51 protein-coding genes and 1 pseudogene (2 of these 52 cut by a window edge) are annotated in these 56,116 nt (G+C 71.3%); 27 read left to right on the plus strand and 25 right to left on the minus strand.

Annotated elements, in window-relative coordinates; all coding sequences use genetic code 11:
- Window positions 1-367 carry the 3' end of an IclR family transcriptional regulator gene (locus ACWC5C_RS04220; RefSeq protein WP_450873532.1) on the plus strand. 452 nt of this gene lie to the left of the window's left edge, so only the last 367 of its 819 coding nucleotides appear in the window; its start codon lies beyond the left edge, outside the window; the stop codon is at window positions 365-367.
- Between the two features lie 34 nt (window positions 368-401).
- On the opposite strand, the gene ACWC5C_RS04225 is transcribed toward ACWC5C_RS04220, so the two are convergent.
- On the minus strand, window positions 402-839 hold the full coding sequence (locus ACWC5C_RS04225) for a MarR family winged helix-turn-helix transcriptional regulator (protein ID WP_385435997.1): 438 nt from the start codon (window positions 837-839) through the stop codon (window positions 402-404).
- 198 nt (window positions 840-1,037) lie between these two features.
- Here ACWC5C_RS04225 and ACWC5C_RS04230 point away from each other — a divergent pair, with 198 nt between their 5' ends.
- The 10 genes from ACWC5C_RS04230 (at window position 1,038) to ACWC5C_RS04275 (ending at window position 11,445) form a co-directional block, all read left to right on the plus strand.
- Window positions 1,038-1,859, plus strand: a complete 822-nt coding sequence (locus ACWC5C_RS04230; protein WP_450873535.1) for a CoA transferase subunit A — start codon at window positions 1,038-1,040, stop codon at window positions 1,857-1,859.
- Window positions 1,856-2,632 carry a CoA-transferase subunit beta gene (locus tag ACWC5C_RS04235; RefSeq protein ID WP_450873537.1) on the plus strand — a complete coding sequence of 259 codons (777 nt, stop codon included), beginning with the start codon at window positions 1,856-1,858 and terminating at the stop codon, window positions 2,630-2,632. The genes ACWC5C_RS04230 and ACWC5C_RS04235 overlap by 4 nt, the downstream gene beginning before the upstream one ends.
- A complete protein-coding gene (locus ACWC5C_RS04240; RefSeq protein ID WP_450873992.1) occupies window positions 2,632-3,834 on the plus strand; it encodes a thiolase family protein in 1,203 nt (400 codons plus the stop codon). The genes ACWC5C_RS04235 and ACWC5C_RS04240 overlap by 1 nt, the downstream gene beginning before the upstream one ends.
- Before the next feature lie 47 nt (window positions 3,835-3,881).
- Window positions 3,882-4,649, plus strand: coding sequence for a protocatechuate 3,4-dioxygenase subunit beta (gene pcaH, locus ACWC5C_RS04245; RefSeq protein ID WP_450873539.1), 768 nt, complete (start codon window positions 3,882-3,884; stop codon window positions 4,647-4,649).
- Complete coding sequence (pcaG, locus tag ACWC5C_RS04250; protein WP_450873540.1) at window positions 4,649-5,233, plus strand: protocatechuate 3,4-dioxygenase subunit alpha; 585 nt, start codon at window positions 4,649-4,651, stop codon at window positions 5,231-5,233. Before pcaH ends, pcaG begins: the two co-directional genes overlap by 1 nt.
- Window positions 5,220-6,515 carry a 3-carboxy-cis,cis-muconate cycloisomerase gene (gene pcaB, locus ACWC5C_RS04255; protein WP_450873542.1) on the plus strand — a complete coding sequence of 432 codons (1,296 nt, stop codon included), beginning with the start codon at window positions 5,220-5,222 and terminating at the stop codon, window positions 6,513-6,515. The genes pcaG and pcaB overlap by 14 nt, the downstream gene beginning before the upstream one ends.
- A 614-nt stretch (window positions 6,516-7,129) precedes the next feature.
- Window positions 7,130-8,296 carry a bifunctional 3-oxoadipate enol-lactonase/4-carboxymuconolactone decarboxylase PcaDC gene (gene pcaDC / locus ACWC5C_RS04260; protein ID WP_450873544.1) on the plus strand — a complete coding sequence of 389 codons (1,167 nt, stop codon included), beginning with the start codon at window positions 7,130-7,132 and terminating at the stop codon, window positions 8,294-8,296.
- A gap of 97 nt (window positions 8,297-8,393) precedes the next feature.
- Window positions 8,394-9,665: an ABC transporter substrate-binding protein gene (locus tag ACWC5C_RS04265; protein WP_450873546.1), complete on the plus strand. Its 1,272-nt coding sequence runs from the start codon at window positions 8,394-8,396 to the stop codon at window positions 9,663-9,665.
- Window positions 9,665-10,579, plus strand: coding sequence for a carbohydrate ABC transporter permease (locus ACWC5C_RS04270; RefSeq protein WP_450873548.1), 915 nt, complete (start codon window positions 9,665-9,667; stop codon window positions 10,577-10,579). Before ACWC5C_RS04265 ends, ACWC5C_RS04270 begins: the two co-directional genes overlap by 1 nt.
- The gene (locus ACWC5C_RS04275) at window positions 10,579-11,445 is read left to right on the plus strand and encodes a carbohydrate ABC transporter permease (RefSeq protein WP_450873550.1); all 867 of its coding nucleotides are present in this window, start codon (window positions 10,579-10,581) and stop codon (window positions 11,443-11,445) included. Before ACWC5C_RS04270 ends, ACWC5C_RS04275 begins: the two co-directional genes overlap by 1 nt.
- Here ACWC5C_RS04275 and ACWC5C_RS04280 read toward each other — a convergent pair.
- Window positions 11,403-12,491, minus strand: coding sequence for an ArsR/SmtB family transcription factor (locus ACWC5C_RS04280; RefSeq protein ID WP_450873552.1), 1,089 nt, complete (start codon window positions 12,489-12,491; stop codon window positions 11,403-11,405). The two genes, ACWC5C_RS04275 and ACWC5C_RS04280, sit on opposite strands and share 43 nt — an antisense overlap.
- A gap of 390 nt (window positions 12,492-12,881) precedes the next feature.
- Here ACWC5C_RS04280 and ACWC5C_RS04285 point away from each other — a divergent pair, with 390 nt between their 5' ends.
- Window positions 12,882-13,721: a class I SAM-dependent methyltransferase gene (locus ACWC5C_RS04285; protein ID WP_450873554.1), complete on the plus strand. Its 840-nt coding sequence runs from the start codon at window positions 12,882-12,884 to the stop codon at window positions 13,719-13,721.
- A 134-nt stretch (window positions 13,722-13,855) separates the two neighbouring features.
- Here the strand turns inward: ACWC5C_RS04285 and ppdK are convergent, their stop codons facing one another.
- Window positions 13,856-16,582 carry a pyruvate, phosphate dikinase gene (gene ppdK, locus ACWC5C_RS04290; RefSeq protein ID WP_450873556.1) on the minus strand — a complete coding sequence of 909 codons (2,727 nt, stop codon included), beginning with the start codon at window positions 16,580-16,582 and terminating at the stop codon, window positions 13,856-13,858.
- A 491-nt stretch (window positions 16,583-17,073) separates the two neighbouring features.
- Between ppdK and ACWC5C_RS04295 the strand changes: the two genes are divergently transcribed.
- The gene (locus ACWC5C_RS04295; protein ID WP_450873558.1) at window positions 17,074-18,408 is read left to right on the plus strand and encodes an MGH1-like glycoside hydrolase domain-containing protein; all 1,335 of its coding nucleotides are present in this window, start codon (window positions 17,074-17,076) and stop codon (window positions 18,406-18,408) included.
- Here ACWC5C_RS04295 and ACWC5C_RS04300 read toward each other — a convergent pair.
- The 5 genes from ACWC5C_RS04300 to dusB all read right to left on the minus strand — a co-directional run bounded on the left by ACWC5C_RS04300 (window position 18,396) and on the right by dusB (window position 27,654).
- A complete protein-coding gene (locus ACWC5C_RS04300) occupies window positions 18,396-21,935 on the minus strand; it encodes an SAV_2336 N-terminal domain-related protein (protein ID WP_450873560.1) in 3,540 nt (1,179 codons plus the stop codon). The genes ACWC5C_RS04295 and ACWC5C_RS04300 overlap by 13 nt on opposite strands.
- Window positions 21,935-22,948: an AAA family ATPase gene (locus tag ACWC5C_RS04305; RefSeq protein ID WP_450873562.1), complete on the minus strand. Its 1,014-nt coding sequence runs from the start codon at window positions 22,946-22,948 to the stop codon at window positions 21,935-21,937. Before ACWC5C_RS04305 ends, ACWC5C_RS04300 begins: the two co-directional genes overlap by 1 nt.
- Before the next feature lie 15 nt (window positions 22,949-22,963).
- On the minus strand, window positions 22,964-25,177 hold the full coding sequence (locus ACWC5C_RS04310; RefSeq protein ID WP_450873564.1) for a VMAP-C domain-containing protein: 2,214 nt from the start codon (window positions 25,175-25,177) through the stop codon (window positions 22,964-22,966).
- On the minus strand, window positions 25,174-26,424 hold the full coding sequence (locus tag ACWC5C_RS04315; RefSeq protein WP_450873565.1) for a hypothetical protein: 1,251 nt from the start codon (window positions 26,422-26,424) through the stop codon (window positions 25,174-25,176). The genes ACWC5C_RS04310 and ACWC5C_RS04315 overlap by 4 nt, the downstream gene beginning before the upstream one ends.
- Before the next feature lie 90 nt (window positions 26,425-26,514).
- Window positions 26,515-27,654, minus strand: coding sequence for a tRNA dihydrouridine synthase DusB (gene dusB, locus ACWC5C_RS04320; RefSeq protein ID WP_450873567.1), 1,140 nt, complete (start codon window positions 27,652-27,654; stop codon window positions 26,515-26,517).
- A 179-nt stretch (window positions 27,655-27,833) separates the two neighbouring features.
- Here dusB and ACWC5C_RS04325 point away from each other — a divergent pair, with 179 nt between their 5' ends.
- Entirely contained in the window at window positions 27,834-29,333 is a 1,500-nt protein-coding gene (locus ACWC5C_RS04325) for an MFS transporter (RefSeq protein ID WP_450873569.1), read from the plus strand.
- Here the strand turns inward: ACWC5C_RS04325 and ACWC5C_RS04330 are convergent.
- Window positions 29,300-30,166 (minus strand): helix-turn-helix transcriptional regulator, encoded by an 867-nt coding sequence (locus tag ACWC5C_RS04330; RefSeq protein ID WP_450873571.1) that lies wholly within the window; start codon window positions 30,164-30,166, stop codon window positions 29,300-29,302. The genes ACWC5C_RS04325 and ACWC5C_RS04330 overlap by 34 nt on opposite strands.
- 102 nt (window positions 30,167-30,268) lie before the next feature.
- Between ACWC5C_RS04330 and ACWC5C_RS04335 the strand changes: the two genes are divergently transcribed.
- The 3 genes from ACWC5C_RS04335 to ACWC5C_RS04345 all read left to right on the plus strand — a co-directional run bounded on the left by ACWC5C_RS04335 (window position 30,269) and on the right by ACWC5C_RS04345 (window position 33,490).
- Window positions 30,269-31,726 (plus strand): MFS transporter, encoded by a 1,458-nt coding sequence (locus ACWC5C_RS04335; RefSeq protein ID WP_450873573.1) that lies wholly within the window; start codon window positions 30,269-30,271, stop codon window positions 31,724-31,726.
- Window positions 31,727-31,874: 148 nt separating this feature from the next.
- Window positions 31,875-32,894: an aldo/keto reductase gene (locus ACWC5C_RS04340; RefSeq protein WP_450873574.1), complete on the plus strand. Its 1,020-nt coding sequence runs from the start codon at window positions 31,875-31,877 to the stop codon at window positions 32,892-32,894.
- An 8-nt stretch (window positions 32,895-32,902) separates the two neighbouring features.
- On the plus strand, window positions 32,903-33,490 hold the full coding sequence (locus ACWC5C_RS04345) for a TetR family transcriptional regulator (RefSeq protein ID WP_450873576.1): 588 nt from the start codon (window positions 32,903-32,905) through the stop codon (window positions 33,488-33,490).
- 31 nt (window positions 33,491-33,521) lie between these two features.
- On the opposite strand, the gene ACWC5C_RS04350 is transcribed toward ACWC5C_RS04345, so the two are convergent.
- Together ACWC5C_RS04350 and ACWC5C_RS04355 are read right to left on the minus strand one after the other, a co-directional pair.
- Complete coding sequence (locus ACWC5C_RS04350) at window positions 33,522-33,824, minus strand: hypothetical protein (protein ID WP_450873578.1); 303 nt, start codon at window positions 33,822-33,824, stop codon at window positions 33,522-33,524.
- A gap of 136 nt (window positions 33,825-33,960) precedes the next feature.
- The gene (locus tag ACWC5C_RS04355) at window positions 33,961-35,343 is read right to left on the minus strand and encodes a glycine--tRNA ligase (RefSeq protein ID WP_450873580.1); all 1,383 of its coding nucleotides are present in this window, start codon (window positions 35,341-35,343) and stop codon (window positions 33,961-33,963) included.
- Window positions 35,344-35,496: 153 nt separating this feature from the next.
- On the opposite strand from ACWC5C_RS04355, the gene ACWC5C_RS04360 reads away from it, so the two are divergent.
- The 8 genes from ACWC5C_RS04360 (at window position 35,497) to ACWC5C_RS04395 (ending at window position 42,640) form a co-directional block, all read left to right on the plus strand.
- Window positions 35,497-36,483 (plus strand): metal ABC transporter substrate-binding protein, encoded by a 987-nt coding sequence (locus ACWC5C_RS04360; protein ID WP_450873582.1) that lies wholly within the window; start codon window positions 35,497-35,499, stop codon window positions 36,481-36,483.
- 20 nt (window positions 36,484-36,503) lie between these two features.
- Entirely contained in the window at window positions 36,504-37,403 is a 900-nt protein-coding gene (locus ACWC5C_RS04365; protein WP_450873584.1) for a metal ABC transporter ATP-binding protein, read from the plus strand.
- Between the two features lies 1 nt (window position 37,404).
- Complete coding sequence (locus ACWC5C_RS04370; RefSeq protein WP_450873586.1) at window positions 37,405-38,289, plus strand: metal ABC transporter permease; 885 nt, start codon at window positions 37,405-37,407, stop codon at window positions 38,287-38,289.
- 100 nt (window positions 38,290-38,389) lie between these two features.
- Complete coding sequence (locus tag ACWC5C_RS04375; RefSeq protein ID WP_385436028.1) at window positions 38,390-38,818, plus strand: Fur family transcriptional regulator; 429 nt, start codon at window positions 38,390-38,392, stop codon at window positions 38,816-38,818.
- Between the two features lie 164 nt (window positions 38,819-38,982).
- Window positions 38,983-39,315 (plus strand): hypothetical protein, encoded by a 333-nt coding sequence (locus tag ACWC5C_RS04380; RefSeq protein WP_450873588.1) that lies wholly within the window; start codon window positions 38,983-38,985, stop codon window positions 39,313-39,315.
- Window positions 39,315-40,751: a hypothetical protein gene (locus ACWC5C_RS04385; RefSeq protein ID WP_450873590.1), complete on the plus strand. Its 1,437-nt coding sequence runs from the start codon at window positions 39,315-39,317 to the stop codon at window positions 40,749-40,751. Before ACWC5C_RS04380 ends, ACWC5C_RS04385 begins: the two co-directional genes overlap by 1 nt.
- Before the next feature lie 19 nt (window positions 40,752-40,770).
- Complete coding sequence (locus ACWC5C_RS04390; RefSeq protein WP_450873592.1) at window positions 40,771-41,601, plus strand: hypothetical protein; 831 nt, start codon at window positions 40,771-40,773, stop codon at window positions 41,599-41,601.
- 1 nt (window position 41,602) lies between these two features.
- The gene (locus ACWC5C_RS04395; RefSeq protein ID WP_450873594.1) at window positions 41,603-42,640 is read left to right on the plus strand and encodes a hypothetical protein; all 1,038 of its coding nucleotides are present in this window, start codon (window positions 41,603-41,605) and stop codon (window positions 42,638-42,640) included.
- Window positions 42,641-42,660: 20 nt separating this feature from the next.
- Here ACWC5C_RS04395 and ACWC5C_RS04400 read toward each other — a convergent pair whose 3' ends face one another.
- The 3 genes from ACWC5C_RS04400 to ACWC5C_RS04410 are packed head-to-tail and all read right to left on the minus strand — an operon-like array spanning window position 42,661 to window position 44,021.
- The gene (locus ACWC5C_RS04400) at window positions 42,661-43,080 is read right to left on the minus strand and encodes a VOC family protein (RefSeq protein ID WP_385436033.1); all 420 of its coding nucleotides are present in this window, start codon (window positions 43,078-43,080) and stop codon (window positions 42,661-42,663) included.
- 10 nt (window positions 43,081-43,090) lie between these two features.
- Window positions 43,091-43,534, minus strand: a complete 444-nt coding sequence (locus tag ACWC5C_RS04405) for a helix-turn-helix transcriptional regulator (protein ID WP_450873596.1) — start codon at window positions 43,532-43,534, stop codon at window positions 43,091-43,093.
- 43 nt (window positions 43,535-43,577) lie between these two features.
- Window positions 43,578-44,021 carry a DUF2000 family protein gene (locus tag ACWC5C_RS04410; protein ID WP_450873597.1) on the minus strand — a complete coding sequence of 148 codons (444 nt, stop codon included), beginning with the start codon at window positions 44,019-44,021 and terminating at the stop codon, window positions 43,578-43,580.
- Between the two features lie 49 nt (window positions 44,022-44,070).
- Here ACWC5C_RS04410 and ACWC5C_RS04415 point away from each other — a divergent pair, with 49 nt between their 5' ends.
- Window positions 44,071-44,886 (plus strand): AraC family transcriptional regulator, encoded by an 816-nt coding sequence (locus tag ACWC5C_RS04415; RefSeq protein WP_450873599.1) that lies wholly within the window; start codon window positions 44,071-44,073, stop codon window positions 44,884-44,886.
- 3 nt (window positions 44,887-44,889) lie between these two features.
- Here the strand turns inward: ACWC5C_RS04415 and ACWC5C_RS04420 are convergent, their stop codons facing one another.
- From ACWC5C_RS04420 to ACWC5C_RS04465, 10 genes and pseudogenes are all read right to left on the minus strand, one after another.
- Window positions 44,890-45,294 (minus strand): HEAT repeat domain-containing protein, encoded by a 405-nt coding sequence (locus ACWC5C_RS04420; protein ID WP_450873601.1) that lies wholly within the window; start codon window positions 45,292-45,294, stop codon window positions 44,890-44,892.
- On the minus strand, window positions 45,294-45,677 hold the full coding sequence (locus tag ACWC5C_RS04425) for a hypothetical protein (RefSeq protein WP_450873603.1): 384 nt from the start codon (window positions 45,675-45,677) through the stop codon (window positions 45,294-45,296). The genes ACWC5C_RS04420 and ACWC5C_RS04425 overlap by 1 nt, the downstream gene beginning before the upstream one ends.
- A 60-nt stretch (window positions 45,678-45,737) precedes the next feature.
- A complete protein-coding gene (locus tag ACWC5C_RS04430) occupies window positions 45,738-46,073 on the minus strand; it encodes a hypothetical protein (protein WP_450873605.1) in 336 nt (111 codons plus the stop codon).
- A 23-nt stretch (window positions 46,074-46,096) separates the two neighbouring features.
- On the minus strand, window positions 46,097-47,398 hold the full coding sequence (locus ACWC5C_RS04435) for an RHS repeat-associated core domain-containing protein (RefSeq protein ID WP_450873994.1): 1,302 nt from the start codon (window positions 47,396-47,398) through the stop codon (window positions 46,097-46,099).
- Between the two features lie 1,999 nt (window positions 47,399-49,397).
- Window positions 49,398-50,297: pseudogene (locus tag ACWC5C_RS04440) on the minus strand (DUF6531 domain-containing protein); the annotation flags it as partial.
- Window positions 50,298-50,350: 53 nt separating this feature from the next.
- The gene (locus ACWC5C_RS04445) at window positions 50,351-50,710 is read right to left on the minus strand and encodes a hypothetical protein (protein ID WP_450873607.1); all 360 of its coding nucleotides are present in this window, start codon (window positions 50,708-50,710) and stop codon (window positions 50,351-50,353) included.
- A 125-nt stretch (window positions 50,711-50,835) separates the two neighbouring features.
- Complete coding sequence (locus ACWC5C_RS04450) at window positions 50,836-51,672, minus strand: isoprenyl transferase (RefSeq protein ID WP_450873609.1); 837 nt, start codon at window positions 51,670-51,672, stop codon at window positions 50,836-50,838.
- Between the two features lie 71 nt (window positions 51,673-51,743).
- On the minus strand, window positions 51,744-52,490 hold the full coding sequence (recO, locus tag ACWC5C_RS04455; RefSeq protein ID WP_450873611.1) for a DNA repair protein RecO: 747 nt from the start codon (window positions 52,488-52,490) through the stop codon (window positions 51,744-51,746).
- A 71-nt stretch (window positions 52,491-52,561) separates the two neighbouring features.
- Window positions 52,562-53,380: a DJ-1/PfpI family protein gene (locus ACWC5C_RS04460; RefSeq protein ID WP_450873613.1), complete on the minus strand. Its 819-nt coding sequence runs from the start codon at window positions 53,378-53,380 to the stop codon at window positions 52,562-52,564.
- Window positions 53,381-53,537: 157 nt separating this feature from the next.
- Window positions 53,538-54,281 carry a class I SAM-dependent methyltransferase gene (locus ACWC5C_RS04465; protein WP_450873615.1) on the minus strand — a complete coding sequence of 248 codons (744 nt, stop codon included), beginning with the start codon at window positions 54,279-54,281 and terminating at the stop codon, window positions 53,538-53,540.
- Window positions 54,282-54,724: 443 nt separating this feature from the next.
- On the opposite strand from ACWC5C_RS04465, the gene ACWC5C_RS04470 reads away from it, so the two are divergent.
- Window positions 54,725-54,928, plus strand: coding sequence for a hypothetical protein (locus tag ACWC5C_RS04470; RefSeq protein ID WP_123104036.1), 204 nt, complete (start codon window positions 54,725-54,727; stop codon window positions 54,926-54,928).
- Between the two features lie 17 nt (window positions 54,929-54,945).
- Here the strand turns inward: ACWC5C_RS04470 and ACWC5C_RS04475 are convergent, their stop codons facing one another.
- Window positions 54,946-56,116, minus strand: the 3' portion of a protein-coding gene (locus ACWC5C_RS04475; protein ID WP_450873617.1) for a M20 metallopeptidase family protein. 155 nt of this gene lie beyond the right edge of the window; 1,171 of the gene's 1,326 nt are visible here — the last part of the coding sequence; the start codon falls outside the window, past its right edge; its stop codon occupies window positions 54,946-54,948.

Here is a 56,116-nt window from a genome sequence, read left to right on the forward strand (position 1 = left end):
CGGGGACGAGCTGCCGCTCTGGGCGGGCGGTCCCTCCAAGGTGCTGCTGCTCGGCGCCGACGACGCGCTCCTGGACCGGATCGCCCGCCGCTCCCCGAACGGCCCGGCCCACGCCGATACGCTGCGCCGCTGGGCGGCGGAGACGGCCCGGCAGGGGTACGCGGTCAGCCACGGCGAGCACGAGGAGGGGCTGTCCTCGGTGGCCGTCCCGGTCCGGGGGCGGGGCGGCGAGGTGGTCGCGGCGCTCTCCTTCGGCGGCCCGTCGGCGCGCTTCACGCCGGAGCGGCTGCCGAGGTTCGTGGCCTCGCTGTCGAGCGCGGCCCGTACGGTGGCGGGCGGTCTGGGCGCGCTGCCGACGGAGGGCTGACCAGCACGTTCATGCCGTAGAGCGGCGGCAGGGGCTACGACCGCAGCTCCTCCGCCGCGTCCGCCACCCGCCCGATCAGCCGGAGCAGCAGCTCCCGCTCGCTCTCATCCAGTGGCGCCAGGAACACCCGGTTCATCCGCGCCGTCCGCGTCACCAGCTTCCGGTGCAGCCGGACGCCCTCGTCGGTGAGCTTGAGGACGTTGCGGCGCCCGTCGCGCGGGTCGCGGACCCGCTCCAGGAGGCCTCGGCGGCCGAGCCGGGCGACCACGTCGGCGATCGTGGAACGGTCCAGGTGGACGTGTTCGCTCAGGGTGCGCTGGTCGATGTCCGGCTTCTCGACCAGCGCGTTGAGTACCGCGAACTGCGGCGACGTGGTCTCCTCGGACACCATCGCGCCCCACAGCAGCGAGTGGGCCTGCTGAAGTCGGCGGGCCAGATGCCCGGGGTGAGTATTGAGATCGACCGCACCCATGCCCTGACCTCCCGGCGCCCCGCCTTTGGTTCGTGTACTGAACGATTCTGCCCTGTGGAAGCACCAGTGTCGAGCGGCCCATCTTCGTCCTAGACTCCCTTGACGAGCGCCCCGAGCGATGGGAGCGTTCGAGACCGGCAAGAAAATAGTCAGCACACTGAGCATTCCGAAACCGTGTGCGATCACCGCGGAGTGACGATGGCCGACATTCGAAGCCTGCACGACGCCGTGGCGGACCTCATCCACGACGGGGACACCGTCGCGATGGAGGGGTTCACCCACCTGATCCCGTACGCCGCCGCGCACGAGGTCATCCGCCAGGGCATCACCGACCTCACCCTCGTCCGCATGACCCCCGACGTCGTCTACGACCAGCTCATCGGCGCCGGGCTGGTCCGCAAGCTGGTCTTCTCCTGGGGCGGAAACCCCGGCGTCGGCTCGCTGCACCGCTTCCGCGACGCCGTCGAGAACGGCTGGCCCCGACCCCTGGAGCTGGACGAGCACAGCCACGCGGGCATGGCGAACCGCTATGTGGCGGGCGCGTCCAAGCTGCCGTTCGCCGTGCTGCGCGGCTACCGGGGCAGCGACATTCCGACCCGTACGGACACCATCTCCACCGTCACCTGCCCCTTCACCGGTGAGGAGCTGGCCGCCGTCGCCGCGCTCAATCCGGATGTCACCGTGATCCACGCCCAGCAGGCCGACCGCGCGGGCAACGTCCAGCTGTGGGGGCTGACCGGGGTGCAGAAGGAAGCCGCGCTCGCGGCGAACCGGGTGCTGGTGACGGTCGAGGAGATCGTCGAGGAGCTGGAGCCACGGCCCGGCGGGATCGTCCTGCCGACCTGGGTGATCGACGCCGTATCGGTCGTCCCCGGCGGGGCGCACCCCTCGTACGCCACCGGGTACTCGGTGCGCGACAACGGCTTCTACCAGGCATGGGACCCGATCGCCCGGGACCGCGAGGCGTTCACGCAGTGGATCGAGGAGAACGTGCGTACCGAGAAGGCTGCCGTCCGATGACCGAAACCCCTGCCGGAGACTTCACGCGCGACGAGCTGATGGAGGTCAACGCCGCCCGCGCGCTCGCCGGGGCCAAGACCTGCTTCGTCGGCATCGGCCTGCCCAGCACCGCCGCCAACCTCGCCCGCGCCACCGTCAACCCCGGTCTGGTCCTCATCTACGAGTCCGGCACCATCGGCTCCAAGCCGACCCGGCTCCCGCTGTCCATCGGCGACGGCGAACTCGCCGAGACCGCCGACTCCGTGGTCCCGGTGCCCGAGATGTTCAACTACTGGCTCCAGGGCGGCCGGATCGACGTGGGCTTCCTCGGCGCCGCCCAGGTCGACCGCTACGCCAACATCAACACCACCCTCGTGGACCGTGGCCCGGACAAGCCCGAGGGCCGTCTGCCCGGCGCGGGCGGCGCCCCCGAGATCGCCTCCAACTGCGGCCAGGTACTGATGGTGCTGCGCCACTCCACCCGCAACTTCGTCCAGAAGCTCGACTTCGTCACCACCATGGGCCACGGCAGCGGCCCCGGCGACCGCACCAAGCTCGGCATGCCCGGCGCGGGCCCGGTCGCCGTCATCACCGACCTCGGCGTGCTGCGCCCCGACCCGGCCACCGCCGAACTGACGCTGACCGAGCTGCACCCGGGCGTCACCGTCGAGCAGGTACGGGCCGCCACCAGCTGGGAGTTGGCGGTCGCCGACACCGTGACCACCACCGAGCCACCGACCCCCGGCGAACTGGCCGCCCTCCGCGCCCTCAAGGCCGCAGGAAAGGACGCATGATGCCCGCATCGCCCGCCCTGCGTGACGTGTACATCGTGGACGCCGTCCGCACACCCATCGGCAAGTACGGCGGCGCGCTCGCGGGGGTGCGCCCCGACGACCTCGCCGCGCATGTCCTGCGCGGCCTGGTCGCCCGTACGCCCGCGCTCGACCCGGCCCGTATCGACGACGTCTACCTCGGCAACGCGAACGGCGCGGGCGAGGACAACCGCGACGTGGCACGGATGGCCGTCCTGCTCGCCGGGCTCCCGGTCACCGTGCCCGGCGCGACCGTCAACCGGCTGTGCGCCTCCGGCCTGGAGGCCGTGCTGCAGGCGGCCCGCGCCATCGCCGTCGGCGACGCGCATATCGCGCTCGCGGGCGGCGTGGAATCCATGTCGCGCGCCCCCTGGGTGCTGCAAAAGCCGGAGCGCGCGTTCCCCGCCGGGCATCAGCAGCTGTACTCCACCACCCTCGGCTGGCGCATGACCAACCCCGATATGCCGCCCGAGTGGACCGTCGCCCTCGGCGAGGGCGCCGAGCTGATCGCCGACAAGCACGGCATCACCCGCGACGCGCAGGACGCGTTCGCGCTGGCCAGCCACGAGAAGGCGGCGCGGGCGTGGAAGGACGGCGCGTACGAGGCCGAGGTGCTGCCGTACCCGGACACCGATCTCGCCCGCGACGAGACGATCCGCGACACCACCTCGATGGAGTCCCTGGCCAAGCTCAAGCCCGCCTTCCGGCCCAAGGACACGGGCACCGTCACCGCCGGAAACTCCTCCCCGCTCAACGACGGCGCCGCGGCCCTGCTGCTCGTGGACGACGAGGGGCTCAAGGCCACCGGACGCGAGCCCCTGGCCCGCATCGGCGCCTCCGCCGTCACCGGCATCGAGCCGCAGTACTTCGGCCTCGGCCCGGTCGAGGCCGTACGCCGCGCCCTCGCCAAGGCGGGCCGTACCTTCGCCGACCTGACCACGCTGGAGCTGAACGAGGCCTTCGCCGCCCAGTCGCTCGGCTGCCTCGCCGAATGGCCCGGCCTCGACCCCGCCCTGGTCAACCCGCGCGGCGGCGCCATCGCCATCGGCCACCCCCTCGGCGCCTCCGGCGCCCGCCTCGCCGGAGCCGTCGCCCACCAGCTCGCCGCGGCGGGCTCGGGCACGGGCGTGGCGTCCCTGTGCATCGGCGTCGGGCAGGGCCTCGCCCTCGTACTCGAGCGGTAACCCGTTTTTCGGAAGGTACGTCTCGAAAGGTAAGGCGCACGCTCCCCATGACACTCACACAAGCCGACATCGACCGCGAACTCGCCGACAGCCGCGCCGCCTACGACAAGGCGCGCGCCGACGGCGCCCCCGCCGCCGACCACCCCGCGCGCGACTTCGCCCCGTACCGCAGCAGCCTGCTGCGCCACCCGAAGCAGCCGCTGGTCGCGGTGGAGGGCGACCCCGAGACCGTCGAACTGCACACGCCCGTCTTCGGCCACACCGACATCACCGACGTCGACAGCGACCTCACCATCCAGCACCCGGGCGAACCGCTCGGCGAGCGCATCACCGTCTCCGGGCGGCTGCTGGACAGCCACGGACGGCCGGTGCGCGGCCAGCTCATCGAGCTGTGGCAGGCCAACGCGGCCGGTCGCTACGCCCACCTCCGCGACCAGCACCCGGCGCCCCTCGACCCCAACTTCACCGGCGTCGGACGGACGTTGACCGGCGACGACGGCTCGTACCGCTTCACCACCATCAAGCCCGGCGCCTATCCGTGGCGCAACCACGAGAACGCGTGGCGACCGGCGCACCTCCACTTCTCCCTCTTCGGTACGGCGTTCACCCAGCGCCTCATCACCCAGATGTACTTCCCCGGCGATCCGCTCTTCGCCTACGACCCGATCCTCCAGTCCGTGACGGACGAATCGGCGCGGCAGCGGCTCGTGGCCACCTACGACCACGCGCTGTCCCAGCCGGAGTGGTCGCTGGGCTACCGCTGGGACATCGTGCTGGACGGGCCGTCGGCCACCTGGATCGAGGAAGGCCGCTGATGCCCCAGCTCTCCCCCACCCCGTCCCACACCGTCGGCCCCTTCTACGGCTACGCGCTCCCCTTCCCCGGCGGCGGGGACCTCGCCCCCACGGGCCACCCCGACGCCATCACCGTGCACGGCCGCGTCCACGACGGCGCGGGCGCGCCCGTCCCCGACGCGCTGATCGAGCTGTGGCAGGCAGGCCCGGACGGCTCGCTGTCCGGAGCGCCCGGCTCGATGCGCCGCGACCCGGTGACCGGCGGTTTCGCCGGGCGCAACGGCGTCGACTTCACCGGCTTCGGGCGCGTCGCCACCGACGCCGACGGCCACTGGACGGCCCGTACGCTGCGCCCCGGCGCCCCCGCCGCCGTCCCGTACATCAGCGTGTGCGTCCACGCGCGGGGGCTGCTGCACCACCTCTACACGCGCCTGTACCTCCCCGAGGACGCGGCGCGGCCGGGCGCCGCCGACCCGCTCCTCGCCGCGCTGGATCCAGCGCGCCGGGAGACGCTGGTGGCGACGGCGGAGGCCCAGCCGGGGACGTACCGCTTCGACATCCGGCTACAGGGTGAGGGAGAGACGGTTTTCCTTGAGTTCAGCTAGCGACGACGTTGGACTGCTCGCCCCCGCGCGGGTCGGCTCGGCGGTCGAGTCCGCCACCGGCGATACGGCCTTCCTCCAGGCCATGCTCGACGCCGAGGCCGCCCTCGCCCGGGCGCTGGCCCCGGCCGACGCGGCGGCCGTGGTGACGGACGCGGCGCGCGCCGGGCTGTACGACGTACGCGACCTCGCCGAGCGGGCCCGTTCCGGCGGCAACCCCGTCATCCCGCTGGTCGCCGACCTCACGGCGGCGGTGGCCCGTACGGACGGTGCCGCCGCGGCGTACGTCCACCGGGGTGCGACCAGCCAGGACATCGTGGACACCGCCACCATGCTGGTCGCGGCCCGCGCCCTGCCGCTGATCGTCGCCGACCTCGACCGTACGGCGGCGGAGCTGGCGCGGCTCGCCGCCGCCCACCGCGCCACGCCCATGCCGGGCCGTACGCTCACCCAGCACGCGGTCCCTACGACCTTCGGGCTCAAGGCGGCGGGCTGGCGGTCGCTGGTATTGGACGCCCGCGACCGGCTTTTTGTCCTGCGGCCGGTGGCCCAACTGGGCGGTGCGGCGGGCACGCTGGCCGCCTTCGACGACGGCATTCCGCTGCTGGCCCGCTTCGCGGCGGAAACCGGCCTCGCCGAACCCGACCTGCCGTGGCACACCCTCCGCACGCCCGTCGCCGACCTGGGCTCGGCGCTCGCCTTCACCGTCGGCGTGCTGGGGAAGCTGGCCGCCGACGTACTGACTCTCTCCCGTACGGAGATCGGCGAGGTGGCGGAGGGGGCGGGCGGGGGCTCGTCCGCGATGCCGCACAAGTCCAACCCGGTGCGCGCCACCCTCATCGCCTCCGCCGCCCGCCAGGCCCCGGGCCTGGCCGCCACGCTGTTCGGCGCGCTCGCCGCCGAGGACGAACGCCCCGGTGGGGCGTGGCACGCCGAGTGGCAGCCCTTGCGGGACCTGCTACGGCTCGCGGGCGGCGCCGCCCGCGACGCCGCGGAACTCGCCTCCGGGCTGCGGGTCTTCCCTGACCGCATGGCGGCGAACCTGCGCCTGACGGACGGTCTGATCGTGAGCGAACGCCTCATCGCCGCACTTGCCCCGGTGGTGGGCCGCGCCCGAGCGAAGGCCCTGCTGACGCAGGCGGCCCAAGAGTCCAAGCCCCTAGCCGAAGCCCTCCACAACGTCCTCCCCCCACACCACCTACGCGACCTGCTCAACCCCACCACCTACGTAGGCGAAGCCCCCACCCTGGTAGACCGAGCCCTACGCCGCCATGCCCAAGCCTGAGCCCCGCCGATTCCCCACACCGGGGCACGCCCCGGCCCCCACCGGGCGCCGCAAGGCCTCCGGCGGTCCTGCCCCACCCCGCCCCTTCCCGAAACCGGGGCAAGCCCCGGACCCCACGGGGCTCCGCCCCGGACCCCGCTCCTCAAGCGCCGGAGGGGCTGGGAGGTGGGACATCTCCGCCCCCAAACCCCCGCTCCTCAAACGCCGGAGGGGCTGGGAGGTGGGACATCTCCGCCCCAACCGCCGGACGCGGTGGGGACAGGCCGCATCCGCGAGCCCCGCGTCGGCGGTCCGGCAGGCTGCCCCGGGGCCTGTGGCGCCCCGGCGGGGCGAGCATCCCCGCCACTCCGCACCCGTTGTGGGCAATCGTTCCGCAGAGGGGGCACCTCCCAGCGGTAGCTGGGGGAGGAACGGGTGGGCACAACCCACCCACCGGCCCGCACTCGGCAACGAAACCCCGGGTCCCACCGGCCGTGGCCACCCGCCCACCGGCCCGCGCCCGGGCGGCGAAGTCCCGGGGTCCAGGGGCGGTGCCCTTGGTTCGGGAAGGGGCGGGGTGGGGAACAAACACCGGCCACAACCAACCCACAGACCCGCACCCCGGAGAGCAAACCGTGCCCCACACCCCGGAACTCCACACCACCCTGGACGGCCCCACCACCGCCCCACCCCTCATCCTCGGCCCCTCCATCGGCACATCCCTAGCCGTCTGGGAACCCCAACTCCCCGCCCTCGCCCGCACCCACCGCGTCCTGCGCTGGGACCTCCCAGGCCACGGCGCGTCCCCCGCCACCGCACTCCCCACCGACGGCAGCGCCACCATCGCCGACCTGGCCACCCACGTCCTCCGCCTCGCCGACGCGAACAACTGGCACCGCTTCGCCTACGCAGGCATCTCCATCGGCGGCGCCGTCGGCCTGCACCTCGCCACCCACCACCCCGACCGCATCACCTCCCTAGCCGTCATCTGCTCCTCGGCACACTTCGCCGAGCCCCCCGTCTGGCGAGACCGAGCGAAGCTCGTACGCGAACAGGGCACAGAGGCGATGGTGGCCAGCCGCCCTGGCCTCTGGTTCTCCCACACCTTCGCCGAAACGCCCCGCGGCCGCGCCCTGCTCCAGGACCTGCGCGACACCGACCCCACCGGCTACGCCGCCTGCTGCGACGCCCTCGCCGACTACGACGTACGCACCGCACTCCCCACCATCACCACCCCCACCCTGGTCATCGCGGGCCGCGACGACCCGGCCACCCCTCCCCCGCACGCCCGCGAAATCGCTGACGCGATCCAGGGCGCGAGCCTGGTGGAGGTCGCCCACGCGGCCCACCTGGCAGGGGTGGAGCGCCCGGAGCAAGTCACCTCGGCCCTGGTCACCCACTTCGCGCAAGAGAAAACGGACGACGCCTCCCGCCACGCCGCCGGAATGGCCGTCCGCCGCGCCGTCCTCGGCGACGCCCATGTGGACCGCGCGGTGGCCCGTACGACCCCGTTCACCGCCCGCTTCCAGGACTTCATCACCCGCTACGCCTGGGGCGAGATCTGGACCGGCGACGGCCTGGACCGCCGTATGCGCAGCGCCATCACCCTCACCGCGCTCATCGCCCACGGCCACGACACCGAACTGGCCATGCACATCCGCTCAGCGCTCACCAACGGCCTCACCCGCGACGAAATCGGCGAAGTACTCCTGCAGAGCGCGATCTACTGCGGCGTCCCGGCGGCCAACTCGGCGTTCGCGACCGCCCAGCGCGTCTTCGACGAGATCGACAACGACAGTTGATATACGGCCGCAACCCACCTGTCGTAATCCCACCCCATCGTTGATCGTTGAGTCTGACGGCGATACAGACACACCGGCATCGAGGGGGCTCGGCCATATGTCCATCAGCCGTAGGAGACTGCTCGGCACCGGCGGCGGCCTCGTCCTCGCCGGGGCGGCGGCGGCCGGGTGCGGGTCCAACACCGGCCGCGACGGGGACGACAAGGGCAAACCGACCCTGTCGCAGTGGTATCACCAGTACGGCGAACCCGGCACCGAACAAGCCGTGAAACGCTACGCGGACGCCTTCGACGACGCACACGTCGAGGTCCAGTGGCGGCCGGGCAACTACGACCAGCAGACGGCCGCCGCCCTGCTCACCAAATCCGGGCCGGACGTCTTCGAGGTCAACGGGCCGACCCTGGACCAGATCCAGGGCGGGCAGGTGGTCGACCTCACCGACCTCCTCAAGGAGGCGAAGGACGACATCAACCCGGCCGTCCTCGCGCCCAAGACCTACGAGGGCAAGATCTGGGCCATCCCGCAAGTAGTGGACATGCAGCTCCTCTACTACCGCACCAGCATGCTGGAGGACGCCGGGGTGGAGCCGCCCCGCACCCTGGACGCGCTGGTCGACGCGGCGAAGAAGCTCACCACGAAAAGCATCAAGGGGCTGTTCCTGGGCAACGACGGCGGACCCGGCGTCCTCGGCGGGACGCCGCTGCACGCCGCCGGTCTGGAGCTGATCACCGAGGACGGAAAGGTCGGCTTCGACGACCCGGCCGCCGCCCGCGCGCTCTCCAAGCTGCGCCAGCTGTACGCGGAGAAGTCGCTGCTGCTGGGGGCGCCGTCGGACTGGTCGGACCCGGCAGCCTTCACCCAGGGGCTGACGGCCATGCAGTGGTCGGGGCTCTGGGCGCTGCCGCAGGTCAAGAAGGCGCTGGGGGACGACTTCGGGGTGCTGCCGTTCCCCAAGGACGGCGCGCACGGGAGGCCCGCGGTGCCGGTGGGGGCGTACGGGGCGGCGGTGAGCGCCCGTAGCCAACACAAGGCGCTGGCGAAGGCGTTCGTGAAGTGGCTGTGGGTGGAGAAGACGGAGTATCAGGAGGACTTCGCGCTCACCTACGGCTTCCACATCCCGGCCCGGATCTCGCTCGCGCATAAGGCCGCCAAGCTGCGGCAAGGCGCGGCGGGCGAAGCGGTGCGGTTCGCCACCGAGCACGGCCACGCCGAGCCGCTGCTGTGGACACCGGCGAGCAAGGTGGCGTACCAGGACGCGCTGAGCCGCGTCATCAAGGGCGGCGCGAACCCGGAGAGCGAGCTGCGGACGGTGGTCCGTAAAACCACCTCAGAACTGCGCCGCGTACAGAGCCCGCAGAAGAAGCGGTGATGCCGGGCAAGCTGACGGGTCGCCGTAACCGCACGCTCTGGTTCTGGATCTTCGTCGGTCCCTTCGCCCTCGGTCTGACCCTCTTCACCTACGTCCCGCTCGCCTGGAGCGCCTACCTCAGCTTCTTCGACGCGCACAACACGGTCTCGCCCACCCGCTTCGTCGGGCTCGACAACTACACGGCGATGCTGCGCGACGACGCGTTCACCGGCAGCCTGGTGACGTTCCTCGTCTTCACGGCCTTCATCGTCCCGGCGACGTACGTCCTCTCGCTCTCCCTCGCGCTGATGGTGAACCGGCTGCCCCGCGCGCAGGCGTTCTTCCGGTCGGTGTTCTTCCTTCCCGTCGCGTGCAGTTATGTCGTGGCGGCGCTGATCTGGAAGATGTCGATCTTCAACGGGGTGCGGTTCGGGCTGGCCAACACCGTCCTCGGCTGGTTCGGCGCCGATCAGATCGCCTGGCTGTCGACCACAGAGCCGCCCTGGTACTGGCTGGTGATCGTCACCGTGCGGCTGTGGCTCCAGGCGGGCTTCTACATGGTGCTGTTCCTGGCCGGGCTGCAGCGCGTCTCGCCACGGCTGTACGAGGCGGCCGCCGTGGACGGGGCGCGGCCGGGGTGGCAGGTGTTCCGGCACATCACGTTTCCGCAGCTGCGGGCGACATCGGTCGCGGTGGTGCTGCTGCTGGTGATCAACGCGTTCCAGGCGTTCGACGAGTTCTACAACCTGCTGGCCGACTCGCGCGGCTATCCGCCGTACGCCCGCCCGCCGCTGGTCTACCTCTACTACACAGCGCTCGGGCAGGGGCAGAACCTGGGCCTCGGCAGCGCGGGCGCGGTGATCCTGGCGCTGATCATCGCGGTGGTGACGGTGATCCAGGCGCGCTGGTTCGGCCTGGGCCGGAAGGAGGACTGATGCGCCGAAACGCGGAGCACCCGCGCGACGTACGGGACGCCCTGGTCAGCGCGGGACGCGCGGTCCGGCTGGTCCTCCTGATCGCCCTCGCGCTGCTGTTCCTGATCCCGTTCTATCTCCTCGTACGCAACGGCCTGTCCAGCGAGGCGGACATCACCTCGCCCGACTGGACGCTCTTCCCCAGCGAGCTGCACTGGTCGAACGTCAGCGAGCTGTTCGACGATCCCAACGTGCCGATGGCGCACGCGCTGCTCAACTCCTCCCTGATCGCCGTCCTCACCACCCTCGGCACCGTGCTGCTCGCCTCCCTCGCCGGGTACGGGCTGGCCCGTATCCCGTACCGCCACGCCGACGCCGTCTTTTACTACATCCTCGGCACCCTCATGGTCCCGGCCGCGGTCACCTTCGTCCCCAGCTTCGTGCTGGTCAGCTCGCTGGGCTGGATCTCCACGCTGCGCGGCCTCGTCGTCCCGACGCTGTTCAGCGCGGTCGCGGCGTTCATCTTCCGCCAGTACTTCCTGGGCTTCCCGAAGGAGCTGGAGGACGCGGCGCGGGTGGACGGGCTCGGCTACTGGCGTACGTACTGGCTGGTCGTGGTGCCGAACGCGCGGCCGGTCTTCGCGGCGGTCGGCACGATCGTCTTCATCGGCGCCTGGAACGCCTTCCTGTGGCCGCTGGTCATCGGCCAGGACCGGGAGGCGTGGACGGTCCAGGTCGCGCTGTCGACGTTCACCACGGCCCAGAGCGTCAACCTCCACGAGCTGTTCGTGGCGGCCGCGGTGTCGATCGTGCCGCTGCTGGTCGTCTTTCTCTTCCTCCAGCGCTACATCGTCGCGGGCGTCGAGCGTTCCGGCATCGACGACTGACGCCCCGACTGACGCCCCACGCCCCGCGACGGCGCCAATGGGACACCGCCGCGCAGCAGGGCGGCGCCCAGCGGGGTGAGGGTGTGCAGAACGGCGCCGCCCTGGCGCAGCGTGTGGACGAGCCCCGCCTCGCGCAGCACGCTGGCGTGCTGGCTGGCCGACGCGAGCGATACGCCGACCCGGCGGGCGAGTTCGCTCGTCGTACAGCCGCCGCCGACCTCCAGCAGCACGGCCGAGCGGGTGTGCCCGACGAGCTTGCCGAGCGACCCGGCCCGGCCCGGCGCGGCGGGGGCGGCGACCGCGGGCACGATACCGGCCCGCGGCTGGGCCGGGGCGCCGCCGCGGGCGTGCTCGACCGGATACACCAGCACCGGGGTCAGCTCCGGGTTGAGATACGTCACCGGGGTCCTGCGGCAGAAGAACGAGGGCAGCAGCAACAGCCCCCGCCCGCGCAGCTCCAGGTCCCGGTCGACGGGGTAGTCCACCTCCAGTACGGGCGCCCGCCAGCGCATGGTCGGCGGCAGCGAGGCCAGCAGCCCGTCGGCGCCCCCGTCGAGCAGGGCCCGGCCACGGGCCGCCCGGTCCGCCTCGATACGGGCCTGGATATGCGGCCAGTACGGCGCGACGGCGGCCTCGTGATAGGAGCGCAGCACGCCCACCAACCGGTCCAGCGGCCGCCGTTCGCCCTGGGCCAGGCCGCGTATCCATCCCGGGAGGGTCCGGGCCGAGGGCAGCCGGTCGATTTCGGAGTACAGCCGCTCGGCGGGGGTCGCGTGCAGCGCGTCCATGGCGGCGTCGCACCCGATTACGCCTTCGGCGGGCGTCAGGAAGTCGGGGAAATAGCCCCGCGAGGGAATGAGCGGCGCCAGCAGCCGCCCTTCGCCGTTGAGTCGGTTACGCGCCTCCGAGCGCCATTCCCCGTATACGGTCTCCGCCCGGTTCTCCCGCAACCGGTGGAAACTTAAAACGGTCTCCCAGAGCGCGTCCGGGCGGACTGCCATCCGCAGCCGGGCCAGATCGAGTTCACTGAAATGAACACGTAGCACCAGACCCTCACAAGTGACATGGTGACCGGCCCCCCGACCACCGTTGAGTATGCACGGTGGCACGGTCAGTGACCATGCCCTTTTGGCCAGATGTGAAAGGGGGAGCGCTACACCCCGTCCAAGAGGAAAGCTGTTCTCCGGGAAAACCGGACGCGCCGGGGAAACGCTCCCGACGTCAGTCCGTAATTCAACAGGCGGTGCTCTGGGCCGTATTGCTCGTTCCCGTGGGGGGTGACGAGTGTGCGACGGCGACAGGGCACTTGTTGCCGCCCGATCCGATGCCGGGCGGCAACGGCTCCCGTGGGGGGAGTGAGAGGGGGCGGCACCTCCGCACAAAGGTGCCGTCCCTTCAGCCGTTCCGTCGTGCATGCTGCGGCTACCCTCCTCCTCATGCCCGACAACCCCACGCCCGCCCGGCGCGACGACCGCCCCGAGGAGTCCCGGCGCGCGCGCCTGAGCCGGACGTTCGACGAGGACGCGGAGCTGTACGACCGGGCCAGGCCCGGCTACCCGCCGGAGCTGTACGACGACCTCATGGAACTCGCGGGCACCGGCCCCGGCAGCCGCGTCCTGGAGGTCGGCTGCGGGACCGGCCAGGCGACGGTCCCGCTGGCCGGGCGGGGCTGCCGGATCACGGCCGTCGAGGCGGGCCCGCACATGGCCGCCGTCGCCCGCTGCAACCTGGCCGGGGCCTCGGCGGTGGAGGTGGTGACGGCCGAGTTCGAGAGCTGGCCGCTGCCGGAGGAACCGTTCGACGTGGTCGTCTCGGCGACGGCGTTCCACTGGATCGACCCGGCGGTACGCATCACCAAGGCCGCCGACGCCCTGCGCCCGGGCGGCGCACTCGCCGTGGTCCGCAGCCAGCATGTGCGCGGCGGCACCGAGGAGTTCTTCGTCGAGGTCCAGCGCTGCTACGAGCGCTTCGACCCGGAAACCCCACCCGGCCTCCGCCCTCCCGAAGCCGCCGACATCGACGGCTCGGACCACGCGGCGGAAGTGGCCCGAAGCGGCCGCTTCGCCGCCACGACCTTCCGCCGCTACGAACAGGACCTCACGTACACCACCTCGGCCTACCTGGACGTCCTGCGCACCTACTCCGGCCACCGAGCCCTCCCGGCCCCCGCCAGAAACGGCCTGCTGGACTGCATCGCGAACCTGATCGACGGCCGCTACGGCGGCCAGGTGACCAAGCGCTACCTCATCGAACTGGGAGTCTCCCGCAGCCGGTGAGCCTCCCCGGCGCAAGTGAAGGGGGCGGCACCTCCGCACAAGGTGCCGCCCCCTTTGAGATCCGGGGCCGGGTGCCGGGTGAGGGTGGGTGGTCCCGGCTGGGCCCCGGTGGCCTTATCGGTCCGCGCCCGCCGTCAGCGGCCGTTGGCCGCCGCGCGGCCCGACTCCAGGCGGGCTACGGGGATGCGGAACGGGGAGCAGGAGACGTAGTCCAGGCCCACCTCGTGGAAGAAGTGGACGGACTCCGGGTCGCCGCCGTGCTCGCCGCAGACGCCGAGCTTGAGGTCGGGGCGGGTGGCCCGTCCGGCCCGGGCTGCGTCGCGGACCAGGGCGCCGACGCCGTCCTTGTCGATGGTCTCGAAGGGGCTGACGCCGAAGATGCCCTTCTCCAGGTAGGCGGTGAAGAAGCTGGCCTCGACGTCGTCGCGGGAGAAGCCCCACACGGTCTGGGTGAGGTCGTTGGTGCCGAAGGAGAAGAAGTCGGCGGACTCGGCGATCTGAGCGGCGGTCAGCGCGGCCCGGGGCAGTTCGATCATGGTGCCGAGGGAGAGCTTGAGGTCCACGCCGTGGGCGCGCTCGACCTCGGCGATGACCTGCTCGGCCTCCTCGCGGACGATCTCCAGCTCCTGGACGGTGCCGACGAGCGGGATCATGATCTCGGCGCGCGGGTCGCCCTTGGCGTTGCGGCGGGCGGCGGCGGCCTCGGCGATGGCCCGGACCTGCATGGCGAACAGGCCGGGGATGACGAGGCCGAGGCGTACGCCGCGCAGGCCCAGCATCGGGTTCTGCTCGTGCAGCCGGTGGACGGCCTGGAGGAGCCGGAGGTCGTTCTCGTTGTGGTCCTTGCGGGACTCGGCGAGCGCGACGCGCACCGACAGCTCGGTGATGTCGGGCAGGAACTCGTGCAGCGGCGGGTCGAGCAGCCGGACGGTGACGGGCAGCCCGTCCATCGCCTCGAACAGCTCCACGAAGTCCTTCTTCTGGAGCGGCAGCAGCTCGCCGAGGGCGGCGTCGCGCTCCTCCTCGCCGTGGGCGAGGATCAGCCGCTCGACCATCTCGCGGCGCTCGCCGAGGAACATGTGCTCGGTGCGGCACAGCCCGATGCCCTGGGCGCCGAAGCGGCGGGCGCGGGCGGCGTCCTCGGCGTTGTCCGCGTTGGCGCGGACCCGCAGGCGGCGGACCCGGTCCGCGTACGCCATGATCCGGTGCACGGCGGCGACCAGCTCGTCGGCGTCGTCGGCGCCCGCGTGCATCCGGCCCTCGAAGTACTCGACCACCGGGGACGGGACGACCGGGACCTCGCCGAGGTAGACCTTGCCGGAGGAGCCGTCGATCGAGACGACGTCGCCCTCCTCGATGACCAGGTCGTCCTTGCCGTCCGCGCTCGGCACGATCATGCGGCGGCGCTTGGTGTCGACCTCCAGGTCCTCGGCGCCGCACACACAGGTCTTGCCCATGCCGCGGGCGACGACGGCGGCGTGCGAGGTCTTGCCGCCGCGCGAGGTGAGGATGCCCTCGGCGGCGATCATGCCGTCCAGGTCGTCGGGGTTGGTCTCGCGGCGGATGAGGATGACCTTCTCGCCGGAGCGGGACCACTTGACGGCCGTGTACGAGTCGAAGACGGCCTTGCCGACGGCGGCGCCCGGGGAGGCGGCGATGCCGCGCCCGATCTTCCGTACGGCGTCGCCCGCCGCGGCCTCCTCGTCGAAGCGCGGGAACATCAGCTGCGCGAGCTGCGCGCCGTTGACCCGGCGCAGCGCCTCGGCCTCGTCGATCAGGCCCTGGTCGACCAGCTGGGTGGCGATCCGGAAGGCGGCACCGGCGGTGCGCTTGCCGACCCGGGTCTGCAGCATCCACAGCTTGCCGCTCTCGATGGTGAACTCGATGTCGCACAGGTCCTTGTAGTGCGTTTCGAGCGTTTCCATGATCTGCATCAGCTCGTCGTACGAGCGCTTGTCGATCTGCTCCAGGTCGGCGAGCGGAACGGTGTTGCGGATGCCCGCGACGACGTCCTCGCCCTGCGCGTTCTGCAGGTAGTCGCCGTAGACGCCCTGGTGGCCGCTGGCCGGGTCGCGGGTGAAGGCGACGCCGGTGCCCGAGTCGGGGCCGAGGTTGCCGAAGACCATGGAGCAGATGTTGACCGCGGTGCCCAGGTCGTGCGGAATGCGCTCCTGGCGGCGGTAGAGCTTGGCGCGGTCGCCGTTCCAGGAGTCGAAGACGGCCCGTACGGCGAGGTCCATCTGCTCGCGCGGCTCCTGCGGGAAGCTGCGGCCGGTCTCCTGGGAGACGATCGCCTTGAACTCGGTGACCAGCTTCTTGAGGTCGGCGGCGTCGAGGTCGATGTCGACGGTGACGCCCTTGGCCTGCTTGGCCGCGTCGATGGCCTCCTCGAAGAGGTCGCCGTTCACGCCCAGCACGGTCTTGCCGAACATCTGGATCAGGCGGCGGTAGGAGTCCCACGCGAACCGGTCGTCGCCCGCCTGCGCGGCGAGCCCGGCGACGGACTCGTCGGAGAGGCCGATGTTGAGGACGGTGTCCATCATCCCGGGCATCGAGAACTTCGCGCCGGAGCGTACGGATACCAGGAGCGGGTCGTCGGCCTGGCCGAGCTTCTTGCCCATCTTCCCCTCAAGGGCTTCGAGGTGCGCACTCACCTCGTCGCGGAGGGCCGCGGGCTCGGTACCGCTGTCGAGGTAGACCTTGCAGGCCTCGGTGGTGATGGTGAATCCCGGTGGCACGGGGAGACCGAGATTGGTCATCTCGGCGAGGTTCGCTCCCTTCCCGCCGAGGAGGTCCTTGAGATCCTTGTTGCCCTCGGTGAAGTCGTAAACGAACTTCTGCTGATCTTGTGTTTCCGGCACGGGACTCGATCTCCTCGGCTCGGCTGCCCTGACGGCGGGGAGCGTACCCAGATCGAAGGCTCCTGAGTATGTCCACTCCACCGTCATCGGGCTGTAACCACCCGCCTGCCACGTGTTCGAAAGTGCGCCGGGATAGGGAGTGGCGCGGGTCACTCCTTCAAGAGTCGAACGCATGCACACGCCACGCATGTGAGGCGGCGGCCATTCGCTACTTTCCGTTATTACTGGTTCGAGGGCTCGAACATTGAGAGCGTGGCACTGAGTGCCATGCATTGAGGAGGTGAGCACAACGGACGACCGCCGGACCACCTCCGTTCATCCGCTCATCTGAGCGAGGGGGTGATCAGAGTGGCGAGAATCACCCCCCTCCAGGGTGCCTCGTCTCACTCCTTGGACGCGACGAGAGGGGTGTCGCTCAGATGAGCGATTCGCAGGTGAGCGCCGTCGCGGGCCCGGTATCGTGCCCGCATGGGCGATGACGAGGAGGGCCCGTGACCAGCGCCCGGCCCGCGCTCGCGCAGGTGGTGCCCGGCGCGCGGCGCGTCCTCGACGAGAACTGGACCGGCTCCTCCACGGTCCCCTCCCGCGCGCTCTATCCGCACCAGTGGAGCTGGGATTCGGCGTTCATCGCGATCGGATCGCGTCATCTTTCGGTACGCCGCGCCCAGCGGGAACTGGAAACCCTGCTCAGGGCCCAGTGGGGCGACGGACGGATCCCCCACATCGTGTACAACCCGGCGGTGCCGCCGGGCGCCTACTTCCCGGGCCCGGACTTCTGGCAGCCGGACTTCTGGCGCCCGTCCCCAGCAGGCACCGGCGTCGCGACCTCCGGGATCGTCCAGCCCCCGGTGCACGCGCTCGCCTGTCTGCTCGTCCACCGCGCCGACCCGCGCGCCTCGGTACGGTCCGGCTTCCTGGCCCGTACGTATCCCCGGCTCGCCGCCTGGCACCGCTATCTGACCGACCGGCGCGATCTGGGCGGCGGCGGGCTGGTGTCGGTGGTCCATCCCTGGGAGCCGGGCATGGACAACAGCCCCTGCTGGGACGCCCCGCTGGCCCGCGTCGAGCCCGTCCCGCCGGAGGCGTTCCGCCGCGCCGACCTCGACCATGGCGCGGCCGCCGACCGTCCGACGGACCTGGACTACGGGCGCTACGTACGGCTCGCGGCGGACTACCGGGACGGGGGCTACGAGGACCGCCCCGGCGCCCACGCCTTCGCCGTCGAGGACCCGGGCGTCAACGCCCTGCTCATCGCCTCAGAACACGCCCTGGCCGAGATCGCCCAGCACCTCGGCGCGGACCCCCGGCCGCATCGCGCCCGGGCCGCCCGGCTGACGGCCGCCCTGCTGGACCGCCTCTGGGACCCGGCCGCCGGGCTGTTCCTGTGCCGCGATGTGGTGGGCGGCGGCCTGATCCCCGAGCGGAGCGCGGCGGGCCTGCTGCCGCTGCTCGTCCCGGAGCTGCCCCGGGCCACGGTCGGCGCGCTGCTCCGCACGGCGGCGGGCGAGCACTTCGGGCTGGGCACCTCGGTGCGCCTGGTGCCCAGCTACGACCTGCGCGGCCACGCCTTCGACCCGTCCCGCTACTGGCGCGGCCCCGCCTGGTTCAACGTCAACTGGCTGCTGGAGCGCGGCCTGCGGCTCCACGGCGCGGCGGACGAGGCGGACGCGCTGCGGGACGCGGCCGTGGAGGCGGCCGCCGCGACCGGGTTCGCCGAGTACGTCGACCCGTACACGGAGGAGGCACGCGGCACCCGGGACTTCAGCTGGACGGCGGCGCTGGCGCTCGACCTGGCGGTGGCGGTGGCGGCGGATCAGGGCGCCTGATCGTCATCGGCCGCCCGGAGCCGGGCGAGCGCCGTGCGGGTCAGCCGGGTGCATCTGTGGTCGTCGCCCAGCACCCGTTCACTCGCCTCCAGCACCGCGCGCCACTCGGCCTCGGCCTCGTCGAGGCGTCCGAGCCCCTTGAGGGCGATGCCCAGGTTGTGGCGGGTCCACAAGGTGGCGGAATCCTCGGCCCCGAGGGCGCGCGTCCGCAGCTCGGCCGTCGCGCGGTTCTCCGCTTCCGCCTCCGCGTAGCGGCCCAGCTTGCCCAGCACATTGCCGAGGCTGTGCCGGGCCGACAGCGTGTCCTCGGCCTCGGGCCCCAGGACCCGCGCCCGCCCCTCGGCCACATGCCGGTACTCCACCTCGGCCTCCGCGTAGCGCTTCTGGTTCCGCAGCAGGTCGGCCAGCATCCGATGGGTCAGCAGGGTGCCGGGGTCGTCCGGCCCCCGCACCCGCGCCTCCGCCCCCATGATCGCGCGGTACTCGGCCTCGGCCTCCTCCAGTCGGCCGAGGTCGCTCAACGCGTTCGCGCGGCAGTACCGGGTCACGAGCGTCACCGCCGCTTCGGCCCCCAGAGTGTCGGTCCGGTCTCGCAGCACCGCGGTGAACTCCGCCAGCGCTTCCTCATATCGCTTGGCCTCGGCCAGGCAGACCCCCAGGCCGTGCCGCGTGGTCAGGGTGCTGAAATGCTCCCCGCCCAGCACGTCGGTCTGCATCGCCAGAAGGCCCCGGAACGCCGCTTCCGACTCTTCGTTTCTGCCCTGATCGGCCAGGAGCATCGCCCGCAGACGGCGCGCCTCGAAGGAATTGACGTGCCGCTCCCCACGGGTCCGGTCTGACACGTCGATCAGCGCCGCGACCTCGGCCTGAGCCTCTTCGTAGCGTTCCAGATCGCGCAGCACGGTGATGTGCCAGTGCGCCGCGTTCAGGGTCCGCTGGTGCTCCGTACCGAGTCCGTCCCCCAACCGGTCGGCCGCCTCCCGCCACAGCTCCTCGGCCTCCTCCTCCCGACCCCGCTCTCCCAGGAGATGCGCCAGCCTGAAGACGGCGTTGGCCCACGCGGGGAGACCTCCCTCTTCCGAGGGTGCGCAGTCCGCGACGGCCGCCCGGCTCTCCAACTCCGCCTCGTCATACTGTCCGAGCTGCGCCAGCGCGTTGGACAGCCACACCCTGGCATTGACCGTGTCCCGGTGCGCCCGACCCTTGAGTTCCCCCAACTCCTCCTGTGCGACGCGGAACTCCCGCTCGGCCTCCTCCGGGCGCCCCAGCGCCATCAGCATGCGGCCACGGCTCACCCGGAGTCCCGCGACAAGCCCGCGCCGGTCATCGGGGCTGCGAAGATGCGCGTCGATGAGCGTGCGGCGCTCCTCCTCCGCGTCCTGCTCCCGCCCGGCGTCTTCGAGCAGGGAGGCCAGGTGGCTGCGCGCGTTCAGCGTGTACTCGTGGTCCCTCCCGTGCAGCCGGCCCGAGATGTCGACCACCGCGCTCAGATGGTGCTCGGCCTCCTCGTGCTCGCCCAGCTTGTTCAGCGCGAGGGCCAGATGACCACGCAGGGTGCGCGACTCCAGCTCCTCTCCGGCCGACACCTCGGGAAGCTGTTCCAGGATCGTGCCGTGCAGTTCGTCCGCGTAGTCCCGCCATCCGCTCTCGGTCAGCGCCTCGGCCAGCCCGGGCAGTCGCCGGACCCCGAGCCAGCCGGACTTCTCGTCCCGGTCCTCCGCCTCCGCCAGCAACAGGTCGACCCATACGCCCACCGGCACCGTCATCCTCTCGTCGGCCGCGATCCGGCGCACCAGGGCGAGGAACGGCGGCTGGACGCGCTCCGACACATGGGAGCGAACGGTGAGATCGGGGACCGGGAGCGTCGGCTCGGGCGGGGACGGCGGCCGCGGCGGCTCCGGGCTCTCGTATCGCTCCTCGTCCCGCAGCCCCAGCCGCTGCAGCAGCTCCGGGGAGGCCGCCGCGAAGGGGCGGGCCTCCTCGGCGACGTGGGAGTCGCCGTGGTCGCCGGAGAGCCGGGCGCGGAACTCGGGGCCGCTGCCCTGGCGGCGCAGCAGGAACTCGGTGACCTGCGCCGCCGTTTCCAGCGCGTCCGAGGTCCGGACCGCGTCCAGCAGGAGATCCGCGACCCCCGGGTGGAACGCGTACTCCTCCGCGCCGCCCGCCCGCCTCCGCAGCAGCCCGCCGAGGAACACCTCGGCCAGCTGCGCCGGGTGGAAGCGCTCCCCACGGCCCGCGCCCGCCTGGTGGATCAGCCGCATCACCGGCAGCGTCAGCGGATGGACGGTGGCCAGCGCCCCGGCCAGCCGCTGGGCCTCGGGCGAGGCGGCGCCCCGGAAGCGGCGCAGCCGCTCCTCGGCCGTCGGCTCGGGGACATGGGCGGTGGCCTGCGCGGCCACCGGCTTCTCCGCCCCGTCCAGCAGCATCACCGGCAGCGCCGCGCTGCCCCCGCCCGTGCCCGTGCCCGTGCCGGTGAGCGCCGCCCAGGCGCCCAGCTCGCCCTCGGCCAGCTCCAGCACGGGTACCGGTGTCTTGCCGTCGTACGACACCAAGCCGCGCGGAAGCACCGGGTGGCGCACGGACAGCGCACGGCATGGCGCGCCCTCCCAGCCGCCCGCGTCGACCAGCAGCCGCTGCGTGGGCATGCCGCGCTCCGGCCACATGCGCGCGGGCAGCGGTTGGAGGACCGCCACCGGCGAGTGGCGGGCCCAGCGGCGCAGCAGACGCGGAATCGCGCCGCTGCGCCACCCCGGGCCCACCCCGTCCGAGAGGACCAGCATCAGGGTGCGGCCGGAGATGTCGGTCAGCTGGCGCGCGGTGCGGCGCGGGGCGCCGGGGGCGTAGGGGCGGGTCGTGAGCAGCGGTTGGGGTTCGTGCCCGGGCGCCGGTCGGGCGTCCTGAGCGCTGTCCAGCCCGTAGGTCCGTACGGAGCGGAAGGTGCCCTGCCGTTCCAGCAGTCCGCGCACCTCGGCGGCGAGCTGCTGCCACAGGACCATCGACGGGCCGTCGTCCACGATGAGCGCGACGCTCAGCCAGCGCTCCGGGCGGGGGCGCAGCACCACGTCCGGCAGACCGGTTTCGGCGATCCACTCGGCGGTGGCGGCCTCGTCGACGCGGAAGGACGTGCGCGACGGCACGCTCCGCCGCAGCGGTCGCAGCGCGCGGGACAGCCCGCGCGCCGTGGGCAGCGCCCGTACGCCCCGGACGCCGACGCCGCGCGCCGGGCGGGCCTCGGTGGAACGGGCGGCGCCCGCGGCGTAGAACCCGGCGGGGGCGAGGGGGCCGGGCTCGGGTTCAGCCGCGGTGTGCGCTCCGGCGGGCGGGCGCCGGGCGTCCTCCCCCTCGTCGTCGCCGTCGGCGGCGCCGGGGGCGGGGCCGGTCGTGCCCGGGGGCGGCGTCCGCTCCTCGCCGTCGCCCTCGGCCCGCGCCGGGGCCGTGGTCGCGGCGAACCACAGGACGTCGCACAGCTCCTCCTGGGAGAGGTCGACCCCCGCGTCCTCCAACAGGGCGCACAGCCGCTCGATCATTACGCGTCGACTTCGTTCAGCGAGCGGAACAGCTTGTCGAGGACGTCCTGGTCGACCCGCACCCCGGTGGAACGCAGGCGGACCGCATTGAGGAGTTGGTCGGTGGCCAGCTCTCGTTCGTTCCGCCGGGCCACGAAGTCGGCGATCAGCTCCCGCGCCCGCGCGCCGACCTCCTCGCCCAGGTGCATGGTGACGATCTGCTGGAGCTGCCGCTCATCGGGTTGCTTGAGGTCGAGCCGTACGCAGCGGCGCAGAAACGCCGGAGGGAACTCACGCTCGCCGTTGCTGGTGATGACGACGACGGGGAAGACGCGGCAGCTGACCCAGCCGCTGGTGATCCCGGCCTTCACCCGGGAACCGGCCGTCTGCACCTGGACCGTCTTCCCCTCCCCCAGACGGGCCAGCTCCGGGATCTCGAACTCGCCCTCCTCGAAGACGGTGAGGAGGTCATTGGGCAGGTCGACATCGCCCTTGTCCAGCTCGTCCACGAGCAGAACGCGCGGTGTGCCGGTCGGCAGGAGCGCGGTGCCGAGCGGGCCGAGCCGCAGATAGTCGCCGATGTCCGGCTCGGTTCCGGGGCTCTCGTCGGCGCGCCGCTTGAGGGAGACTTCGCGCAGTCGGCCCACCGCGTCGTACGAGTAGAGGCCCTCGGTGAGCGTGGAGCGGCTGTTGACCGGCCAGTGCAGCACCTCGCCCAGCTTCAGTTCGCGGGCGATGGCGTGGGCCAGGGTCGACTTGCCGGTGCCGGGGCGGCCGGTGACCAGCAGTGGGCGGTGCAGATGCAGCGCCATGTTGACGACGTCGCGGTCCTCGTCGGTGATCAGATACGGCAGCCCCCGCCCCTCGCCTCGGCCCCGCCCCTCGCCTCGGCCCCGCCCCTCGCCTCGGCCCCGCCCCTCGCCCCGGCGCCGCGCGTCGTCGCCGAAGCGCCGCCACGGCGGGGCGGTGGGCCAGGTCTCCACGTCGTGGGGCTCGGTGTCGCCGCCCTGGAAGAGCCTCCAGTCCTGTGCCATCTTCTTCGTCTCTCCTCAGGGTGCGGACAGGTCGAGTTGGTCGGGGAGCGGGTGGTGCGGATCGTCCCACAGGAGGGCCATGTGCCTGCCGTGGTGACTCCGGTAGGGGTCGCTGTCGGAGCGGAGTTCACGCAGCCGCTGGGGAAGGGAGCGCAGTGGTCTCTCCTCGCCGAGTAGCTTGCGTATCTCGTCCTCCGCTAGGGACGGTTCCGCCTCGCCGTGCCAGATGAGGACGGGCACCCCGCCGAACAGACAGGCGTTGAAGAGGTCCGCCCGGGCCCGCGAGGGGGTGGTCGTCATCGCGCCGGGAGCGTCCACGGTCTGCTGGACGACGGCGTACACCTCACCGCAGTCCATGTCGCCCGGCAGCCAGCGCAGATCCCTGGTGGCGGCGGTGCCGACCCGCTTCCAGCGGCCCTTCCACAGATCGTGGCGCTGGGGTTCACGGAATTCGGTGCAGCGCATGACGACCGGGTAGTCGGTGCCCAGATGCCGCTTGACGGGCCGCGCGAACTGCCAGCGGTGCACGGCCAGTTCGAGGTCGGTGGAGGGAACGAAGAACTCCACCAGGGTGTCCGGGGCGTAGGGCTGGGCGTTCAGCACGGCTTCCAGGCCGTCCCGTATCTCCTCCAGGGAGGCGGGGGTGTCCACCTTGGCCAGGGAGTTGACGTCCTCGCCGCGCCGCGTCCACACCTCGTACGCGCGCTCGGGCCCGTTGGAGGGGTGGAGCCGGATCTGGACGCGCTGGTCCTGGGCGGGACCGGCCGCCTTGACGCCTTCGGCGTACTCCTCGGCCTCGCCGCGCCGCTCCTTCAACTGGCCCTTCATGCCCAGCCGTTCGGCGCACCGCAGCGACCAGGCACGCAGATCGGCGGCGACCGCCCCGCCGTCGACGGCCGCGAAGCGCTCCACGACCCTGAGCAGTTGAGGGAGCTGGTCCGGTTTGGGGAGCAGCTCCTCCAGCGCCTCGGCGAGCGCGGCCGGACCGTGGAACGCCAGATCGACGAGGCCGAACAGCGCGCGGGCCTCCTCGGCGACGTCGTACCGGCCCCGCTCGTCCAGCCGCCCCAGCAGCGCGACCAGCTCCACGTACTCGGCGCGGGTCAGCCACTGGTTCTGGAGGACGTGGCACGCCTTGCGGATCTCCGCGCGGACCGGGGCGGGTGCGCTCAGCTCGGCCAGGAGGGTGACGGTGCCGTGCGGGTTGTCCAGGGCCCAGTCGACCAGTTCCCCGGCCGGGAGGGGAGTCATGGCGGGCGGGCCGGTGGTGAACTGCTCGCACAGCCGGGCGGCGACCCTCGCCGCCGACCCGGCGGGATCCGCCCCGAGCAGCCCCGCCGCCTCCAGTACCACCATCTCCCGGAACCGCCGCTTCTCCGGATCCAGGGGCGGGGCGGGCGGGCCGAGCCGGTCCGTCCGCTCTTGCTGGTCCCAGTCGATGACGTGCATCGTCGGGTACTGTCGGCCGCTCCCGCTCCCGCTCCCGCTCCCGGTCGCGGGTCGTTGGGCGAAGTCGTCCCGTACGCCCTTCCCGACCTGGTCCAGATCCAGCGCCGCTCCGGCGCCGCCCGCCGCTTCGAGCTGCCGCAGCAGAGCAGAGGTGAAGCGCCCGGCTCCCTCCTGCTCCATGGCGACGGCACCGGCCTGGCAGGCGCGCATCCAGAAGACCCGCCGATCGGATCTGGTCTGGGGCGCCTTGGTGAGCGGCTGCGGGGTGTCGGCCAGCTCATGAGTGTGGAGGGGAAGGGCGCGCCGGCAGGCGTCGACGATCACGGTGACCCGGTCCACTCCGTCCCAGGGCAGATGGTCGGTGCGCACCAGGTCGAGCAGGCTGTCGGCGTCCATCCCCTGCAGGTCGGTGTCGGACGTCTCGGGGTACAGCAGGCTCCACCGGCCGCCCGGTGCCTGCACCCCGTGCCCGGCCCAGTAGATCCACAGCCAGTCGCCGTCGATCTCGCGCAGCCCGTCCCGGAAGACCTCGCGCACGTCCCGGCGCTCCGCCGGGCGGTAGCCGGGGTGCGCCGCCGCCAGGGCCTCCCGGTTGCGCTCCATGGGCGAGGCCAGCAACTGGATGTTCTCCGGCGGTACGCCCCTCCCGGCGAGCCAGTTCCGCATCCCGATGGCATCGTGCACCGGGCCGTCGAGGTTCAGATCGTCGCTGCCGTTGTACCGCTCGACCGCCACGATCACGGCATGGGTACGGCGCCAGTCGTGTTCCACCGCTGTCACTTCGGCAGCTCCGGGGCCAGCAGTTCGTACAGCCGCTGGTGGGCGAAGTACGCGGTGTGGGCGCGCGGGAAGGGCTGGCGGGTGTTGACGCGCAGATCGGTGACCCGGTCGGGGAAGACCTTCTCCCCGACGAAGCCCAGCAGATCCTGCTCGTCGTAGACGTTGATCCAGCGGGGGAAGGTACCGGGCAGCGGTTCGCCTCGGCGCAGTGCGGTGAGCGCGTCCAGCTCGTAGAGGAACGGCGCCTGCGAGCCGACCGTCACCAGCAGCTCCACGCCCTCGGGCGGATCGGGCTCGGCGAGCAGATCGACGCAGGCGATCCCGCCGAGGCTGTGGGCGAGCAGCACCACCGGGCCGCCCCCTGACGCGATCGCCTCGCGCACCGCCGTACGGATCGCGGTACGCACCCCGGCGCCGCGCACCTGGTAGCGGAGGATGTCGCCACTGGCCGGGACGGACTTCTCGGTGATCCCGCCACGGAAGGTGTGGGCCAGCGAAGACAGCGGCGAGAGGTAGGAGTTGAGCGCCCGGACGGCGACGCCCTTCGCGGCGCGGACGGCGAATCCGTCCCGGCCGGTGCCGCCCAGCTGACCGGTGAGCGCGCCGACGACGGTGTCCCGGTCGGCGCCGTCCACGGCGAGCGGCTCATCGTCGCCGTGCGGGCCCTCGGCCCGCTGGACGGCCAGCGCGTACACGGCGCGGGCCGCGATGGGCTCGATCCCGTCGGCGTACGGAGTGCCGCCCAGGGCGCGGGAGATCTCCTGGGCGACGCGGCCACCGGCCGGGCCGAGGTGCGGCGCGAGGTCGGCTGCCAGGTCGTCCAGGCTGCTTCCGCCGCCGGTCACCGCCGCCAGGGTCAGCCCGCGCGCCTTGTCCGCCACGGTCTGCCAGGGGTCCTGACGGCCGGGGGCGAAACCGGCCCGCGCCGCGCCCCCGCCGCGCCGCGCCGTCGCCACCTCCGCGAACTCCCGCAGCTCGGCGAGCGGATCCACCTCCAGCAGCGCCCAGACGGCCAGCGGATCGTCCTCGTCCAGCAGCGCGTCACCGCCGACGCCTCGGCTCTTGCTCCGCACCGGGATCGACGCCCCGCCGAGCCCCAGCGACGCCCCGTGCCGCTCTCCCCAGAAGCAGCGGACGACGCGGATATCGGCTCTCGCCCGCCCGAGGCCCTTCACGACCCGCGCGATGCTCTTCTCGTACGACTTGGCCCGGACCCCCGTGCCGTGGACGAAGACGACGCTTGTCACCGATCCCCCCAGATCGTCCGGATCCCACCGCCACCACGAGCCCATCACTTTAGCCCGTGATGACCTCCTGTGACCCCCGAACTACCGAGGTCAGCCGCCCGAGGTGTCCAGCTCCGCGTCCGCCGTCACGCCCGCGCAGTCGTAGGGGTCCGCCAGCCAGCCGTCCGGGAGCACCACGCGGTTGCGGCCGGAGGTGCGGCCACGGGGGCCGTCGGCGCCGGGGGGCCACTCCTGGTCCAGGTCAAGACCGGCCAGCAGCTCGTCCAGCTCGGCGAGGGACGAGGTGATCGCGAGCCGCTTGCGCATCTCGGAGCCGACCGAGAAGCCCTTGGTGTACCAGGCGACATGCTTACGGAAGTCGATCACGCCGCGCTCCTCGTCCTCCAGCCACTGCGCGAGCAGCTCGGCATGGCGGCGCATCACGGCGGCGACCTCCTTGAGCGTGGGCCGGGCGGAACCGGCCCCGCCGCCCGGTTCGAACGCCGCGACCAGGTCGCCGAAGAGCCACGGCCGCCCCAGGCAGCCGCGCCCGACGACCACGCCGTCGCATCCGGTCTGGCTCATCATCCGTACCGCGTCGTCGGCGGACCAGATGTCGCCGTTGCCGAGCACCGGGATCTCCGGGACGGTCTCCTTCAGGCGCGCGATGGCGTCCCAGTCCGCCGTGCCGCCGTAGTGCTGGGCGGCGGTGCGGCCGTGCAGGGCGATCGCGGTGACGCCCTCCTCGACCGCGATCCGGCCCGCGTCGAGATAGGTGATGTGGTCGTCGTCGATGCCCTTGCGCATCTTCATGGTCACCGGCAGCGGACCGGCGCCCGTCACCGCCTCGCGCAGGATCGCGCGCAGCAGGTTCCGCTTGTACGGAAGCGCCGAGCCGCCGCCCTTGCGGGTCACCTTGGGCACCGGGCAGCCGAAGTTGAGGTCGATGTGGTCGGCCAGGTCCTCGTCCACGATCATCCGTACGGCCTTGCCGACGGTCACCGGGTCGACCCCGTACAGCTGGATGGAGCGCGGCTTCTCGGTGCCGTCGAAGTGCACCAGCCGCATGGTCTTGGCGTCCCGCTCGACCAGCGCGCGGGTCGTGATCATCTCGCTGACGAACAGCCCCTTGCCGCCGCTGAACTCCCGGCACAGGGTGCGGAACGGCGCGTTGGTGATCCCGGCCATCGGCGCGAGGACGACCGGTGGCTGGACCGTGTGCGGGCCGATCTGCAGCTGCGTCTGGGTCATGGGGTGAGCTTCCTCGCGGTGCGGGTAGGACGTACGTATGGGTGGCCGTACCGGGCCGTCGTACGCGTCGTGGTACGTGGCGTCGTACGGACCGGACCTCTCATTGTCCCGCACCCGCGCGGGGAATCGGCCGGGCGGTTCATACGGCCGTTCCCCCGACATCGTTGTAGCGTTCAACCATGCCTGAGCTCAGCCCTCGGCGGCGCATGCTCGTGCTGGCGATCTGCTGCATGAGCCTGCTGCTCGTCAGCCTCGACAACACCGTGCTGAACGTCGCCCTGCCCTCGATGCGCAGCGATCTGAACGCCTCCGTCTCCGGGATGCAGTGGACGATCGACGCGTACACCCTCGTCCTGGCGGCGCTGCTGATGCTCGCCGGGTCGACGGCCGACCGGATCGGGCGCAAGCGCGTCTTCCAGACCGGTCTGGTGATCTTCACGCTCGGCTCGGCGCTGTGCAGCCTCGCGCCCAATCTAGGGGCGCTGGTCGGCTTCCGTATGGTGCAGGCCATCGGCGGCTCGATGCTCAACCCGGTGGCCATGTCGATCATCACCAACACCTTCACCGAGCCCCGGGAGCGGGCCCGGGCGATCGGGGTGTGGGGCGGTGTCGTCGGCATCAGCATGGCGGCCGGACCGATCGTCGGCGGGGTGCTGGTGGAGTCGATCGGCTGGCGCTCGATCTTCTGGATAAACCTTCCGGTCGGGCTCGCGGCGATGGCACTGACCGCCCGCTTCGTACCGGAGTCGCGGGCTCCGAAGCCCCGCAGGCCCGATCCCATCGGCCAGCTGCTGGTCATCGCCGTCCTCGGCTGTCTGACGTACGCCATCATCGAGGCGCCGGGGCACGGCTGGGCCTCGCCGCTGATCACCACCTGCGCGACGGTCGCCGTCATCGGGCTGGTCGCGCTGATCCGCTACGAGCGGCGGCGCGCCGAACCGCTCATCGATGTGCGCTTCTTCCACAGCGCCCCCTTCAGCGGGGCGACGGTCATCGCGGTGAGCGCGTTCGCGGCGCTCGGCGGCTTCCTCTTCCTGAACACGCTCTATCTGCAGGACGTGCGCGGGCTCGACGCCCTGCACGCCGGGCTGTGGATGCTGCCGATGGCGTTCATGTGCTTCATCTGCGCGCCGCTGTCCGGGCGGCTGGTGGGCCACGGCGGGCCCCGGCTGCCGCTGCTGCTGGCCGGGGTGACGATGGCGGCCAGCGGGGTGCTGTTCGCGGTCTTCGACGCCCAGTCCACCAATGTGCTGCTGCTGATCGGCTATGTGCTGTTCGGTATCGGATTCGGTCTGGTCAACGCGCCCATCACCAATACGGCGGTCTCCGGGATGCCCCGTTCGCAGGCCGGGGTCGCCTCCGCCGTCGCCTCCACCAGCCGTCAGGTGGGCCAGTCGCTGGGGGTCGCGGTGATCGGCGCCGTGCTGGCCGCGGGCGCGGCGGCCGGGGTGGCGGGAGCGGAGCCGGGCCACAAGGCCTCGGCCTCGGCCGCCGCCGCGTTCGTGGACGCCGCCCGGCCCGCCTGGTGGATCATCGCGGGCTGCGGTGCCGTCATCCTGCTGCTGGGCGCGCTGACCACCGGCCGCTGGGCGCTGGCCACGACGAAGCGCGCCGCCGCGCTGTTCGAGGAGGGCGGGCCGACGGGTCAGACGTCGGCCAATTCGAGCGCGAGGGCGTGAAGCCGGTCCAGGCGCTCACGGGACTCCTCGTCCGCCGGGGTGTACGTGAGCAGCTTGGGCCCGCCGTTGGGGCCGGTCCACAGGCTGGTCGAGGTCAGCCGTACGACGCCCACGCTCGACTGCCGGAAGATCTTGATCCGGTCGCCGGGCCGCACCACCTCATGGCGCGCCCAGATCTCCCGGAACTCCGGTGAGGCGTCCTCCAGCCGCCTCAGCAGCGCCTTCCACGCGGGCTCGGCGACGTGTTCGGCCATCGCGGCGCGGAACTTGGCGGCCATCAGCCGGATCGTCTCGTCCCGCTCGACCAGGCTCGCCCGCCACTCGTCGTGGGTGAAGGCCAGCCACATGCAATTGCGGTCCTCCGGCGGCAGCGTGTCCAGGTCGCACATCAGCAGCCGGTAGGAGCGGTTGTACGCGAGGAGGTCGAACCGGGCGTTCTGTACGCACGCCGGGAACGGCTCCAGCCGCTCCAGCATCACCTGGAGCGACTGCGGCACCCCGGCGCACTCGTTCGCGGGGCTCGGATCGGCCTGTCCGGCGAGGGCGAAGAGATGGGCGCGCTCGCTGCGGTCCAGGAGCAGCGCGCGGGCGATGGCGTCGAGGACCTGCGCCGAGACGTGGATGTCCCGGGCCTGCTCCAGCCAGGTGTACCAGGTGACGCCCACCGTGGAGAGCTGGGCGACCTCCTCACGGCGCAGCCCGGGGGTCCGCCGGCGGCGGCCTCGGGGCAGCCCGACCTGCTCGGGGGTGATCCGCTCGCGGCGGCTGCGCAGAAAGGCCGCCAGCTCGGTCCGTCGGATATCACCTGTGGCAGTCTGCACCGTGATGGTCATGGGTCCAGAGTGCCCCATGGGCTCAGCCGGTTGCCAGGTACTTCTTGTACCAGGATAAAGAGACTCTGGTACCCGTCTGAGTGTGGCGGGATCGTCTGAAGCGTGACCGATACCGAAATCCCCACCAGAACCCTCGCCCCGACGGCCCGGGGTGCCGTCGCGGAGACGCCCGGCGAGCCCGGCCATCTGAGCGGCCCGGGGCTGTTCACCCTGCTGCTCGGGGCGGCCCTTCCTCTGATCGACTTCTTCATCGTCAACGTGGCCCTGCCCACCATGGACCGCGACCTGGCCGCGGGCCCGGCCGTCCTGGAGCTGATCGTCGCCGGGTACGGCGTGGCCTACGCGGTGCTGCTGGTCCTCGGCGGACGGCTGGGCGACACCTTTGGACGGCGCCGCCTCTTCCTCGCCGGAATGGCGGCCTTCGGGCTGACCTCGCTGGCCTGCGGGCTCGCCCCGGACGCCTGGACCCTGGTCGCGGCGCGCGTCGCGCAGGGCGCGGCGGCGGCGCTGATGCTGCCGCAGGTGCTCGCCACCATCCACGCCACCACCAGCGGCTCGCACCGCGCCCGCGCGCTCAGCATGTACGGCGCGACGGCCGGTCTCGCCATGGTGGCGGGGCAGATCCTGGGCGGGCTGCTGGTGGCCGCGGACATCGCGGGCACCGGATGGCGCGCGGTCTTCCTGGTCAACGTCCCGGTCGCGCTGATCGGCCTGGTGCTGGCGGTGCGTACGGTGCCGGAGACCCGCTCGGACCGGCCCGCGCCGGTGGACGTGCCGGGCACGGTGCTGCTGGGCGTCTCGCTGATCACGCTGATGGTGCCGCTGACCGAGGGCCGGGCGGCGGGCTGGCCGCTGTGGACCTGGCTGCTGCTGGGCGCGTTCCCCTTCGTGGCGACCGCGTTCTACGTGATCGAGCGCCGCGCCGACCGGGCCGGGACCACTCCCCTGCTGCCGCCGAGCCTGTTCGCGCTGCGCGCGCTGCGGCGCGGCCTGCCGATCCTGGTGCCGTTCTCGATCGGCTTCGGCGGCTTCATGTTCGTCATCGCGGTGGCGCTGCAGCAGGGTCTGCGGTACGGGCCTGTCGCGGCCGGTATGGCGCTGGCGCCGATGGCCATCACGTTCTTCGTGGCCTCGCTCATGGGGCCGCGCCTGGTCGGCCGGTACGGCAGCCGTGTGGTGACCACCGGCGGCTTGCTCCAGGCGGCGGGCCTCGGGCTGCTGATGCTGGCCGTGGCGCGCGACTGGCCGGACCTGTCCCTGGCCGGACTGCTGCCGGGCGTCGCGCTGGCCGGTCTCGGGCAGGGGCTGCAGCTGCCGGTGCTGATCCGGATCGTGCTGTCCGAGGTGCCGACCGAGCGTGCCGGGGTGGGCAGCGGCGTGCTGGTCACGACCCAGCAGTCCTCGCTGGCCCTGGGCGTGGCCACGCTCGGCACGCTGTTCCTCGCGCTGGCGCCGTCGATGGGCATGGGCGACGCGCTGGTGATCACGCTCGCGGCGCAGCTCGCGGCGGTCGCGCTGACGGTGGCGCTGAGCCTGCGGCTGCCGCGCGTGGTGGCGTGAGCGGGGGCCGTGGGGGTGACAGGTATGCAGTGACAGCTATGCGATGACAGATATTGAAATCTGTCATCGCATCTGCCACGCTCGTCAACGCATACCCGTTACCCGACGTCCCTCCGACGTCCCCCGAGTCCCCGCGAGGAGCACTCCCATGCAGCTGCGCCAACTCGGCACCACCGGCCCCCAGGTCTCCGCACTCGGTCTCGGATGCATGGGCATGTCCGCCCTGTACGGTCCCGCCGACCGCGCCGAGTCCCTCGCCACCATCCACGCCGCGCTCGACGCCGGGATCACCCTGCTGGACACCGGCGACTTCTACGCCATGGGCCACAACGAACTGCTCATCAACGAGGCCCTGCGCACCGCCCCTGCGGCGCACCGCGAAAACGCCCTGCTCAGTGTGAAGTTCGGCGCGCTGCGCGGCCCCGACGGCAACTGGTCCGGCTACGACGGCCGCCCGGCCGCCGTCAAGAACTTCGCCGCCTACTCCCTCCAGCGCCTCGGCGCCGACCACATCGACGTCTACCGCATCGCCCGCGTCGACCCCGACGTCCCGATCGAGGAGACCGTGGGCGCCATCGCCGAGCTGGTCGAGGCCGGGTACGTACGGCACATCGGGCTCTCGGAGGCGGGCGCGGAGACCGTACGCCGGGCCGCCGCCGTCGCCCCGATCTGCGATCTGCAGATCGAGTACTCGCTGATCTCCCGTGGCATCGAGGACGAGATCCTGCCGGTCTGCCGTGAGCTGGGCGTCGGCATCACCGCGTACGGCGTGCTCTCCCGCGGGCTGATCAGCGGCCACTGGAGCCGGGACCGCAAGCTCGCCGACACCGACTTCCGGAGCTTCAGCCCGCGCTTCGGCGGCGAGAACATCGACCGCAACCTCGGCCTGGTCGAGGCCCTGCGCAAGGTCGCCGACGGCAAGGGCATCAGCGTCGCGCAGACCGCCATCGCCTGGGTGCTCGCCCAGGGCCCCAAGCACGCCACGGCCATCGTCCCGCTGATCGGTTCCCGCACACGTGCGCAGCTGACCGAAGCGCTCGGCTCGCTGGGCGCTACGCTCGACGCCGACGACCTGGCCGCGATCGAGGAGGCCGTTCCGGCCGACGCCGCAGCGGGCGACCGCTATGGGCAGGCCCAGGTGGCCCACCTCGACAGCGAGAAGAAGTAAGGGACCCGATGCCGCCGCCCGAGACGCCCCTGACCCCCGACCGCGTCCTCGAAGCCACCGAGGACGTCCTGCGCCGCTACGGCCCGGCCAAGGCCACGGTCGTGGACGTCGCCCGCGCCCTCGGGGTCAGCCACGGCAGTGTCTACCGCCACTTCCGTACCAAGGCGGCCCTGCGTGAGGCGGTCACCGAACGCTGGCTCGACCAGGCCCAGGACGAACTGTCCGCCATCGCCCGCGCCAAGGGCCCGGCCGCCGACCGCCTGCGCGAGTGGCTGGCCACCCTCTTCGCCGCCAAACGCCGCAAGGCGGGCGACGACCCGGAGCTGTTCGCCACCTACCTCTCCCTGGCCGCCGAGAACAGCACCACCGTCGCCCGCCACATCGAGACGATGGTCGGCCACCTCACGAAAATCGTCGAAACCGGCATCGCGAACGGCGAGTTCACCACCCCCGACGCCCGCAGAACAGCCCAGTCCCTCTGGTCCGCCACAGCCCACTTCCACGACCCGGTCTACGCACAGGAATGGTCGGACCCAGGCGCCGAACTGGCCTTCGCGGACCTCTTCGAACTCCTGCTGAACGGCCTGCGGGCGTAGGGAGCGTAGGGAGCGCGAGGCGCCCCCCGCGTCAGGCCTGGGAGGCTGCCCACCACAGCATCGCCGCGGCCACCGCGAAGCAGGCGAGCATGATCAGGAGGGCTTGGCGGCGGGCTGCCGCGTCGGCTGTCATGCGGGGGGAGCCCAGGGCGCCGTGGGCCTGGGCGAGGTGGTCGAGGCCCTTGTGGCGGGCGCCGCCGTAGGTGATCTGTTCCTGCCAGTCACAGTGCAGACAGCCGAGGAGCCGCCGCTGCCCCCGGCCGTAGCCATAGCTGACCTCGAAGACGGTGCCGTCCTCGCTGGTGGCGGTGATGTGGTGCGTCACGCTGCGCATGGTTGGTGAACCCCCGTTCCTGCCGAACCCCTGCCGAACCGAACCTGCCAAGCCGACGACGGGCTCCGGCGCCGCGGCATTCTATCCGCGGTGCCGGAGCCCGTCCTCGTGCTGTGCGTCCTGCCGTACTCGCTGGTCAGCAGCCGATCAGTCGGCCACCCAGGTACGACTGGATCTGGTCGAGGGAGACCCGCTCCTGCTTCATCGTGTCGCGTTCGCGCACGGTCACGGCGTTGTCGTCGAGGGTGTCGAAGTCGACGGTGACGCAGAAGGGCGTGCCGATCTCGTCCTGACGGCGGTAGCGGCGGCCGATGGCGCCCGCGTCGTCGAACTCGATGTTCCAGTGCTTGCGCAGGTCGGCCGCGAGGCCCTTGGCCTTCGGGGAGAGCTGCGGGTTGCGGGACAGCGGCAGCACCGCGACCTTGACCGGGGCGAGCCGCGGGTCGAGCCGCATCACGGTGCGCTTCTCCAGCTTGCCCTTGGCGTTGGGCGCCTCGTCCTCGATGTACGCGTCGAGCATGAAGGCCAGCATGGCGCGGCCGACGCCCGCCGCCGGCTCGATGACGTACGGGGTCCAGCGCTCGCCGGCCTCCTGGTCGAAGTACGACAGGTCCTGGCCGGACGCCGCGGAGTGCGCCTTGAGGTCGTAGTCCGTGCGGTTGGCCACGCCCTCCAGCTCACCCCACTCGGAGCCGCCGAAGCTGAAGCGGTACTCGATGTCGGCGGTGCGCTTCGAGTAGTGGGAGAGCTTCTCCTTCGGGTGCTCGTACCAGCGGATGTTGTTCTCCTGGATGCCCAGCTCCCGGTACCAGTTGTAGCGCTGCTCCATCCAGTACTCGTGCCACTGCTCGTCCTCGCCCGGCTTAACGAAGAACTCCATCTCCATCTGCTCGAACTCACGGGTGCGGAAGATGAAGTTGCCCGGCGTGATCTCGTTCCGGAACGACTTGCCGAGCTGCGCGATGCCGAACGGCGGCTTGCGGCGCGAGGTCTGCTGCACGGCGAGGAAGTTGGTGAAGATGCCCTGGGCGGTCTCGGGGCGCAGGTACGCGACCGAGCCGGAGTCCTGGGTCGGGCCGAGGTGGGTGGAGAGCAGGCCGGAGAACTGCTTGGGCTCGGTGAAGCTGCCCTTGTTGCCGCAGTGCGGGCAGTTGAGGTCGGCCATGCCGTTCTCGGGCAGCTTGCCGTGCTTGGCCTCGTAGGCCTCTTCCAGGTGGTCCGCGCGGAACCGCTTGTGGCAGGAGGTGCACTCGGTCAGCGGGTCGGTGAAGGTGGCGACGTGGCCGGACGCCTCCCAGACCTCGCGGGCGAGGATCACGGACGAGTCGAGTCCCACGACGTCGTCACGCGAGGTGACCATGGAACGCCACCACTGGCGCTTGATGTTCTCCTTCAGCTCCACGCCGAGCGGTCCGTAGTCCCAGGCGGCACGCTGGCCGCCGTAGATCTCGCTGCACGGATAGACGAAGCCACGGCGCTTGCTCAGGCTGACGATGGTGTCGATCTTGTCGGCGGCCACGGTGCTCTCTTCATTGATGACGACATTGGAGGACGCGAAGCGAATGCTTCAGGTTACCGGCGGCGGCACCCCCCGGATCAAATCGATACCGGAAGTGATCAAGAACAAGACCCTTGTTGACAACCGTTTCCATTTTTGTTGAAAATGAGAGTCATGAACATACGCCGCCTCCACCCCGCAACAGCCCTCCTGGGGGCCGCCGCGATGGGCTTGACCACCCTCACAGCCTGCTCCACCGACGCCGGGGACGGAAGGACGGACGGCAAGCTCGATGTGGTGGCGTCGTTCTACCCGATGCAGTTCCTCGCCCAGCGCATCGGGGGGAGCCATGTCCATGTCTCCTCCCTGACCAAACCGGGCGTCGAACCGCACGACCTGGAGATCAGCCCCCGGCAGACGGCCCAGCTCAGCGAGGCCGGGCTGGTGGTCTACCTCAAGGGGCTCCAGCCGTCCGTCGACCAGGCCATCGGCCAGGCCGACCCGAAGCACGTCGCCGACGCCGCCTCGTACACCTCCCTGGAGGACCACGGGACGGAGGTGGAGGGGGAGGACGCCCACGAGCACGCGGAGGGCGGCGAGCACGGTCATGAGGCGCACAAGGCCCACGAGGGCGACGCCGCCGCCGACCCGCACATCTGGCTGGACCCGGTGCGCTACGCCCAGGTCGCCGAGGGCGTCGGCAAGGCCCTGCAGAAGGCGGACCCGGACCACGCCGCCGCGTACAAGAAGAACACCGCCGCCCTGGTGAAGCAGCTCGGCGCCCTCAATGACGACTTCAAGACCGGATTGAAGGGCCGCGGCACGGATACCTTCATCACCACCCACGCGGCGTTCGGCTACCTCTCCGAGCGCTACGGGCTCCGCCAGGAGGCCATCTCCGGCGTCGACCCGGAATCCGAGCCGAGCCCGGCGCGGATGCGGGGGCTGCACACGATCGCCAAGAAGGACAAGGTCAACACCGTCTTCTTCGAGACGCTGGTGAGCGACAAGACGGCGAAGGCGCTGGCGGGCGATCTCCAGCTGAAGACGGACGTCCTCGACCCCATCGAGGGGATCTCGGACAAGTCCAAGGGCCGCGACTACTTCGAGGTCATGCGGTCGAACCTGACGGCCCTGCGCACGGCGCTCGGCGCGAAGTGACGCGTGAGGCGACGCGCGGAATGACCCACGAGACGACGCGCGAGACGACGGAGGAATCCATGGCCAAGGAACCCGACGGCAGCGCACGATCCGGTGAACGCTCCGGCGAACGGGCGGAGCCGGTCACATCCGCCCCGGAGTCAGACATATCCGCCCCGGACCCGGTCATATCCCTGCGCGGCGCCACCGCCTCGCTCGGCGGCCGCCCCATCCTGCGCGGCATCGACCTGGCCGTGGGCCGCGGCGAGGTCGTCGCGCTGCTCGGCGCGAACGGCTCCGGCAAGTCGACCGCCGTCCGCGCCGTCGTCGGCCAGGTGCCGCTGACCGGCGGCGAGCTGGCGCTGTTCGGCACCCCGGGGCGCCGTTTCCGCGACTGGGCCCGCGTCGGCTACGTACCGCAGCGGACGACCGCGGCCAGCGGCGTCCCCGCGACCGTCCGCGAGGTCGTCTCGGCCGGACGGCTGGCCCGCCGCCGGTTCGGGCCGCCGCGCAAGGCCGACCGGGCGGCCGTCCACCGCGCCCTGGAGCTGGTCGGCATGGCCGACCGCGCCCGCGACCCGGTCGGCGCGCTCTCCGGCGGCCAGCACCAGCGGGTGCTGATCGCCCGCGCGCTGGCCGGTGAACCCGAGCTGCTGATCATGGACGAGCCGATGGCCGGGGTCGACCTGGCCAGCCAGGAGATCCTCGCCGGGACACTGCGCGAGCAGGTCGCCGCGGGGACCACCGTCCTGCTCGTCCTCCATGAGCTGGGTCCGCTGGAGCCGCTGATCGACCGCGCGGTGGTGCTCCGCGACGGCTGCGTCGTCCACGACGGCCCGCCGCCCCAGGCCGTCGGCCAGCATGCGCTGCCCGGCCATGATCACGTCCATCCCCACGCGGCGCCCGACGCCGAACCGATCCGGACAGGGTTGCTGACCTGACATGCTGGAAGTCCTCGACTACGCCTTTATGCAGCGGGCCCTGCTCGCCGCCGTCCTCGTCGGCATCACCGCCCCCGCCGTCGGCATCTACCTCGTCCAGCGCCGCCAGGCGATCATGGGCGACGGCATCGGCCACGTCGCGCTCACCGGTGTCGCCCTCGGCTTCCTGACCGGCACCAACCCGGTCTGGACCGCCGTCCTGGTCTCCGCCCTCGGCGCCGTCCTGATGGAGCTGATCCGCTGGTACGGCAAGACCCGCGGCGACCTCGCGCTCGCGATGCTCTTCTACGGGGGCATGGCGGGCGGCGTCCTGCTGATCAACCTCTCGCCGACCGGCTCCAACGCCAACCTCACCACGTATCTCTTCGGCTCGATCACCACCGTGTCGCAGCAGGACGTCGTCGTGATCAGCCTGCTCGCCGCCTTCGTCGTGCTGATCACCCTCGGGCTGCGGCGCCAGCTGTTCGCGGTCTGCCAGGACGAGGAGTTCGCCCGGGTGACCGGGCTGCCGGTCCGTACGCTCAACCTGCTGCTGGCCATCACCGCGGCCGTCACCGTCACGGTCGCGATGCGCGTCGTCGGCCTGCTGCTGGTCAGCGCCCTCATGGTGGTCCCGGTCGCCGCCGCCCAGCAGGCCACCCGCGGCTTCGCGATGACGCTCGCGCTGGCGGTCGGCATCGGCGTCGTGGTCACCCTGTCCGGAACGGTCTTCTCCTTCTACCGGAACGTGCCGCCCGGCGCGAGCATCGTCGTCCTCGCCATCGGCGTCTTCGCCGTCGTCACCGCGCTCGCCGCGCCCCTGGCCAAACGGCGCGCCAAACAGCGCGCCGGACGGGCCGCTTCGACCGAGGGGCGGTGCACCCTCAAGGACGACGTACTCGTGTGATGCTTAGCTAGTCCGTAGCGCATCCGTTAGCTGGCACAATGGCGAAGCAGAGAGAGCGGCAGGCAGAGCGCTACGGGCAAGCGAGGTTGAGGAGGCAACTGTGGCGACCGCGGGTCCCCCAGTACGCGGCCGGTCCACCAGGCAGCGCGCCGCGGTGGCGGCGGCGCTGGATGAGGTGGACGAGTTCCGCAGTGCGCAGGAGCTTCACGACATGCTCAAGCACCGGGGCGACTCGGTCGGCCTGACCACCGTCTACCGCACCCTCCAGTCCCTCGCCGACGCCGGTGAGGTCGACGTCCTCCGTACCACCGAGGGCGAGGCCGTCTACCGCCGCTGCAACAGCGAGGAGCACCACCACCACCTGGTCTGCCGCTCCTGCGGCAAGGCGGTCGAGGTCGAAGGCCCGGCGGTCGAGAAGTGGGCCGACGCGATCGCCGCCGAGCACGGCTTCGTGGACGTCGCCCATACGATCGAGATCTTCGGCACCTGCGGTGACTGCGCGTCCCCGGTGAAGGACGCACAGGCTTAGCCCCCCTTCCTCAGGGCTGGTCCCCGCTGACGTTCCCGTTTCCCCCAGGGCCGTCACAGCTTTGTACTGGAACCACCGTCGTATGCGCACGCACCCTGTCTTGGGGCGATTTGCTGGGTACGGTGTCAAGTACATGCACATTACGGCTGCTTGGGGGAAGCCTGATGTCCTCGCACCTGCCCGGAATGCCGGATTTATTCATCGATCCACCGTCTCCGAAGAAGACCGCGGGCGCCTTCCACACCACCAGCGCCACGGGGCAGAACAAGACCAAGCTGGACGACCCCGAGGCCGCCGGGAAGGCCCATTCGGGGTGGGCGGTCGCGCAGCCCAACCAGGAGTGCGTCACGGCGTGGCGCGACCGGCTGCACGAACTCGGCAAGTCGGCCAGGGAGGCGGCCGCCGCCATCACCGATGCCATGGACGACTACATGGACACCGACCTCTCCATCGAGGCGGAACTCCGCAAGGACGCCCGCTGGCTGGAGGGCGCCTGATGGTCTCCGTACCCGACCTCCGGTCCGCGAGCCCGCAAGCCTGGCGGGACGCCGCCACCGACGCCCTCAGCGCGGCCAAGCACTGCGACGAGATCGGCACCGTCGCCCGCGACGACGTGGCCCGCACCATCGAGAAGCAGTGGGTGTCCGACGCGGGGCTCGCCGCCCGCCGCACCTTCGTCAAGCACGCCGATGACTACGAAGCGGCGAATCTGGCGCTGCGCGAGCTGTGCCGCGTCTACGACGATCTGGCCGACGAGATCGAGGCCGCCCAGCGCGATCTGAACAGCGCACTCGACTACGCGAGCGACCATGAGCTGACCGTCGACGACAGCGGTCGCGTCGCCCGCTCCAAGCCGGTGGCCTCCGCACCCGGTGACGACAGCCAGTCGGAGCCGGTCCGGCACGCCCAGGGCATCATCGAGGACGCCCTGTCCCGCGCGACCAAGGCCGACACCACGGCGGCGGCCGCGCTGCGCACCATCAGCGGCCTCACGAAAATCTCCGATCCACAGCTGATCAAGGAGGCGCTGAAGAAGAACAGCCCGCTGGCGATCGCGCTACGCCTGACGGGCGCGTCCGACGGTACGCACCCGATCAACGTCTCCCCCGCGCAGCTCGCCGCCGTGGAGCGGGCGGCGAAGGAGACCGGTATGAGCAAGACGCTGCTGCTGTCGATCGTCTGGCAGGAGCAGCAGTGGTACCAGAACTACGACAAGGACGGCCGCGGCTTCCTGCCGAGCATCGGCAGGATGTTCAACTGGACGCTGCAGCAGACGATCAAGCCGGACAAGTCGCTGGGCATCACGCACATGAAGCTGGGGACGGCCCGCAACGTCATGGCGAACAACCGCGATGTGTTCACCACGGCGGACGGCACCTACCTGGGAGACCTCAGCGATGCCCAACTCACCAAGTACATCGAGGAGAACCCCAACGAGGACATACGCCTGAGCGCTTACCACCTCAAGGAGTTGCAGACGAATCCGTACGGCTCGGACACGGACAAGCAGTTGTTCGTCCTCTACGCCGCCGACACCCCCGACGTCCGCGAGAAGAACGAGCAGTACGGGGACGACTCGGACCATCGAGGGGGCGACATCAAGGCGCGTGGGGAGAACTGGGACAGGCTCCAGCCGCATCTGTCGGACGCCCAGGCGTGGGAGGCCCTGAGCGACGAGGAGCGGCAGAGGGCCCTGGAGCAGCTGGAGGGCGAGACGCCCAAGGGGCACTCGTTCACCATCGACCCGATCTACGGCGACGAGTCGCACGGCACCGGCACCGACGAGCCGGAGCCCGGTACCCCCTCGCCGGAGCCCGGGCCGTCCCCCACTCCGCCGTCCGATTCCTCGGGTGACAAGGACGACGAAGGCGGCGACAAGAAGCCGACCGAGCCCAGCCCCGGTCTCACACCGCGCCCCTCGGCGACGGGCTAGCCCCCGAAGAGATGAGTTCATGAAGCGAGTGATCAGCGTGTTCGCGGCGGGGATGGCCACGGCCCTCCTCGCCGCGTGCGGCAACACGACGGGCGGCGGCGACGGCTCGTCGCCCAGCCCGAGCGCCACGATGCCGGGCAATGTGCCCACCAAGCCCGACTACGCGGACGCGGACGCGGTCGTGGAGGCGCTCGAAGCGGGCGGGGTCCCGTGCGAGATCACCCGCCGCTCGCAGGGCAGCGGGCGCGGGGGCTCAAGCCTCGGATGCGCGTCCGTCATCGACGGCACGAAGTTCGAGAACGACGTTCACGTACTCAATCCGGAGATCTTCGACCGCGACGAGGTCGGCGACTCCATCGCCTCCCACCGGGCGCCACCCACCAGCCACACCCTGGTCGCCGCCGGTCACTGGTTCGTATGGGTCACCGAGCCCCGCTTCGCGAACCAGATCGCGGCCGCTCTCGGCGGCGTCGTACTGCCGCCCAAGAAGGCCAAGATCCCCAAGTACCCGCTGCCCGACATCCCCGCCGCACCCCGCTACCGGACCGTCGGCGCCCTGGCCGACGACCTCGCCGGGGCGGTCGGCTGCGACGACCGGAAACAGCGGTCGGACACGGTGCTGACCTGCACCACCGGCAAGGCCACCGGCTCGCCCAACTGCGCCACCCTCGCCCTGCACGCCTCGGCCGCCGACCGGAACGCGGTGCTCCGCGAGGCCATCGCCTACAAGGGCGTGCCCGCGACCCTGGTCACGGCCGGAAACTGGAGCGTCAACCTCTGCGACTACGACCTGGGGTCACGCGTCGCCGACACCCTGGACGGCACGGTCGTGTCCTACGACGGAGGCTGACGTGCCGCTCCGGTGGTCCCATCCACGCCTGAAGTGGCCCAAACGCGTCGCGGCGGGCACCGCCCTGCTCCTCATCGTGCCCCTCCTCACCGCCGGGGTGTCGCTGCGGCTGCAGTTCGCGGGCGACCCCGCCCCCGGAACGCGTACGCGCGAGCGGGACGCGGCGTGGCTGGGGCACGCCTGGGTCGACGGGCGCAACAGCGAGGCCCAGCTCGCCGAGCTGGTCCAGCGGGTACGCGGAACCGGCATCCGGGACCTGTACGTCCACGCGGGCCCTCTGGAGCACGACGGCCGCCTGCCCCCGGCGCGCTACCCGAAGGCCCGCTGGCTGGTGGACGCGGTGCGGCGCGAGATGCCCGGCGTACGCGTCCAGGCGTGGCTCGGCGACGTCCTGTCCACCGAGGGGCAGACGGGGATGGACCTCGGCGAACGGACGACGCGCGAGCGGGTCGTACGCTCGGCGCGGCAGGTCCTGGACGCGGGGTTCGCGGGTGTCCACTTCGACCTGGAACCCCTGCACTCCGACGACCAGGACTACCTGTCGCTGCTGGACGACGTGCGCGCTGTCACCCGCGCCCACCGCGCGCCGCTGTCGGTGGCCGCGCACCAGATCGATCCCCTCCCCTCCCTCCACTCCGTCGCGGGTTTCGTCACCGGTCACCCCAAGTGGTGGTCGCAGTCGTATTTCGGCGCGGTCGCCCGCCGGGTCGACCAGATCGCGGTGATGTCCTACGACACGGCGATGCCGCTGGCGAGCCTGTACGGGGGCTACGTCGCCCAGCAGACGCGCCTGGCCCTCGAGGCGACCCCACGCGGCACCGACCTGCTGATGGGCCTGCCCGCCTTCCACACCGACGACATCGGCCACCACGAGTCGGCCGAGACGGTGGCGGCGGGCGTCCGGGGCCTCCGCCTCGGGCTGGGCCGCGAGGACGCGCGCCGTGAGCGGTTCGGCGTCGCGCTGTACGTGGACTTCGCGGCGACACCGGGTGACTGGGCCGCGTACCGGCGGGGCTGGGGCGCGCCGGAATCCGGCTAGCGCATGGGCTGGCGCTTCGGCTAGCGCTTGGGCTGGGTGAAGCGCAGCATGTTCCCCGCCGGGTCGCGGAAGGCGCAGTCGCGGACGCCGTACGGCTGGTCGATCGGCTCCTGCAGCACCTCGCCGCCCGCCGCCTGGACGCGCTCGAACGTGGCGTCCACGTCGTCGGTCGCGAAGAGGACCCCGCGCAGCATGCCCTTGGCGAGGAGTTCCGCCATGGTCTGCTTGTCGGCGGGCGAGGCGTTGGGGTTGGCGGCGGGCGGTTCGAGGACGATGTTGACGTCGGGCTGCGACGGCGATCCGACGGTCACCCAGCGCATTCCCTCGAACCCGACGTCATTGCGCACCTCCAGCCCCAGGATGTCGCGGTAGAAGGCGAGGGCCTTGTCGTGGTCGTCGACGGCGATGAAGCAGGTCGAAAGCGTGATGTTGGTGTTCATGTCTGTCACGCTACGACCGGTCGGCGGGCTTCGCTTCTCCATTCCTGACCGGATCCCTGGCCGGATCCCTGACCGGTCTGGTGAAGACCTTGGCGACGCAGGCCGGAATCTCCGCCCCCGGCTCATGATCGCGCGCCCGGTACGCGCTCGGGCTCTCGCCCACCAGCTCCGTGAACCGCGAGCTGAACGACCCCAGCGACGTACACCCCACCGCGAAGCAGACCTCCGTCACCGACAGGTCCCCGCGCCGCAGCAACGCCTTGGCCCGCTCCATCCGCCGCGTCATCAGGTAGCTGTACGGGGTCTCCCCGAAGGCGTCCCGGAAGCTCCGCGCGAAGTGCCCCGTCGACATCAGCGCGCCGCGCGCCAGCGCCGGGACGTCGAGCGGCTCCGCGTAGTCCCGGTCCATCCGGTCCCGCGCCCGCCGCAACCGGACCAAGTCATCCAGATTCACCCCCTGAGGATCCCACGCCGCCCCAAGCGGTTCCGGGTCCCGCTCAGGGGTGCATCCGCGCGCCCTTGAGGACCTTGTCCACCGCGTTGCGCGGGCCGTAGACGGCCAGCCCCACCAGGTCGAGCTGGTCGGTGCCCACCGCCCGTACGGCCGCCCGGTTGTCCCGGTCGTTGCCCGTGCTGAACAGATCCGAGGTGAACAGGGCCCTCGGCAGCGCGCGGGACAGCGCCCGGCCGTGCGCGGTGGTCAGCGTCTCCTTCGTCCCCTCGAAGACCAGCACGGGCTGGCGGAACATCGGCAGATACGCGGTGCCGTCGGCGTCCGCGTACGGCTCGCCGATCACCTCCGGTGCGGTCGCGCCGAGCCCGCTGACGAGGAAGGCGGTCACGTTCAGCCGCTGCCAGGTCTCCAGGTCGTCGCGCAGCAGTACGGCGATCTTTGTGTCGAAGCGGATAGGCGCGTTCTCATCATTCGTGCTCGTGCTCATGGTGTGAGACTGCAGGCCGCACGCCCGCGCCGTCTTGTACGTTCTTTGCATGGCGTCCCGACCGGAAATCTCCGCTTGGCGCCCGTCGGTCCCGGGCGTCAGCGAGGTCTTCCACGCCCACTTCACCGAGCACGCGTATCCCATGCATGTCCATGACGCCTGGACCCTGCTGATCGTCGACGACGGCGCGGTCCGCTACGACCTGGACCGCCATGAGCGCGGCACCCCGAACGACACCGTCAGTCTGCTGCCGCCGCAGGTCCCGCACAATGGCTCACCCGCCACCGCCCACGGCTTCCGCAAGCGCGTCATCTACCTCGACATGACCCAGCTGGACGCGAGCCTCATCGGCCCGGCGGTCGACGGCCCGGACCTCACCGATCCGCTTCTGCGCCGCCGCATCGGCCAGCTGCACGCCGCGCTGGCCGCCCCGGGCGACGAGTTCGAGGCGGAGAGCCGCCTGGCGCTCATCAGCGAGCGCCTGCGCGAGCACCTACGGCCTCGCCTGGCCGTCACCGCCCCGGCGCCCAACCCCGGCATCGCCCAGAACCTCCGCGACCTCCTGGACGAGCGCTACGTCGAAGCCCCCACCCTGGAAGAAGCCGCCCGCCTCCTCCACGCCCACCCCGCCCACCTCGTACGCGCCTTCAGCACGGCATACGGCATCGCCCCGCATCAGTACGTGACCTCGCGCCGCATCGACCTGGCCCGCCGTCTCCTCCTCGACGGCCAACCCCCGGGCGAGGTGGCGGGTGCGGTAGGCCTCTACGACCAGTCGCACCTGACGCGCCACTTCAAGCGCGTGGTGGGGGTCCCACCGGGCCAATACGCCCGCACGGGGGCCACCAGCCGAGGGGCGCTGTGAGGCTCACATCAACATGTCGTCCGCCCACGCCCATAGCTCCAAGGCACCCCGGCGAACGGCTTCCTCCGGGTGGTGTGCGAGCTGCCCGCAGACCGCTGCGACGTCCGGCACGCTGTCCGGTCCCACGAACGCGTCCCGCACCCCGGTCTGCAACCAGTCGGCGTGATTGTCGTCAGCCTCGGCAACGGCGAGCGCGATGAGCCGCACGGCGGCCACCGTGCCCACCCGGGCCAGGGCCTCTGCCGTCCATCGAGTCACCGCCGTGTCCTCGGCGTCCAGCAACAGCCCCGCCAACGCTTCCGCGGCCTCAGGAGCATCAGCGAAGGAGGCGAGGTCACGCCCAGCACGAACACGTCGCGACCACGAAGGAGACGAGGCCTCGGCCAAGGCCGCCTCCAGCCCGCTCATCACCTCCGCCCCGCTTCACCGGCCGCCGACGCCGCCAGAGACATGCGGAATCTACCCAGCCAGCGGTAGCAGAGATCAGGCGTGACGGCCTCGAACAGCTCCGGCGTTGAGATCTCGAACAGGAACTGCGTCAGCAAGTCCTCGTGTCCCTCTTCGAAATCCACGTCGTCGCGAAAGTGCACGGTGTGCGCCCAGAGAGAGAGCTCGCCCGGCTCTGCCAAGCCCTCCACGACCTTCTCCAGCACGGCCGCGACGGTGACGCGGTCGAGGATGCTGACCGATGACGTGTCTTCGTCCTGGCGGACCGCCTGGACGAGGTCGGCCAATGCGCCGCGCCAGCGAAGGAGGTCCTCAACTGCTCGTTTCCCCTCGCTCATGTCCATGCTGGCCACGATCCCCGAGGCGAAGCTCTGGACACAATCGAATTCCGATCTCGTGTCCGCTCACTTCGGGCGGGTGAAGATCTCGACGTCTTCAAGTGCATCCTGGGCAGCACCGGATAGGGCCGCGTCGCCCGCGAGAGCCTCCACCGCAGCCACGGCTGCATCGCCGACGCGACCATGAATTCTGGCCAGATGCCCCACCGCGAGTGCTGCAGCTCGGCGAATTCCCGGGTTACTGTGATCAGCGAACTGAACAACCCATTGCTCGACCCGTACATTATCGGACACGTGAAGAGCTGCCGAGATCAGCGTCTCAGTAATAACGTGCGGGTCCCCAGACGTGAGCCTGTCTTCGACCTCAGCCACCGAAACTGACCCCAACGGTTCATACTTCATAACGCCTCCCGCGCATACGACCCCTAGCTGCCAGGGTCGACAATTTTGCCCTTCGCCGTGACCAATCCTGCTTTTCGAAGCGCACTTTGCATCTGCTGACTGAGCTCATTCCACGTCCGTACATGCCCATGATATACGCCAGTCCCATTATGCGTCTCATCAAACACCGAGAATTCTCCAGTATCATGATCAGCGCTAATGCGACGCGTCGTATTCGGGTTGAAAGATATCGACCTCTCAAGGGCGGCCTGCGGGTTGGTAGGCTCCGGCGCAGCGTCCCCTCTCTGCATCTTGCCGTGCTTGGGTGAAGGCTCAAATTTTAGAGAGCTCTTATCTGGACTCTCGCCACTACCCTTGCACCCCTTAAGACCCAGCGGGTCAAGCCATCCCAGTGAGTTCCTAACGTAACCATGGTGGTTAAGAGCTGGTTGGAGACCGAGGGGGTCGGGAGTGGTGTAGCGGGCGGTTTCGGGGTCGTAGTGGCGGAAGTAGTTGTAGTACAGGCCCGTTTCGGGGTCGGCGTATTGGCCGGGAAAGCGGAGGGGGCAGTCGAGGGCGGCGGGTGGGGTGGGGAGTTGGGTGCCCCAGAGGGTGGTGCGTTGCTGCCAGGCCAGGGTGCCGTTCGGGGCGACCAGTTCGGTGGGGGTGCCGACCAGGTCGGTGATGATGGCGTGAAAGTGGGTTTTGGTGTCCGCGGCGAATTGCGTGATGAGGGACTCGCCCGGGCGGCGGGTGTGGTGGTTGGTTTGGGCCAGGGGGCGGTGGGTGCCTGGGGTGTAGTCCCAGGTGGTGTGGGTGCCGTCCTCCGTGGACTGTTCCGCCAGGCGGGTGTCTTCCCAGGTGAAGTGGAGGAGGGCGGTGGGGGTGCCGTCGTCGGTGAGGCGGTGTTTGGATACTCGGCGGCCTAGGGGGTCGTAGACGTACGCCCACTGAGCGCCGTTGGGGGTGGTGGCCTTGACCAGGCGGTCTTCGGCGTTCCAGGTGTACGTCCAGGTGCGGGTCTGGCCGTTGAGGAGTTTGCGGGTGCGGCGGGTCAGGCGGCCCTGGGCGTCGTGTTCGTAGGTGGTGCGGCCCGCGCGGTGGATGATCGTGCCGGTGAAGGAGCGGTCGCCGGGGGTGTCGTGGGCGGGCGCGGTGGCGTGGGTGAGGTTGCCCGCCGTGTCGTACGCGTACGTCTCGGTCCAGCCGTGGGCGTGGACGGCGGTGACACGGCCCAGCGGGTCGAGGTCGAAGCGGCGGGTGCCGGAGGTGAGTTCGCGGATCTCGGTGAGGTAGCCGTCCGCTCGGTAGGCGTAGGAGCGGTGTTGGAGGAGGTTTGTCAGCAACCCCGGTGACGGTTTGGGCGGTTAGGCGGTCTGCCCGGTCCCAGGTCTGGGTCAGGGATACGCCGTCGCCCAGGCGGCGTTCGGTTTCCCGGCCTGCCGCGTCGTAGGTGAAGGAGAGGGCGCCCGCGCCGTTGTCGAGGGTGGTGGGGCGGCCTGCCGCGTCGTGGGTCCAGGTGGAGCGCAGGCCGCTGGGGGTGGTGCGTTCCGTACGGCGGCCTGCCGCGTCGTAAGCGTACGTCGTGGTGCGGTTGTTGACCGTTTCTGACAGGACGCGGCCTAGGGGGTCGCGTTGGATGGTCAGCTCGGCGTCTGGGGTGGTCGCCTCGGTGAGGTGGCCTGTCACGTTGTACGTGTACCGCGTGGTCTCGCCCTCGTCGGTGCGTTGTTCAACCGCGCGGCCCAGCGCGTCTCGGGTGAAGTGGAGGGTTTCGCCCGCGCCGTTGGTGCGGGTACGCAGACTACCCGCCGCGTCGTGGGTGTAGGTGAGGGTGCGGCCGTTGAAGTCGGTCTCGGCGGTGAGGCGGCCCGCCGGGTCGTACGTGTACGTCCAGGTCAGGCCCTGGGGGTTGGTGACCTGGGTCAGGCGTACCTCGGTGTCGTACGCGAACGAGTACGACGCGCCGTCCGGGTCCGTGCGGGTCGCCGGGACGTCGAAGTGGGTCGCGATGTGGTGGGTGGTGTGGCCCGCCGGGTCGGTGTGGCTGCGGAGGTTGCCTTCGCCGTCCCAGGTCCACGTCTCCCGTACGCCGTCAGGACCCTCCCGCCAGGCGGGCTTGCCCTCGGTGGTCCAGCCCATACGGGTGGTGTGGCCGAGGGGGTCCGTCACCGCCACCACGCGGCCGAAGGGGTCGCGGTGGGCCGTGGTGGTGTGGCCCAGGGGGTCCACCACAGCGGTCGGCGGTCCGGACTCGTCACAAGCCACGTGGGTGGTGTGGTCCAGGGGGTCGGTGACCGAGGTCAGGTGGCCGTGGTCGTCGTACGTGTAGTGGGTGGTCGCGTCGGCCGGGTCGGTGGTGGTGAGGAGGTTTCCGGCGGCGTCGTACGTGTGGCGCCACGTGGTGCCGCCCGGTTCGGTGACCGCCACAGGCTGGCACAGGTCGTTGTACGTGGCCGCAGCATGGCTGCCGTCCGGGAGGGTGACGGCGTTGAGGTTGCCGTCCTCGTCGTACGCGTAGCGGGTGGTGTGGCCCAGCGGGTCGGTGACCGAGAGGCGGCGGTCGCCACGGGTGTTCCACGTGGTGACGGTGGTGTGGCCGAGCGGGTCGGTCTCCTCGGTCACCTGGCCGTCGGTGTTGTAGCGGTAGGTGGTGCGGTGGCCGAGGGAGTCGGTGTAGATGGTGGTGCGTGCCGCGTCGTCGTATTCGAGGGTGCCGTTGTAGACGCCGTCGCTGCCCTCGGTGCGGATCACTCGGCCGTCCGGGCCGTAGACGTACCGGAAGGTGGTGCCGTTGCGGTCGGTCCAGGTGGTGACGCGGCCCTGGGCGTCGTAGGTGAAGCGGAGGGGCTCGTTGCTGGAGTTGATGACCTCGGCGAGGTTCCCGGCCTCGTCGTACGCGTAGCGCATGACGACCGTGCCCGCGCCCTCGCGTCCCTGAGGTTCGTAGATCGACGGGGCCTCGTCGAGGAGGCGAAGGGCGGTGACGCGGCGGTGCTCGTCGGTGTCGATGGCCACGTAGTAGCCGCCGGAGTGGCGGATCGCGAGGGGGTTGCCGGACAGGGCGCGTTCGATGTCGACGCGGGCGCCGTTGCGGTCCTGGAGGCTGTCCAGCCACAGGTGGACGGCGCCGGACTCCTCGGTGGGCGCCGGGCGGGTGAAGGTCCGTACGACACCGGTCTGCGGGTCGGTGACGGTCATGACGCCGTCCGGCTCCCCGTCCCACTCCAGCGGCCAGCGCTCGCCCTTCTCCGGCAGCGTGGGAACGCCCGGTTCCGGCACCGGGTACACGAGCCGCATGCCGTCGGACGCGGCGAACACGACGCCCTCGGAGTCGAGTTGGATGCGCTCGTCCAGCAGGCAGGACCAGGTCGGGCCGAAGCTGGCGCCGCCACGGTAGGAGGAGAGGTGGGTGCGTTCGAAGACCAGCGGCAGCGAGCCGGGGAGGGTGAGGTCGGTCTGCTCCATGAGCATCGCGCCGGTCGCGATGTCGATGGGTTCGCCGCACTTGGGAGTCGACTTGCCGGAGCGGCCCGCGCGGGGCACCTCGATGAGGTTGGGGCGGATGCCGGGCGGCTTCAGCAAGTCGGGGACGCCGCCGGTCTTGGGGATGACGCCGGATTTGACCACGCCCGCTCCGGCGCCGAAGAGGCCGCCGTAGATCATGCCGTCCTTGGCGGCGGCGCTCACCTCGTCCAGGCTGAAGCCACCTTGCTGGCCCAGGGCGATCTTGAGCGGCTGCACGACGGCGAGGTCCACGGTGATCGACGCGAGGCCGGTGTACACGGCGCCGACCAGCATCTCCGCGGCGATGGTGGCCACCGCCCCCTCCACCGCGACGCCCAGGCCCGCCGACATAGCGATGATCTCCCCGGCGACCGCGTCGGAAGCGCCCCCGGTCGGCAGGGTCAGCAACCCTCCAGCGACGATCGCCACGGCGTCGATGGCGATCTGCGTCCACAGCTTGTCGATCGCCTCATCGACCTCGTCGGCGAACGCGTCCAGCGCCTTGGCCATGCTGCGGGCGGACTTGGCGAGGTCGCTCAGCCAGCCCCCGTCCTTGCCCTTGGCGTAGCGCCCCCAGAAGGTCTCGAAGGCGTCGATCGCCTCGCCCTTGTTGTTGTGGATGAGCATCGTGGCGGCCTTGTTGGTCGCGGCGCGTACGTCATCCACGCTGTCGGCGAAGGTACGCCAGGCGTCGGCGGCGTGGCGCAGGGTGCCGGAGTTGGCGTCCGGCCACCACATGCCCAGCTCCAGCAGGATCGCCTTGGCCTTCTCCTCGACCTCGCTCCCGAAGCTCACTTGTGGCCGTCCCCACCAGGCGCGTTCTTCGCCTTGGTGAACATGCCCTCGATCAGCTTGTCGTTGTCGACGTGACCGTCCGCCATGTCCTGCAGCGCCTCGTGGATGCTGGTCAGGCCGAGGACGAGGACGCCGGTCGACGACTCGATGTCCTTCTGGTTCGGCTTGTAGTTCTTCGCGAACTCCTTGCCCGGCTTGTCGTCCCCCCATGGCTCGCCATAGCCGTCGAGCGTGTTGATCAGCGTGGTCAGCGCGTCACTCAGCTTGACCGCCTGGCGGTGAAACGTCGGTGAGACGGACTTGATGTCCGCCACCTTGATGTCCAGGACCTTGCCCTTGCCGTGGCCATCGCTCATGCCACGTCTCCCCCTCTGGCCTGCACGGTGCAAAGTGTCCAGGCTAGGGGGGGGACGTGATCATGGACTGTTCAATGCGGGCTCTATGGCACGCAAAAAGTCCGCGCTGACCAGGGCCGATCTGATCAGACGCCCTGCGGGTCGTCCTTCTTCAGCTGGTCCTCGTTCGGGATCGCCCCGCCGAAGCGGCGGTCGCGGGAGGCGTACTCCAGGCAGGCGCGCCACAGGTCGCGGCGGTCGAAGTCCGGCCACAGCACGTCCTGGTAGACCATCTCGGCGTACGCGCTCTGCCAGATCAGGTAGTTCGACGTGCGCTGCTCGCCCGACGGGCGGAGGAAGAGGTCCACGTCCGGCATGTCGGGGAAGTAGAGGTACTTGGCGAGCGTCTTCTCGTTCACCTTCGACGGGTCGAGCTTGCCCGCGCGCACGTCCTCGGCCAGCGCCTGCGCCGCGTCCGCGATCTCGGCGCGGCCGCCGTAGTTCATGCAGAAGTACATCGTCATGGCGTCGTTGTCCTTGGTCTGCTCCTGCGCGACCTGCAGCTCCTTGGCCACCGACTTCCACAGCTTCGGCATCCGGCCGACCCAGCGGATCCGGATGCCCAGCTCGTCCATCTCGTCGCGGCGGCGGCGGATGACGTCTCGGTTGAAGTTCATCAGGAAGCGCACCTCGTCGGGCGAGCGCTTCCAGTTCTCCGTGGAGAAGGCGTAGAGGGAGAGGTTCTGGACGCCCATCTCCAGGCAGCCCTTGAGCACGTCCAGCACGACGCCCTCACCGACCTTGTGCCCCTCCGTACGCGGCAGCCCGCGCTCCTTGGCCCAGCGGCCGTTCCCGTCCATCACGCAGGCCACGTGGTTCGGCACCAGCTCGGCGGGGATCTTCGGCGGGCGGGCGCCGGACGGATGCGGGTCCGGGGCCCGGTACTCGCGCCGCTGTCGGCCCAGAATCCCGCGTCGTGCCATGGCTTCGCGTCTCCTCAAGTGCGTATGCGTGTGTGGATGTGGATGTGGGTGTGTGCTGTGTTGTTTTGGGGTTACTTCTCTACGTACCGGAGCGACCTCAGGCCCCGCTCCAGGTGCCAGTGCAAGTACGCCGCGACGAGCCCGCTGCCCTCCCGGGCATGGCGCAGCTCACAGGCGTCCGCCGTCTCCCAGTCGCCGGTCAGCAGCGCGCCCAGCAGCGTCAGCGACTCCGCTGAGGGTACGACGCTTCCCGGCACCCGGCACTCTCCGCAGATGACCCCGCCCGCGCCGACCGAGAAGAACCGGTTCGGACCGGGCATCCCGCACTTCGCGCAGTCGTCGAAGCTCGGCGCGTAGCCGTTCACGGCGAGTGAGCGGAGCAGGAACGCGTCCAGGATGAGATGCGGCTCATGCTCCCCGGAGGCCAGCGTACGCAGCCCGCCGACGAGGAGCAGATACTGCTGTACGGCGGGCTCGCCCTCATGATCGGTGAACCGCTCGGCCGTCTCCAGCATCGCCGTCCCGGCGGTGTAGCGGGCGTAGTCGGCGACGATGCCGCTGCCGTACGGAGCGATCGTCTCACTCTGTGTGCACAGCGGCAGCCCGCGGCCGATCAGCTCCCCGCCACGGGCGAAGAACTGCACGTCCACGTGCGAGAACGGTTCGAGGCGCGCGCCGAACTTCGACTTCGTACGGCGCACTCCGCGGGCCACGGCGCGGACGCGGCCGTGGTTGCGGGTGAGCAGGGTGATGATCCGGTCCGCTTCGCCCAGCTTCTGGGTGCGCAGCACGATGCCGTCGTCGCGGAACAGACTCATGCGGCTCATTGTCCCTCAGCGGGACAGGTGGTCCAGCCGCGCACCCAACGCGGAGCAGACCCCGTGAGCCGCTAGCTCCCGCTCATGTCGGCGTCCTCAAGGAGCTTGAGCGCGAGCTGCCGCAGCTCCGGGCCCGCCTTCTCCGGGGTGCCGGTGTCGAAGGGCGGGTCGGGGTCGTACTCCACGGCGAGTTGCATGGCCTGGGCGGTCCGCTCGTCGGAGAGGCGGGCGGCGAGGTGGAGGCCCATGTCGATACCGGCGGACACCCCCGCCGCGGTGATGATCTTCCCGGTCTCGACGAACCGCCCCGGGGTGTACGTGGCACCGGCGTCCGCCAGGTAGGAGCGGGAGGCCCAGTGGGTGGTGGCGGGCCGACCGCGCAGCAGCCCGGCGGCGCCCAGGATCAGGGATCCGGTGCACACCGAGGTCGTCCACAGCGATCCGCGGTGGATGCGGCGGATCCACTCCAGGACGGCGGGGTTGGCCATGGTGGCCGCCGTACCGCCGCCGCCCGGCACCAGCAGCACATCGGCCCGCTCCACGCTGTCCAGGGAGCGCTCGGCCACTAGCCCCAGCTCCCCGGTGTCGGTAAGGAGCGGTCCGGCCTTCTCGGCCACCATGGTCACGGTCACCCCGGGTACGCGGCACAGCACCTCGTACGGGCCGATGGCGTCCAGCGCGGTGACCCGGTCGTACAGCAGCACCGCCACCCGCACCCCGGCGTCGCGCGTCCCGGCCGCGTCCGCCCGCTCCGCCACCTCGACCCGCTCCGCCTCCCCCTCGGCGCGCGCCGGAGCCGCCGCGCCGACCGTCAGCAGCCCCGCGCCCAGCCCGCTCGCCGCCGCCGTACGCAGCAGCTTGCGACGGCCGCGGTCAACGTCTTTCGCCATCAGTGACTCCCTGATCCGTGGATGAGCCGACGGGCGTCGGCGAAACAGGTAGTCGTTCCGGAGGGCACCCAAGTTCCCGGAGTCGGCGCTCCGGCTGGGTGGGCGTCATGCGGTGCGTATGCCCGGGCAGTTGGGGGCGCGGGCGGTGTGATCCGGGTCAGTGGGCGGCCGTGGCTCCGGCGGACGTCCGGATCGCGCCCGGGACCCTTTCCGCGGGGCGCTGCAGCTGCCAGACGTGGGCCGGGGGCAGGTTGGCCCACACCGCGCTGCGGCCGGTGGCGTAGTGGCGCTGGTAGTCGGCCAGCACCTCTTCGGAGGCCTGCTGCCGCCGCGCCTGGGTACGGGAGGCCAGCGCCAGCAGGGGACGGGTCTGCCGGGCGCCGCAGTAGGCGAAGTACGTCAGCAGACCGCCGGGGCGCAGCAGCTCCAGATACCGGCCCATGATCGCTTCCACCTGGTGGGGGTCGAAGTTGGCGAAGGGCAGGCCCGAGATGATCGCGTCGTAGCGGCGGCCTATGTCCAGCTCCTCGACGTACGCGTGGTGCACCCGGGCCTGCCCGGGCTCCCCGGCCAGGCGCGGGTGGGTGCGGACGAGGTCGCGCAGCCGGTCGGTGAAGCGGGAGTTGGCCTCGACGATGTCCAGACGGCTGCCCGCCGGGAGCTGGTGGATGAGGGAACGGGTGACGGACCCGGTACCGGCGCCCACCTCCAGGACGTTCAACCGCCGCCCCGCCTGTGAGCGCAGCGGCTCGGTCAGCGCGTGGGCCAGCGCCCGGCCACTGGGGGCGAGGGCCCCGGTGGTGCGGATGTCGCGGGCTGCCTCGAGCAGGAACATCCAGTTGTTCCCGGCACCGCTCTGCGCGAGGCCACGTTTTGGCGAGGGGGTGTTCGAGTCGTCCATGGCACGACGCTACAAACAGCCCACGCGGCGGCCGATCCTTCTCCGTGTGACGGTGCCCACCCGTGACGGCGGGGTGGCGGCACGGAAGGCCGGTGAAGGGGCGCCGAGGGGCCGACTGCCGCGTGTTCCGGGGCGAGTTGACGCGGAAGACCGGCGGGGGCACGGGCGGGCACCGGGGCCGCGTGGCGCTGGTCACACTCGGGGCGCGGGTCGACCGCCCGTGACCGCTACCCGACGGTACGCACGGACGTGGCGTACGCCGTACGGGGTCCTCCCCTTGCCCCGATGTCACAGCCCCGTGCCGGGGCGGGCCTGGTTGGGCCACAACCCGGGCCCGGCAGGGGAGTTGCGGGCGGCAGGGCGGGAGGGGTTGCGCACACTGGATGCCACGGGGCGGGTCAGCGCGCAGCTGACCTGCGGAGAAGCGACAGCGGAGGTGTGCCATGGCGGCTGGTTGCCGGGACTGCGAGAGGTGTACGAAGTCATGGCTGGGGCGGGTGCTGGAGAACGCGGCCGTGGGGCTGATGCACGTGTGCACGATCGGCATCAGCTATCTGATCAAGAGGGGCTTCAGGCGGCACTGCCCCCAGTGCAAGCACCTGCTGTCCCGGCATGCGCGCAGGGCGGACGGCTCGTTCCGCGACTAGCCCGGACCAGCAGCGCGTCAGGCCGCCGAGGTCCGCTCCGCGAGCCAGCCCGCCATCGCCCGTACGCCGAGGCCGATGGCGCGCTCGTCCGGGGCGAAGTCGGGGAAGTGCGGATAGGCGGTGGTGAGGGGCGCGCCGGGGGTGCGGACGCCGAGGAAGGTGTACGTACCGGGGACGCGGTCCAGGTAGAGGGCGAAGTCCTCGCCGCTGAAGGGCGGGAACGCGGCGTGCAGCTCGGCCACCGCGCCCCGGCCGACCGAGCGGCGCAGATGGGCGGCGAGCCTGCGGCCGTCGGGCTCCGGGCAGACCATGGCGGGGAACGGCTCGGCGGGAAAGCTCACGGCAGCTCCCGGGTACGAGGCGGCCAGCCGCCGGATGTCCGCGCGCACCTCCCGATACCGCTCCTCCGGCCAGCAGCGGTAGGACACGCTCACCGTGGCGTCCCGCGCGCTCGCCCGGAGGGCCACGAAGCGGGCCAGCGGTCCGCCCGGCACCTGGGCGTCGGCGACCAGCCGCGCCAGGTCGGCCGGTGACTGCGGCTGGCTCACGGTGGCGAGTGCGGCGATCTCGGCGGCCAGCCGTCCCGCGCCCCCGGGCGCGTCCGGCCCCGAGAGCGTCGAGAGCGTTGAGAGTGTCACCTCCGCCTTGTCCTGCCCCGGCAGCCCGTAGCCCGCGGTCGTGGCGAACCGGCCGACGGGGAACGGCCCGCAGTGCAGCGCGTGGATCTCCTCGGCCCCGGTGCGCTCCAGCACGCCCGCGTCGATCAGCGCACGGGCGCCGGACAGGCTCTCCTCGGCGGGCTGGAAGAGGAACACCACCGTGCCGCTCAGTCGTGTGCGCAGCCGTGCCAGGACCCGCGCGACGCCGAGGGCGACCGTGGTGTGGATGTCGTGCCCGCAGAGGTGAGCCGCCGCCGGGCCGCCCCCGATGATGTCCTGGGGCGGCACCGCGTCCATGTCGGCCCGGTACGCCACGGTCCGGCCCGGACGTACGCCCCGCAGGACACCGACCACGCCGTGGCCGCCCACCCCCGTGGTGACGGCCAGCCCGGCCGCCCGCAGCTCCCGCGCCACCACCCCGGCGGTGCGCCGCTCCTCCCCCGGCGTCTCGGGGTGCCGGTGGAGGTCCCGTCGCAGCGCGATCAGCCCGCGCTCCAGGCGCGCCGCCTCGGCGTCCACCGCCCGCTGC

The sequence above is a fragment of the Streptomyces sp. NPDC001700 genome, assembly GCF_053596435.1.

Bases quoted from the DNA above. Each gene is read 5' to 3' on its own strand.
- ACWC5C_RS04450 (WP_450873609.1), bottom strand. From the start codon at position 51,672: ATGGCACGACGCGGGATTCTGGGCCGACAGCGGCGCGAGTACCGGGCC.
- ACWC5C_RS04240 (WP_450873992.1), top strand. From the start codon at position 2,632: ATGCCCGCATCGCCCGCCCTGCGTGACGTGTACATCGTGGACGCCGTC.
- ACWC5C_RS04275 (WP_450873550.1), top strand. From the start codon at position 10,579: ATGCGCCGAAACGCGGAGCACCCGCGCGACGTACGGGACGCCCTGGTC.
- ACWC5C_RS04330 (WP_450873571.1), bottom strand. From the start codon at position 30,166: ATGACCATCACGGTGCAGACTGCCACAGGTGATATCCGACGGACCGAG.
- ACWC5C_RS04325 (WP_450873569.1), top strand. From the start codon at position 27,834: ATGCCTGAGCTCAGCCCTCGGCGGCGCATGCTCGTGCTGGCGATCTGC.
- ACWC5C_RS04430 (WP_450873605.1), bottom strand. From the start codon at position 46,073: ATGAAGTATGAACCGTTGGGGTCAGTTTCGGTGGCTGAGGTCGAAGAC.
- recO (WP_450873611.1), bottom strand. From the start codon at position 52,490: ATGAGTCTGTTCCGCGACGACGGCATCGTGCTGCGCACCCAGAAGCTG.
- ACWC5C_RS04400 (WP_385436033.1), bottom strand. From the start codon at position 43,080: ATGAACACCAACATCACGCTTTCGACCTGCTTCATCGCCGTCGACGAC.
- ACWC5C_RS04470 (WP_123104036.1), top strand. From the start codon at position 54,725: ATGGCGGCTGGTTGCCGGGACTGCGAGAGGTGTACGAAGTCATGGCTG.
- dusB (WP_450873567.1), bottom strand. From the start codon at position 27,654: ATGACCCAGACGCAGCTGCAGATCGGCCCGCACACGGTCCAGCCACCG.
- ACWC5C_RS04380 (WP_450873588.1), top strand. From the start codon at position 38,983: ATGTCCTCGCACCTGCCCGGAATGCCGGATTTATTCATCGATCCACCG.
- ACWC5C_RS04365 (WP_450873584.1), top strand. From the start codon at position 36,504: ATGACCCACGAGACGACGCGCGAGACGACGGAGGAATCCATGGCCAAG.
- ACWC5C_RS04465 (WP_450873615.1), bottom strand. From the start codon at position 54,281: ATGGACGACTCGAACACCCCCTCGCCAAAACGTGGCCTCGCGCAGAGC.
- ACWC5C_RS04415 (WP_450873599.1), top strand. From the start codon at position 44,071: ATGGCGTCCCGACCGGAAATCTCCGCTTGGCGCCCGTCGGTCCCGGGC.
- ACWC5C_RS04350 (WP_450873578.1), bottom strand. From the start codon at position 33,824: ATGCGCAGCGTGACGCACCACATCACCGCCACCAGCGAGGACGGCACC.
- ACWC5C_RS04390 (WP_450873592.1), top strand. From the start codon at position 40,771: ATGAAGCGAGTGATCAGCGTGTTCGCGGCGGGGATGGCCACGGCCCTC.
- ACWC5C_RS04305 (WP_450873562.1), bottom strand. From the start codon at position 22,948: ATGGCACAGGACTGGAGGCTCTTCCAGGGCGGCGACACCGAGCCCCAC.
- ACWC5C_RS04410 (WP_450873597.1), bottom strand. From the start codon at position 44,021: ATGAGCACGAGCACGAATGATGAGAACGCGCCTATCCGCTTCGACACA.
- ACWC5C_RS04225 (WP_385435997.1), bottom strand. From the start codon at position 839: ATGGGTGCGGTCGATCTCAATACTCACCCCGGGCATCTGGCCCGCCGA.
- ACWC5C_RS04420 (WP_450873601.1), bottom strand. From the start codon at position 45,294: ATGAGCGGGCTGGAGGCGGCCTTGGCCGAGGCCTCGTCTCCTTCGTGG.
- ACWC5C_RS04270 (WP_450873548.1), top strand. From the start codon at position 9,665: ATGCCGGGCAAGCTGACGGGTCGCCGTAACCGCACGCTCTGGTTCTGG.
- ACWC5C_RS04360 (WP_450873582.1), top strand. From the start codon at position 35,497: ATGAACATACGCCGCCTCCACCCCGCAACAGCCCTCCTGGGGGCCGCC.
- ACWC5C_RS04345 (WP_450873576.1), top strand. From the start codon at position 32,903: ATGCCGCCGCCCGAGACGCCCCTGACCCCCGACCGCGTCCTCGAAGCC.
- ACWC5C_RS04300 (WP_450873560.1), bottom strand. From the start codon at position 21,935: ATGATCGAGCGGCTGTGCGCCCTGTTGGAGGACGCGGGGGTCGACCTC.
- pcaH (WP_450873539.1), top strand. From the start codon at position 3,882: ATGACACTCACACAAGCCGACATCGACCGCGAACTCGCCGACAGCCGC.
- ACWC5C_RS04265 (WP_450873546.1), top strand. From the start codon at position 8,394: ATGTCCATCAGCCGTAGGAGACTGCTCGGCACCGGCGGCGGCCTCGTC.
- ACWC5C_RS04230 (WP_450873535.1), top strand. From the start codon at position 1,038: ATGGCCGACATTCGAAGCCTGCACGACGCCGTGGCGGACCTCATCCAC.
- ACWC5C_RS04445 (WP_450873607.1), bottom strand. From the start codon at position 50,710: ATGAGCGATGGCCACGGCAAGGGCAAGGTCCTGGACATCAAGGTGGCG.
- ACWC5C_RS04425 (WP_450873603.1), bottom strand. From the start codon at position 45,677: ATGGACATGAGCGAGGGGAAACGAGCAGTTGAGGACCTCCTTCGCTGG.
- ACWC5C_RS04285 (WP_450873554.1), top strand. From the start codon at position 12,882: ATGCCCGACAACCCCACGCCCGCCCGGCGCGACGACCGCCCCGAGGAG.
- ACWC5C_RS04340 (WP_450873574.1), top strand. From the start codon at position 31,875: ATGCAGCTGCGCCAACTCGGCACCACCGGCCCCCAGGTCTCCGCACTC.
- ACWC5C_RS04370 (WP_450873586.1), top strand. From the start codon at position 37,405: ATGCTGGAAGTCCTCGACTACGCCTTTATGCAGCGGGCCCTGCTCGCC.
- ACWC5C_RS04385 (WP_450873590.1), top strand. From the start codon at position 39,315: ATGGTCTCCGTACCCGACCTCCGGTCCGCGAGCCCGCAAGCCTGGCGG.
- ACWC5C_RS04235 (WP_450873537.1), top strand. From the start codon at position 1,856: ATGACCGAAACCCCTGCCGGAGACTTCACGCGCGACGAGCTGATGGAG.
- pcaG (WP_450873540.1), top strand. From the start codon at position 4,649: ATGCCCCAGCTCTCCCCCACCCCGTCCCACACCGTCGGCCCCTTCTAC.
- ACWC5C_RS04460 (WP_450873613.1), bottom strand. From the start codon at position 53,380: ATGGCGAAAGACGTTGACCGCGGCCGTCGCAAGCTGCTGCGTACGGCG.